40 protein-coding genes and 4 tRNA genes (1 of these 44 only partly in view) are annotated in these 50,565 nt (G+C 64.1%); 20 read left to right on the top strand and 24 right to left on the bottom strand.

Annotated elements, in window-relative coordinates:
• From AC1DVN_RS02945 to AC1DVN_RS02935, 3 genes are all read left to right on the top strand, one after another.
• Window positions 1–114, top strand: a 114-nt coding sequence (locus AC1DVN_RS02945; RefSeq protein ID WP_141695849.1) for a hypothetical protein, incomplete at its 5' end; no start/stop codon positions are given.
• A 100-nt stretch (window positions 115–214) separates the two neighbouring features.
• On the top strand, window positions 215–577 hold the full coding sequence (locus tag AC1DVN_RS02940; protein WP_020908283.1) for a DUF3817 domain-containing protein: 363 nt from the start codon (window positions 215–217) through the stop codon (window positions 575–577).
• A gap of 105 nt (window positions 578–682) precedes the next feature.
• The gene (locus AC1DVN_RS02935) at window positions 683–1,579 is read left to right on the top strand and encodes a co-chaperone YbbN (protein ID WP_060939690.1); all 897 of its coding nucleotides are present in this window, start codon (window positions 683–685) and stop codon (window positions 1,577–1,579) included.
• Between the two features lie 18 nt (window positions 1,580–1,597).
• Here the strand turns inward: AC1DVN_RS02935 and AC1DVN_RS02930 are convergent, their stop codons facing one another.
• From AC1DVN_RS02930 to AC1DVN_RS02920, 3 genes are read right to left on the bottom strand one after another with little or no spacing between them, the layout of a single operon-like run.
• Window positions 1,598–3,046: a neutral zinc metallopeptidase gene (locus tag AC1DVN_RS02930; protein ID WP_020908281.1), complete on the bottom strand. Its 1,449-nt coding sequence runs from the start codon at window positions 3,044–3,046 to the stop codon at window positions 1,598–1,600.
• A complete protein-coding gene (gene glgB, locus AC1DVN_RS02925; RefSeq protein ID WP_477993370.1) occupies window positions 3,046–5,247 on the bottom strand; it encodes a 1,4-alpha-glucan branching protein GlgB in 2,202 nt (733 codons plus the stop codon). The genes AC1DVN_RS02930 and glgB overlap by 1 nt, the downstream gene beginning before the upstream one ends.
• Window positions 5,247–7,271, bottom strand: coding sequence for an alpha-1,4-glucan--maltose-1-phosphate maltosyltransferase (locus AC1DVN_RS02920; protein ID WP_400823674.1), 2,025 nt, complete (start codon window positions 7,269–7,271; stop codon window positions 5,247–5,249). The genes glgB and AC1DVN_RS02920 overlap by 1 nt, the downstream gene beginning before the upstream one ends.
• 177 nt (window positions 7,272–7,448) lie before the next feature.
• Here AC1DVN_RS02920 and glgP point away from each other — a divergent pair, with 177 nt between their 5' ends.
• Window positions 7,449–10,049, top strand: coding sequence for an alpha-glucan family phosphorylase (glgP, locus tag AC1DVN_RS02915; protein WP_070797077.1), 2,601 nt, complete (start codon window positions 7,449–7,451; stop codon window positions 10,047–10,049).
• Between the two features lie 68 nt (window positions 10,050–10,117).
• Here the strand turns inward: glgP and AC1DVN_RS02910 are convergent, their stop codons facing one another.
• The 3 genes from AC1DVN_RS02910 to AC1DVN_RS02900 are packed head-to-tail and all read right to left on the bottom strand — an operon-like array spanning window position 10,118 to window position 14,160.
• Entirely contained in the window at window positions 10,118–12,166 is a 2,049-nt protein-coding gene (locus tag AC1DVN_RS02910) for an ATP-dependent DNA helicase (RefSeq protein ID WP_019749155.1), read from the bottom strand.
• A gap of 9 nt (window positions 12,167–12,175) precedes the next feature.
• Window positions 12,176–12,823: an isochorismatase family protein gene (locus AC1DVN_RS02905; protein ID WP_020970037.1), complete on the bottom strand. Its 648-nt coding sequence runs from the start codon at window positions 12,821–12,823 to the stop codon at window positions 12,176–12,178.
• Complete coding sequence (locus tag AC1DVN_RS02900; protein ID WP_477993367.1) at window positions 12,820–14,160, bottom strand: nicotinate phosphoribosyltransferase; 1,341 nt, start codon at window positions 14,158–14,160, stop codon at window positions 12,820–12,822. Before AC1DVN_RS02900 ends, AC1DVN_RS02905 begins: the two co-directional genes overlap by 4 nt.
• 121 nt (window positions 14,161–14,281) lie before the next feature.
• On the opposite strand from AC1DVN_RS02900, the gene clpS reads away from it, so the two are divergent.
• The 7 genes from clpS (at window position 14,282) to rdgB (ending at window position 19,362) form a co-directional block, all read left to right on the top strand.
• The gene (clpS, locus tag AC1DVN_RS02895) at window positions 14,282–14,593 is read left to right on the top strand and encodes an ATP-dependent Clp protease adapter ClpS (RefSeq protein WP_029255695.1); all 312 of its coding nucleotides are present in this window, start codon (window positions 14,282–14,284) and stop codon (window positions 14,591–14,593) included.
• A 56-nt stretch (window positions 14,594–14,649) separates the two neighbouring features.
• On the top strand, window positions 14,650–15,240 hold the full coding sequence (aosR, locus tag AC1DVN_RS02890; RefSeq protein ID WP_020908274.1) for an oxidative stress transcriptional regulator AosR: 591 nt from the start codon (window positions 14,650–14,652) through the stop codon (window positions 15,238–15,240).
• Complete coding sequence (locus AC1DVN_RS02885; RefSeq protein WP_477993365.1) at window positions 15,237–16,304, top strand: P1 family peptidase; 1,068 nt, start codon at window positions 15,237–15,239, stop codon at window positions 16,302–16,304. The genes aosR and AC1DVN_RS02885 overlap by 4 nt, the downstream gene beginning before the upstream one ends.
• 92 nt (window positions 16,305–16,396) lie before the next feature.
• Window positions 16,397–17,056 (top strand): rhomboid family intramembrane serine protease, encoded by a 660-nt coding sequence (locus tag AC1DVN_RS02880; protein WP_020970033.1) that lies wholly within the window; start codon window positions 16,397–16,399, stop codon window positions 17,054–17,056.
• 97 nt (window positions 17,057–17,153) lie between these two features.
• Window positions 17,154–17,912 carry a cyclic nucleotide-degrading phosphodiesterase gene (locus AC1DVN_RS02875; protein WP_007733274.1) on the top strand — a complete coding sequence of 253 codons (759 nt, stop codon included), beginning with the start codon at window positions 17,154–17,156 and terminating at the stop codon, window positions 17,910–17,912.
• Window positions 17,913–17,964: 52 nt separating this feature from the next.
• Window positions 17,965–18,750, top strand: coding sequence for a ribonuclease PH (rph, locus tag AC1DVN_RS02870; RefSeq protein ID WP_003945332.1), 786 nt, complete (start codon window positions 17,965–17,967; stop codon window positions 18,748–18,750).
• A 3-nt stretch (window positions 18,751–18,753) separates the two neighbouring features.
• On the top strand, window positions 18,754–19,362 hold the full coding sequence (gene rdgB, locus AC1DVN_RS02865) for an RdgB/HAM1 family non-canonical purine NTP pyrophosphatase (RefSeq protein ID WP_060939695.1): 609 nt from the start codon (window positions 18,754–18,756) through the stop codon (window positions 19,360–19,362).
• A 63-nt stretch (window positions 19,363–19,425) separates the two neighbouring features.
• Here rdgB and AC1DVN_RS02860 read toward each other — a convergent pair whose 3' ends face one another.
• Together AC1DVN_RS02860 and AC1DVN_RS02855 are read right to left on the bottom strand one after the other, a co-directional pair.
• Window positions 19,426–19,806: a DUF3817 domain-containing protein gene (locus AC1DVN_RS02860; RefSeq protein ID WP_003945334.1), complete on the bottom strand. Its 381-nt coding sequence runs from the start codon at window positions 19,804–19,806 to the stop codon at window positions 19,426–19,428.
• Window positions 19,803–20,210, bottom strand: coding sequence for a hypothetical protein (locus AC1DVN_RS02855; RefSeq protein ID WP_060939706.1), 408 nt, complete (start codon window positions 20,208–20,210; stop codon window positions 19,803–19,805). Before AC1DVN_RS02855 ends, AC1DVN_RS02860 begins: the two co-directional genes overlap by 4 nt.
• Window positions 20,211–20,419: 209 nt before the next feature.
• Between AC1DVN_RS02855 and AC1DVN_RS02850 the strand changes: the two genes are divergently transcribed.
• On the top strand, window positions 20,420–21,139 hold the full coding sequence (locus tag AC1DVN_RS02850) for an aspartate/glutamate racemase family protein (RefSeq protein WP_060939696.1): 720 nt from the start codon (window positions 20,420–20,422) through the stop codon (window positions 21,137–21,139).
• Window positions 21,140–21,196: 57 nt separating this feature from the next.
• Here the strand turns inward: AC1DVN_RS02850 and AC1DVN_RS02845 are convergent.
• Both AC1DVN_RS02845 and AC1DVN_RS02840 read right to left on the bottom strand, forming a co-directional pair.
• Window positions 21,197–21,278, bottom strand: a tRNA-Leu gene (locus AC1DVN_RS02845).
• A 73-nt stretch (window positions 21,279–21,351) separates the two neighbouring features.
• Window positions 21,352–22,068, bottom strand: coding sequence for a hypothetical protein (locus AC1DVN_RS02840; RefSeq protein WP_060939697.1), 717 nt, complete (start codon window positions 22,066–22,068; stop codon window positions 21,352–21,354).
• Between the two features lie 419 nt (window positions 22,069–22,487).
• On the opposite strand from AC1DVN_RS02840, the gene AC1DVN_RS02835 reads away from it, so the two are divergent.
• Together AC1DVN_RS02835 and acpS are read left to right on the top strand one after the other, a co-directional pair.
• Entirely contained in the window at window positions 22,488–31,799 is a 9,312-nt protein-coding gene (locus tag AC1DVN_RS02835) for a fatty acid synthase subunit beta domain-containing protein (RefSeq protein ID WP_477993361.1), read from the top strand.
• Between the two features lie 10 nt (window positions 31,800–31,809).
• Window positions 31,810–32,208: a holo-ACP synthase AcpS gene (gene acpS / locus AC1DVN_RS02830; protein WP_021333452.1), complete on the top strand. Its 399-nt coding sequence runs from the start codon at window positions 31,810–31,812 to the stop codon at window positions 32,206–32,208.
• Between the two features lie 58 nt (window positions 32,209–32,266).
• Here the strand turns inward: acpS and AC1DVN_RS02825 are convergent, their stop codons facing one another.
• Window positions 32,267–32,968 (bottom strand): TetR family transcriptional regulator, encoded by a 702-nt coding sequence (locus AC1DVN_RS02825; RefSeq protein ID WP_019749142.1) that lies wholly within the window; start codon window positions 32,966–32,968, stop codon window positions 32,267–32,269.
• Between the two features lie 290 nt (window positions 32,969–33,258).
• On the opposite strand from AC1DVN_RS02825, the gene AC1DVN_RS02820 reads away from it, so the two are divergent.
• Entirely contained in the window at window positions 33,259–34,608 is a 1,350-nt protein-coding gene (locus AC1DVN_RS02820; RefSeq protein ID WP_477993359.1) for a M20/M25/M40 family metallo-hydrolase, read from the top strand.
• Here AC1DVN_RS02820 and bcp read toward each other — a convergent pair.
• Entirely contained in the window at window positions 34,605–35,078 is a 474-nt protein-coding gene (gene bcp, locus AC1DVN_RS02815; protein ID WP_019749140.1) for a thioredoxin-dependent thiol peroxidase, read from the bottom strand. The two genes, AC1DVN_RS02820 and bcp, sit on opposite strands and share 4 nt — an antisense overlap.
• 145 nt (window positions 35,079–35,223) lie before the next feature.
• Here bcp and AC1DVN_RS02810 point away from each other — a divergent pair, with 145 nt between their 5' ends.
• Window positions 35,224–35,445: a DUF3618 domain-containing protein gene (locus AC1DVN_RS02810; protein WP_003945299.1), complete on the top strand. Its 222-nt coding sequence runs from the start codon at window positions 35,224–35,226 to the stop codon at window positions 35,443–35,445.
• A 66-nt stretch (window positions 35,446–35,511) separates the two neighbouring features.
• Here AC1DVN_RS02810 and AC1DVN_RS02805 read toward each other — a convergent pair.
• The 3 genes from AC1DVN_RS02805 to AC1DVN_RS02795 form a co-directional block, all read right to left on the bottom strand.
• Window positions 35,512–35,584, bottom strand: a tRNA-Lys gene (locus AC1DVN_RS02805).
• Window positions 35,585–35,677: 93 nt separating this feature from the next.
• Entirely contained in the window at window positions 35,678–37,108 is a 1,431-nt protein-coding gene (locus AC1DVN_RS02800) for an amidase (RefSeq protein WP_477993357.1), read from the bottom strand.
• Between the two features lie 111 nt (window positions 37,109–37,219).
• Window positions 37,220–37,292: transfer RNA gene (locus tag AC1DVN_RS02795), tRNA-Lys, on the bottom strand.
• Between the two features lie 329 nt (window positions 37,293–37,621).
• Here AC1DVN_RS02795 and AC1DVN_RS02790 point away from each other — a divergent pair.
• The gene (locus tag AC1DVN_RS02790) at window positions 37,622–38,830 is read left to right on the top strand and encodes a L,D-transpeptidase (protein ID WP_477993391.1); all 1,209 of its coding nucleotides are present in this window, start codon (window positions 37,622–37,624) and stop codon (window positions 38,828–38,830) included.
• 134 nt (window positions 38,831–38,964) lie between these two features.
• On the opposite strand, the gene AC1DVN_RS02785 is transcribed toward AC1DVN_RS02790, so the two are convergent.
• A complete protein-coding gene (locus AC1DVN_RS02785; RefSeq protein ID WP_477993355.1) occupies window positions 38,965–39,927 on the bottom strand; it encodes an oxidoreductase in 963 nt (320 codons plus the stop codon).
• Window positions 39,928–39,982: 55 nt separating this feature from the next.
• On the opposite strand from AC1DVN_RS02785, the gene AC1DVN_RS02780 reads away from it, so the two are divergent.
• Window positions 39,983–40,393, top strand: a complete 411-nt coding sequence (locus AC1DVN_RS02780; RefSeq protein ID WP_019749137.1) for a MerR family transcriptional regulator — start codon at window positions 39,983–39,985, stop codon at window positions 40,391–40,393.
• A 292-nt stretch (window positions 40,394–40,685) separates the two neighbouring features.
• Here the strand turns inward: AC1DVN_RS02780 and AC1DVN_RS02775 are convergent.
• Window positions 40,686–40,758 (bottom strand) — tRNA-His (locus AC1DVN_RS02775).
• Window positions 40,759–40,842: 84 nt separating this feature from the next.
• Entirely contained in the window at window positions 40,843–41,442 is a 600-nt protein-coding gene (orn, locus tag AC1DVN_RS02770; protein ID WP_024487359.1) for an oligoribonuclease, read from the bottom strand.
• 120 nt (window positions 41,443–41,562) lie between these two features.
• Between orn and AC1DVN_RS02765 the strand changes: the two genes are divergently transcribed.
• The gene (locus AC1DVN_RS02765; protein ID WP_020970020.1) at window positions 41,563–43,302 is read left to right on the top strand and encodes a helicase HerA-like domain-containing protein; all 1,740 of its coding nucleotides are present in this window, start codon (window positions 41,563–41,565) and stop codon (window positions 43,300–43,302) included.
• A gap of 19 nt (window positions 43,303–43,321) precedes the next feature.
• Here the strand turns inward: AC1DVN_RS02765 and lysA are convergent, their stop codons facing one another.
• The 5 genes from lysA to AC1DVN_RS02740 form a co-directional block, all read right to left on the bottom strand.
• Window positions 43,322–44,665, bottom strand: a complete 1,344-nt coding sequence (gene lysA, locus AC1DVN_RS02760) for a diaminopimelate decarboxylase (RefSeq protein WP_046378789.1) — start codon at window positions 44,663–44,665, stop codon at window positions 43,322–43,324.
• Between the two features lie 153 nt (window positions 44,666–44,818).
• Window positions 44,819–45,256 (bottom strand): hypothetical protein, encoded by a 438-nt coding sequence (locus tag AC1DVN_RS02755; RefSeq protein ID WP_046378788.1) that lies wholly within the window; start codon window positions 45,254–45,256, stop codon window positions 44,819–44,821.
• 172 nt (window positions 45,257–45,428) lie between these two features.
• Window positions 45,429–46,232: a mycolate reductase gene (cmrA, locus tag AC1DVN_RS02750; protein ID WP_019749133.1), complete on the bottom strand. Its 804-nt coding sequence runs from the start codon at window positions 46,230–46,232 to the stop codon at window positions 45,429–45,431.
• Window positions 46,233–46,251: 19 nt separating this feature from the next.
• Window positions 46,252–48,282, bottom strand: coding sequence for an FAD-dependent oxidoreductase (locus tag AC1DVN_RS02745; protein WP_477993352.1), 2,031 nt, complete (start codon window positions 48,280–48,282; stop codon window positions 46,252–46,254).
• Entirely contained in the window at window positions 48,279–48,893 is a 615-nt protein-coding gene (locus AC1DVN_RS02740) for a PadR family transcriptional regulator (protein ID WP_477993350.1), read from the bottom strand. The genes AC1DVN_RS02745 and AC1DVN_RS02740 overlap by 4 nt, the downstream gene beginning before the upstream one ends.
• A gap of 129 nt (window positions 48,894–49,022) precedes the next feature.
• On the opposite strand from AC1DVN_RS02740, the gene AC1DVN_RS02735 reads away from it, so the two are divergent.
• Window positions 49,023–50,384 carry an MFS transporter gene (locus tag AC1DVN_RS02735; RefSeq protein WP_046378786.1) on the top strand — a complete coding sequence of 454 codons (1,362 nt, stop codon included), beginning with the start codon at window positions 49,023–49,025 and terminating at the stop codon, window positions 50,382–50,384.
• On the opposite strand, the gene AC1DVN_RS02730 is transcribed toward AC1DVN_RS02735, so the two are convergent.
• Window positions 50,374–50,565, bottom strand: the end of a protein-coding gene (locus tag AC1DVN_RS02730; RefSeq protein WP_283384927.1) for an acyl-CoA thioesterase. The gene runs 630 nt beyond the window's last position; only the last 192 of its 822 coding nucleotides appear in the window; its start codon lies beyond the right edge, outside the window; the stop codon is at window positions 50,374–50,376. The two genes, AC1DVN_RS02735 and AC1DVN_RS02730, sit on opposite strands and share 11 nt — an antisense overlap.

The following is a 50,565-nucleotide window of genomic DNA, read 5'->3' as shown; positions in this document are numbered from 1 at the left end:
GCCCTGCACCTCGCCCTCGAACTGCAACGCCGCGGCGGCGGCATCGGCGCAGCCGCACTCTGCGGCGGCGGCGGACAAGGCGACGCACTCATCATCCGCGTCCCCAAGGCTTGAGTGTCTAAATACACCTGAACGAGCGCTCTCGCTCTGCGACGCCCCGTGGTTTTGCTCACACAACTACGGGGCGTCGTAGTTGTTCGGGCACAATGGCCTCATGGCGAACATCTTTGACGTATCCACTCCCGCGAAACGCTTCCGTCTGGTGGCGTGGTGGGAAGCTGTGACCTGGGCGGCCTTGCTGGTTGCCATGTTCTTCAAGTGGGTCCTCGGACACGAAGAAGCGATTCGCATCCCCGGAATGGTCCACGGCACCGCCGGCTTCCTGGTGTTCATCGTTGTTGCTCTGCTGACTGCGTGGTCGCTCAAGTGGGACATCAAGACCACGATCCTTGCGCTGATCTCGAGCGTTCCCCCGTTCGGCACCGTCATATTCGAACGCTGGGCAGTGCGAAACGGCAAGCTCGGTGAGCTGTCCACGGAGTTCGAGGCGTCCAAGGGCAACGCGGCGCTCGTCTGAGTGCTGCATCCCTCTACGTAGCTTCGCGCAACTCGTGACAAACTGGGAGTCGTGACTCGACCAGGTTCCAGGCCCCCCGCGCGTTCGTCCGCAGTTGCTGCCGCCATGAGCGGCGCAGTCGACTTGTCCGCCTTCAAAGAGCGGGCCACGGCCCCACCACCGCCGCGTAACACCAGCGGCGACGGGGCCGTTTCTGCTGTCTCCGGGGCAGTGATCGAGGTGACCGAGGAGAACTTCGAAAGCGAAGTCCTGCTGAAGTCGAGCCAGGTGCCGGTCATCGTCAACATCGGTGGCCGCGCATACGAGCCCTCGGTCGTGTTCACCGAAGTTCTCGAATCATTGGCGGCGCGCGCCGGCGGCAAGTGGATTCTTGCCAACGTCGACGTCGACGTGAGTCCTCGCATCGCGCAGGCATTCGGTGTCCAGTCGGTGCCGACGGTTGTTGCCGTCGCGGCTGGTCAGCCGTTGGCCGATTTTCAGGGCGCTCAGCCAGAGGCGCAGCTCAGCCAGTGGTTCGACGCAGTGCTCCAAGCTGTCGAGGGCAAGTTGAGTGGGCCGGTGTCCGACGGGGACGAACCGGTGGAGGAGGTCGAGGATCCACGCTTCGTGGCCGCTGAAACCGCGCTGGACGGGGGCGATCTCGACGCCGCCATCGCTGCGTACCAGATGATTCTCGACGCCGAACCCAACAATGCGGAGGCCAAGAGCGCTGTCCGCCAGGTGAAGTTCATGGCCCGGGTTCAGGGCGTCGATCCCGAGTCGATCGCGGCCGCGGATGCTGATCCGTCCAATCTCGAACTGCAGTTCGCTGCGGCCGACCTGGAAATGTTCGCCCAGCAACCCGAGGCGGCGTTCGCGCGCTTGATCTCGGTGGTTTCGCGAACTGCCGGCGACGACAAGGCCGCAGCGCGGACGCGCCTGCTCGAGCTGTTCGAACTGTTCGACCCGGCAGAACCGATCGTCATCGCGGCCCGACGTAAGTTGGCTTCCGCTCTCTACTGACGTGTGGACCGGCAGCCGCTACTCCGTGTAGCGGCTGTCGCACACTTCCCGGCCACCCAGTACGCCGGTCCGGAACGCGTCTACGCGTGCAAAACCGCTCGGCACCGTCTCACCGTTGACGTCACTGGCGGCGAGGCCGTCGGTCAGCAGCCCCGATACGGCTTCGTCGAGGTCGCCGGGGGAGAGTGTGACTTGAGCTCCGGACGCCGCAGCGTTGGTGGGACTGAGCGCTGCGGTGATGACGCCGGACAGGCAGGCGGCGCGCAAGGCAGTCTGCGGAGTGTCGAGCGATTGGCCGTTCTCCTTCTGCATCGCGAGGGTGTACCGCGACGCGAGCAGGACGTAGGCGTTGTAGTCACCGGTGATGTTGGTCTGGATCAACTCACGTCGTCCGACGCGACCCGGCGTACCGCGCTCGGCCAGGTCGTCGACGCTGATTCCGATTGTGTTCGTCGACGGGCAGTACGAGACGGGCTCTGTCGCAACGGCGTCGCTGCACCCGGTGTCTGCGCCGGTGAACACGACCTTCGGCGGCTCGGGTAGATCGAAGATTGCTTGGAATGTCTTCACGAACTCGTCGAGCGTTGCCTCGGTGACAGGCAGTTCTCCGGAGTCGTTGCCTTCGGCGAACTGCTGCGGGAGGTCTGCGCGTCGTGACTCGATTTCGTCGGCGTCCATCTTCGCGCAGGCGCCGGCGCCGTCGGTGAAGCCGATCTGAGTGGCGGTGACGCGCTCGAACGCCGAACCATGGTGGCTCTCAGGATCATTAGGGTCTTCGTCGCGGATGGCGACCGCCGAGGCCAACACCTTGTTGAGGCCGTCGGAGGTGTTCATCGTGAAGTGTGCGGCCTTGTCCTCGGCGACGTGCCGCAAGAAGGCACCGCCGAAACAGTCGGCTTGCTGTTCTCGCACCAGGGCCGCATCCCGTTTACCGCCGACGATCCCGGCTTTGCGTTGAACGGCGTGGCCGTACTCGTGCGCGAAGATGAAGGCGACGGCCACTTCACCGAACTTCTCTCGTACCTCGGGCAGTAGCAGTTCGCGATCCCAACCGATGGTGTGATCGATGCTGCAGTACCCGGCGTTGATGAGTTCTTCGGTGGTCTCTTCGCAGAAGTCCGGGCCGTTCGATTCGGTGGGGTCCCACGAGATCAGCTCGTCGACCGGTTCGAAGGGCTTGTCGAACAGAGCCGGGTACTCGGTGGCCCAGTAGGTTTCGATGTCGGTGATGGCATTGGCCGCCAGGGCGTCGATGTCCCCGCCGTCGGTACCGGTGATTGCTCGGTCGGCATTGGGGGCTCCCGGGCGCAATCCGCTGGGGCCTGCTGTTGCGTCGAGTCCGGCGACGCGGAACGGATCGTGATAGATCGAGACGGCGTGCCCGTTCGTTCCGCTGGCACAACCGGCGAGCAGTGCGGCCACTGCGAACAGTGACGACGTGACAATGACTACTCGCCGGCCGACCATCAACGCTCCAGACTTATCCAAATCGCTCCAGCAGCTGGCAGCGCCACCTGTGCGGAGGCTGGCCGACCGTGCCACGAACGCGACGTTGCCGTGACCGCTCCGAGGTTCCCGACTCCGGAGCCGCCATACACCTCGGCATCGGTGTTGAGAATTTCCACCCATCGGCCGGGCTCTGGTAGCCCGACGCGGTAGCTCGAGTGCTCACTGCCCGAAAAGTTGAACAGGCAGGCGACAATCGAACCGTCAGTACCGTAACGCAGAAAACTGAGGACGTTGTTCTCGGTGTCGTTGGCGTCGATCCAGGAGTATCCGCCGGGGGAGGTGTCGAGGGTCCACATCGCCGGATGGCGTCGGTACGCGGAGTTGAGATCTCCGACCAGTCGCTGGACGCCGCGGTGGAGAGTGCCGGTGTACTGATCGTCGAGTTGCCACCAGTCGAGGCCGCGTTCTTCGGACCATTCCGCGCTCTGACCGAACTCCTGTCCCATGAACAGCAGTTGCTTGCCCGGATGCGCCCACATGTACGCAAGCAGTGAGCGCAGGCCGGAAGCCTTGGCGAAGTCGTTGCCGGGCATCCGGGTCCACAGAGTTCCCTTGCCGTGCACCACTTCGTCATGGCTGATCGGTAGCAGGTAGTTCTCACTCCACGCGTACATCAGCGAGAAAGTGATCTCGTGATGGTGGTAAGTCCGGTGCACCGGGTCGTGACCGAGGAACCCGAGGGTGTCGTGCATCCACCCCATGTTCCACTTCATGTTGAACCCGAGGCCACCGACATTGGTCGCCCGCGTGACTCCGGGCCACGCCGTCGACTCCTCGGCGACGGTGACGACTCCTCGGTGGTTCTTGTGGACGGTGGCGTTCATCTCCTGCAGGAACGCAACAGCTTCGAGATTCTCGCGGCCACCGTGAATGTTGGGAGTCCATCCACCTTCCGGACGTGAGTAGTCCAGGTACAGCATCGATGCGACGGCGTCGACGCGCAGTCCGTCGATGTGGAACTCCTCGAGCCAGAAGAGCGCGTTGGCGACGAGGAAGTTCCGGACCTCGCGGCGACCGAAGTCGAATACGTATGTGCCCCAGTCCAACTGCTCGCCGCGACGCGGATCGGCGTGCTCGTACAACGGCGTTCCGTCGAAACGGGCAAGCGCCCATTCGTCTTTGGGGAAGTGTGCAGGAACCCAGTCGACGATGACGCCTATCCCTGCGGCGTGCAGGTGGTCGACGAACCAGCGGAAGTCATCCGGGGTGCCGAAGCGGGAGGTCGGTGCGTAGTACGAGGTGACCTGGTACCCCCACGATCCACCGAACGGATGCTCGGAGACGGGCAGCAGTTCGACGTGGGTGAATCCGGTTTCGGTGACGTAGACGGCGAGTTGCTCGGCCATCTGCCGGTAGTCGAGTCCCGGACGCCACGATCCGAGGTGCACCTCGTACACGCTCATCGGGGACTGCGAAGGGTCGACACCAGCGCGGGTTTCCAGCCAGGCCGCGTCGTTCCATTCGTGCGAACTGGTGGTCACTCGCGACGCCGTCGCCGGCGGTACCTCGGTACCGAATGCCATGGGATCGGCCTTGTCGCGAACCGAGCCGTCGTGGCCGTGGACCCGGAACTTGTACAGCGAACCGACTGCGATGTCGGGCAGGAAGAGTTCCCAGACCCCGGTGGAGCCGAGGACTCGCATGGGGGCGAATTGCCCACTCCACCCGTCGAAGTCGCCGACGACGGTCACGCCGCGGGCTGCCGGAGCCCAGACGGCGAACGAGGTGCCGTCGACGGGTCCGTCCGGTGTCTCGTACGAACGCGGATGTGCGCCGAGGATGTCCCACAGTCGTTCGTGCCGACCTTCGCCGAACAGGTGAAGGTCGAGTTCACCGAGAGTCGGCAGGAATCGGTAAGGGTCGGCTGCGAGAACCGTGTGGCCACCCGGGTACGTCACGGAATAGCGATAGTCGATCAGGTCGGGGTAGGGGACCAGGGCCGCGAATATTCCGTTCGAAACATGTTCGAGAGGAAAGGTTTTGCCGCCGATGACGGCACTGACGGACTCGGCGTTGGGACGCAACGCTCGAAGAACGGTGCCGTCGGCGTGGGGATGGGCGCCGAGGACACTGTGCGGATCGTGATGTTCACCGCTCGCCAACAACTCCAGATCGTGATTGTCCGGCGCGATACCCGAAGGGGACTTTTCGGTTGGCATCACTTGCCTCCACCTGCGCGGTGCGCATTGCGTGCTTGGTAGGCCAGAGAGATCCGGGCCGGATACGGAACGGGTGGGAGCGCGAGGATGTGCGCCACCGAACGCCAGGGCTCGAGGCGGACGAAATTGGCCTGGCCCCAATTGAACTGCTCACCGGTAACCTCGTCGAGCACGGTCATGTGGTCGTGCCATTCGCGTCCGAGCGCCGGCATGTCCAACCAGACGGTGCCCTCTTCTGCCGCGAACGGGTTGAGGTTGATCACCGTCAGGACGGCGTCGCCGGTCGAGGCGTCGAACTTCGAGTAGGCGATCAACGCGTCGTTGTCGATGTGGTGAAAGTGCAGGTTCCGCAACTGCTGCAGGGCCGGGTGTGCACGCCGGATGCGGTTGAGAGCGGTGATCCACGGCTCGAGAGATTCGCCTCGCGCGGCTGCTTCGGCGAAACGGCGCGGCCGAAGTTCGTACTTCTCGGAGTCGAGGTATTCCTCGCTGCCGGGGCGAACGGCTTGGTGTTCGTAGAGTTCGTAACCGGAGTAGACGCCCCACGTCGGCGCCAGGGTGGCGGCGAGAGCTGCTCGCAGTGCAAACATTCCGGGCCCACCGTGCTGGAGGGACTCGTGCAGGATGTCCGGTGTGTTCACGAAAAGGTTCGGTCGGGCTTCGTCGGCCTTTGCCGCCAGCTCGTTACCGAATTCGGTGAGCTCCCACTTCGCAACTCGCCAGGTGAAGTACGTGTACGACTGCGTGAACCCGCGCCGGGCAAGGCCGTACATGCGGGCCGGACGAGTGAAAGCCTCGGCGAGGAACAAGACGTCGGGGTCGGTTTTCTTGACTTCCGAGATGAGTGTTTCCCAGAAGTTGGGCGGCTTGGTGTGCGGGTTGTCGACACGAAAGATCTTGACTCCGGCGTTGATCCAGTGGCGGACCACGCGCAGGATTTCCTTGTCCAGACCGCGAGGATCGGTGTCGAAGTTGATCGGGTAGATGTCCTGATACTTCTTGGGCGGGTTCTCGGCGTAGGCGATGGTGCCGTCGGGAAGGACGTTGAACCACTCCGGATGCTTCTGAGCCCATGGATGATCCGGGGCGCACTGCAGCGCGAGATCCAGTGCCACTTCGAGATCCAGCTTGCGGGCCGCAGCGACGAAGGCCTTGAAGTCCTTGAGCGTGCCGAGTTGGGGGTGAACAGCGTCGTGCCCGCCGTCGGCAGAGCCGATCGCCCACGGCGAACCAACGTCGCCGGGTTCGGGGGTGAGGGTGTTGTTGCGACCCTTGCGGTTGATCTCGCCGATGGGATGGATCGGCGGAAGGTAGACGACGTCGAAACCCATTGCGGCGATGCGGGGCAGGTCTTCGGCAGAGGTACGGAACGTGCCGTGCTGCGGTACTCCGTTCTCGTCCCATCCACCGGTCGAACGGGGGAAGAACTCGTACCAGGAGCCGAACAGCGCACGGCTGCGATCGACGACGACAGGGTGGGACTCGCCCTTGGTGACCAGTTCGCGAAGCGGAGTAGCGCGGAGCAGTTCGGCGACGTCGGAGGCGAAGGCCGGAGCGACGCGAGCAGTCAGCGCCTGATCGCTGCGCAGCGACGCCGTGACGGCCTCGAGCCTGGACCTGTTGCCCCGCGGCACTTCGTGCGCGGCCAGTTCGAACAGGCGCGCACCGATTTCCAGGTCGTTGGCCAACTCGGCCGCCCCTTGCCCGACGGCGAGCTTTGCTTCCACGGCGTGCTTCCAGGTGGCGATGGGATCGCTCCACGCCTCGATCCGGAACGACCACATACCTTCGGCGGACGGCGTGAACACCGCGTCGACGGTGTCCGGTTCGGTCCCGGGATCCATCGGAATGCGCAGCGGCTTGGTACCGCGCGGACCACGCACGACAAGAGTGGCGGAAATGGCGTCGTGGCCTTCTCGCCACACCGTGGCGTGCACCGGGAAGACTTCACCGACCACGGCCTTTGCCGGATAGTTACCCGAGATCTCGGGTACCACGTCGTCGATACCGAGGCGTCCTGACACGGGAAGCTCCATTTCTGATGATGGATCGCGGTAAAACTTTCTTTCGCCGGGTTCAACCGTAGTGGGTGCGACGCTGGAGTGCTGATAACGACGAATTCGGGTCTGTCGGTGGTCAGGTCGGCTCGGGCGTTCGGTTCCACCGGACAGAGTGCAAGGAACTCGACTAGGGTTCGCGGGGTGAAAGCCTTGCGTCGGTTCACTGTCCGAGCCCACATTCCGGAGCGCCTCGCCGCGCTCGGCCCCCTGTCCACCAACCTTCGGTGGTCGTGGCATCCCGAGACACAGGATCTGTTCTCGCGACTCGACCCCGAACTCTGGCAAGCAGTCCAGTTTGATCCAGTCCGCATGCTCGGGGAAGTCAACCCCACCCGTCTCGACGAACTCAGCAGTGACGAGGCATTTCTCGGTGACCTCGACACTGCAGCAGCCGATCTCGACGCCTATCTGAGCACGCCGCGCTGGTATCAGTCCCAGCAGGCCAAGGGCACATCGTTGGCCGGCGGAATTGCGTACTTCTCCATGGAGTTCGGAGTCAGCGAAGTTCTGCCCAACTACTCCGGCGGATTGGGCATCCTCGCGGGCGATCACCTCAAGGCCGCGTCCGACCTCGGGCTGCCGCTCATCGGAGTCGGACTGCTCTACCGATCCGGCTACTTCCGCCAGTCACTGACTGCCGACGGTTGGCAGGCCGAGCACTACCCGCCGCACGACCCTCAAGGGTTGCCTCTTCGTTTGCTGACGGACGCAGGTCCGGCGTCCGACGACGGATCGCCGGTCGTCATTCACGTCGCCATGCCCGGTGGCCGAGTGCTGCGTGCGCGAGTGTGGATCGCTCAGGTCGGACGAGTGCCGTTGCTGCTGCTCGATTCCGACATCGCCGAGAACGACGCGGATCTGCGCGGCGTCACTGACCGTCTCTACGGTGGGGACCAGGATCACCGCATCAAGCAGGAGATCCTCGCAGGTATCGGCGGCGTCCGTGCGGTGCGTGCCTACACCGCGGCGTACGGATTGCCCGATCCCGAGGTTTTCCACATGAACGAGGGGCATGCCGGATTCCTCGGCATCGAACGGATTCGGGAACTTGTGACCACCAGCGGTCTGGACTTCGATTCGGCTCTGGCCGCGGTCCGCGCCGGAACGGTCTTCACGACGCATACTCCGGTTCCCGCCGGAATCGACCGGTTCCCGGCGGATCTGGTCCGTCACTACTTCGGCGGAGCGAACGGCGAGAACGAATCGAGTTTGCTTCCCGGACTGACCGTCGACCGCATCGTCGGGATGGGGCGCGAATCCGATCCGTCGATCTTCAACATGGCGCACATGGGTCTTCGCCTGGGCCAGCGAGCCAATGGCGTCTCGAAGTTGCACGGCATCGTCAGTCGCGACATGTTCAACGGTCTCTGGCCGGGATTCGACGCCGACGAGGTGCCGATCGGATCTGTCACCAACGGTGTCCACGCTCCGACGTGGGCTGCGCCGGAGTGGATGGACGTGGCCAGGCGGATCGTGGGGCAGGAGCAACTCGAAGAAGCGCGCGGTTGGGAGCGCCTGCACGAGTTGTCGGCCACCGAACTGTGGGAAACACGTAATGCGTTGCGCGGCAAGTTGGTCGACGAAGTACGTCGTCGCGTCCGAGCGTCGTGGCTCGAACGCGGCGCAACCGAAGCTGAACTCGGCTGGACCACTGGAGTTTTCGATCCCAACGTCTTGACAGTCGGATTCGCCAGGCGCGTTCCTACGTACAAGCGGTTGACGCTGATGCTCCGTGATCCCGAGCGTCTGCGTGCGATGTTGCTCGACGAGAAGCGTCCGGTGCAGTTGGTGGTGGCCGGTAAGTCGCACCCCGCCGACGACGGCGGTAAGGCACTCATCCAGCAGGTCGTACGGTTCGCCGACGAAGCGGATGTGCGTCACCGCATCGTCTTCCTGCCCGACTACGACATGTCGATGGCCCGGTACCTCTACTGGGGCTGCGACGTGTGGCTCAACAACCCACTTCGCCCACTCGAGGCGTGCGGCACTTCCGGCATGAAGTCCGCGCTCAACGGTGGACTCAACCTCTCCATTCGCGACGGATGGTGGGACGAGATGTACGACGGCGAGAACGGGTGGGCCATTCCGACGGCCGACGGTGTTCTCGACGACGTGCGGCGTGACGATCTGGAAGCCAGCGCCCTCTACGAACTTCTCGAGCACGCGGTACTGCCGACGTTCTACGACCGTGATGCAGCCGATCTGCCGACGCGCTGGGTCGAGAGGGTTCGCCACACTCTCGAGAATCTGGGCCCGAAGGTGTTGGCATCACGCATGGTTCGTGACTACGCCGTCGACTACTACGCCCCTTCGGCGGAATCAGCTCGAGCGGTAGTGGCGGACGATTTTGCCGGCGCGCGTGAGGTGGCCGAGTTCCGTCGTCGCATCGAATCACAGTGGCCGTCGGTCGCCGTCGAGCAGGTGGACGGTTCCGGCTTGCCGGACACTCCGGAGATCGGTGCGACCATCTCGTTGAAGGCCAAGGTCCGCCTCGGCGGCTTGTCGGTCTCGGATGTCCAGGTCCAGGCAGTCCTGGGACGCGTCAGCCCGGGCGAGGAGCTCACCGACGTGGTGACGTTCCCGATGACACACTTCGGCGCCGAGGACGGAACCGAGATTTTCGAAGCCGAGGTTGCGCTTCCGGTCTCCGGTTCCGTGGGATACACCGTGCGGGTGCTGCCGCATCACCGGTTGTTGGTCGATGCGTCCGAACTCGGGTTGGTGACCACTCCGAGCGTCTGACGTATTGCATTCTGCCCCGGTCCGTTCGGTCGGTACCGGGGCAGAATTGTGTCCGCGTGAGAACTGGCTCAGGGACGTGAGTCGCGGATGCGGGTGAGCGCCTTGCGGACGACTTCGGGGTTGGTCGTCTCCCAGAAGGGCGGCAGCGATGCGCGAAGGTAACCCGCGTATCTCGCCGTGGCCAGACGCGGATCGAGCACGGCCACCACGCCCTTGTCGTCGGTGCTGCGAAGCAGGCGACCCACACCCTGTGCCAGGAGCAGCGCCGCGTGATTGGCCGAGACGCTGAGAAAGCCGTTACCGCCATGGGATTCGATGGCTTGCTGACGAGCCATCAACAGTGGATCGTCCGGGCGCGGGAACGGAATCCGGTCCAAGATGACGAGGCTCAGCGATGGGCCAGGGACATCGACGCCCTGCCACAGGGACAACGTGCCGAACAGTGACGTGGGTTCGTCCTTGGCGAAGGCCTTGACGAGGGTGCCGGTGGCGTCGTCGCCCTGGCACAGGATCGGGGTGTCGAGGCGTTCGCGCATCGCCTCCGACGCGGCTTTGGCGGCGCGCATCGAGGAGAACAAGCCGAGGGTGCGTCCGCCGGCGGCCTCGACGAGTTCGGCGATCTCGTCGAGATAGACCGGGGAGAGGCCGTCGCGGCCGGGCGTGGGCAGGTGGCGGGCAATGTAGATGATGCCGGCCTTGGCATGGTCGAAGGGCGACCCGACGTCGAGTGAGTTCCAGCGGAAAGCAGAAGCGTCAGAAGGTGCTTCAGTGCCGATGGCGGTACCCGAGTCGGGTCGCACCGACGATTCCGCAGGAAGGCCCCAGTTGACGGCGAGACCGTCGAACGATCCGCCGACGGTCAGCGTCGCGGAGGTGAGAACGACGGTGGATTCGGCGAACAGTCGCGAGCGCAGCAATCCACCGACGGAGAGCGGAGCCATCCGGACGGAGCGCCGAACCGATCCGCGGAACTCGTCCGAGGACAGCCAGACGACGTCCTTGCGCTTGGCCGGGTCTGGTTCGTCGAAGGCGGTGAGAATACGCACGGCACTGTCGTGGACGTCGTCGACGGACGAGAGCGCAGCGTTGCGGGCTGCAGCGGCTTCGGGGTCTGCGGCTGCCATGCCCGGTTTGGCCGGACCGATCGCGGTGCGCAGCGACCAGGCCGCGTCGCGTATCGCCGCCAGTGCGGGCGCCGCACCGTCCGGGAGGCCTTCCCATCGACCTGGACGCAATTCCTCGAGGAGTCCCGCCCAACCCTCGCCGGCAGCTTCGAGTCGGTCGGCGTCCTGCTCTTCGGCGATCTTGCCGCAACGCCTGGCCGCGGCACTGATCGACGAAGCTGTGAGATCGGCCGTGGCAACACCGGTGACGCGGTCGACCAATTCGTGGGCTTCGTCGATCACCACGACGTCGTGGTCAGGGAGAATCTGGATGCCGGTGATGGCGTCGATAGCGAGCAGCGCGTGGTTGGTGACGACGACGTCGGCCTTCGACGCCTCGACACGGGCGCGCTCGGCGAAGCAGTCCTCACCGACCGGGCATTGGTTCTTTCCGATGCACTCGCGGGAGGTGACGCTGACCTGCCTCCACGCCTGATCGGATACGCCCGGTACCAATTCGTCACGATCACCGGTTTCGGTGTCGGACGACCATTCGGTGAGGCGGACGACCTCCCGGCCCAGACGCGAGACCGTGAACGGATCGAACAACTCGTCCTCGGGCGGCTGTTCGGACGCGCCGGTGTGGATCTTGTTCATGCACAGGTAGTTGTTGCGGCCCTTGAGGATTGCGAACTCGGCGCGCCGGCCGAGTGGCTTCTTCAGTGCATCGGCGAGCCGTGGCAGATCTCGATCGACGAGCTGGCGCTGAAGCGCGATGGTGGCAGTGGACACGACCACAGTGCGCCCAGACTCGACCGCATGGCGCAGGCTCGGAACGAGGTAGGCGAGTGACTTACCGGTACCGGTGCCGGCCTGGACGGCCAGATGCTCGCCCGTGTCGATCGAGTGCGCCACGGCCGACGCCATCGTCAGCTGACTGGTTCGTTCGGCACCGCCGAGCGACCGCACCGCTGTCTGGAGCAGTTCGGGAACGTTCGGGAGTTGATCGGCCACCCACGAAGGTTAATGGATCCCTACGTCAGAAACGTCCACGGATGATTCCCGGGGTAGTTCCCCGGCATTCGAGTCTTCTTCCGACGACGCCTCGTCTCGCCCGATCAGCTGCACTCCCGCCTCCTGCATCTGTACCAATGCCGACTCGATCGTGGCAGTCGACACACCTGCGGTGAAGGGGAGAAGGACCGTCGTGGCGAATCCGGCGCGCGCCGCGTCGATGGCCGTGGCCTTGACACAGTGATCTGTGGCAATGCCGATCACGTCGACGTCGGTGATCTGGTGGGCGCGGAGCCAGTCCTCGAGCGTCGTGCCGTCCTCGGCTGCTCCTTCGAAACCGGAATAGGCCGCGCTGTAGGCGCCCTTGGAGAAGATCGCCGAACCGGCGACGGAAGCGTCGAACGCCGGGTGGAACTCGGCGCCGGCCGTCCCGACGACGCAGTGAATCGGCCAACTGTCGACGAAGTCTGGGGTCTCGGAGAAATGCGCCCCAGGATCGATGTGGAAATCGCGAGTCGCGACTACGGCGTCGTACTCGTGGGAGTTGACGAAATCGTTGACGGCCGCCGCAACCGCAGCACCGCCGTCGACCGCGAGAGCGCCACCTTCACAGAAATCGTTCTGAACGTCGACGACGATCAGTGCTTTAGCACTCACTGGTGCTCACCTCCGGAGAATCGAACGGGTACAGCCGAGTCTCCGCGCGAGAGCTTGAGTCCTTCCCACGGCAGGCTCACGAGCCCGGCCTTCAGAACTGCGCGGCTCTCTTCGAGCGTCGGTGCGCTCTCGACGACCTTGCCTTCGCGAACCAACGGGATCAGCAGTTCGGTCGCGCCGTCCGCCTCGAAAACCGGAGCGGGCGAGCCGGCAGGGTAGATGACTTCTTCGACGATCGTTCCGGTCGGGCGAACCACGCGCAGTGCCTTCTTGGCGCCGCCGCGAGATGCCTTGTTGGTGCTTCTCTTCTCGACCGCGATTCCGTCGACCTCGACCAGCTTGTAAACCATGCCTGCGGTGGGCGCGCCCGATCCGGTGACCAGTGAAGTACCGACACCGTACGAGTCGACGGGTTCGGCGCGCAGAGCTGCGATCGCGTACTCGTCCAGGTCGCCTGAGACGACGATGCGTGTCTTGGTAGCACCGAGATCGTCGAGTTGTTGGCGTACCTGACGAGCAAGAACGCCGAGATCGCCGGAGTCGATGCGAACCCCACCCAGCTCGGGACCGGCAACGGCGACAGCCGTTTTCACACCCTCGGTGATGTCGTAGGTATCGACGAGCAACGTGGTGGATACGCCGAGTGCCGCGACCTGACCGCGGAATGCCGCTGCCTCGTCCGGACCGTCTTCGGTGGTGTGCAGGAGAGTGAAGGCGTGCGCACTGGTACCTGCGCTGGGTACGTCGTGACGCCGCGCGGCTTCGAGGTTGGAGGTGGCGTCGAAGCCGGCGAGATACGCGGCACGTGAAGCGGCGACGGCGGCCTGTTCGTGTGTACGACGCGAGCCCATCTCGATCATCCGTCGACCGCCCGCTGCGCTCACCATGCGGGCTGCGGCCGAAGCGATCGCGCTGTCGTGGTTGAGGATCGAGAGAATCAAGGTTTCGAGGATGACGCACTCGGCGAACGTTCCGCGGACCGAGAGGATCGGTGAGCCGGGGAAGTAGAAATCGCCCTCGCGGTAGCCGTCGATGTCACCGGAGAATCGATAGTTGCGCAGCCACTCGACGGTCGTGTCGTCGAGAAACTTCGCAACGATCGCCAGTTCCGGTTCACCGAACCGGAACTGCTCGAGTGCGTCGAGAAGGCGTTCGGTACCGGCGACGACGCCGTAGCGACGACCGTCTGGCAGCCGCCGTGCGAATACCTCGAAACTGCAGTTGCGGAAGGCAGATCCGTCGGCGAGAGCCGCCGAGAGCATGGTCAGTTCGTACTGATCGGTGAGCAGTGCGGTGCTGGCACCGGCGTCGCGGATGTCGGAAATTTGCGTAGGCACGCACACAACTCTATGCGCGAGACGACGTGGGTGGGTGTTGTCGCCTCTCGTCGCGCCGTACCCTGGATACATGGTTTTCGGCGGCGCGACCGTGTCCGGCACTTACTCGGCGAACGTAACGATGAGAGGCGCTACGGCTTCTTCTCCTCAAGCCACGCCCGAGCAGTCGGAGGCTGTTGCGACCATCGAAGCCGCAGATCGGCCCTGGGTGACCATCGTCTGGGACGACCCGGTCAATCTCATGCATTACGTGACTTACGTGTTCCAGAAGTTGTTCGGTTACAGCAAAGCCAAGGCCACCGACCTGATGATGCAGGTCCATTCGGAGGGCAAGGCCGTGGTCTCGAGCGGTTCGCGCGACAAGATGGAGGCCGATGTTCGTCGCCTCCACGCTGCCGGTCTCTGGGCCACGATGCAACGCGACGACACCTGAGAAAAGTACTTTTTCGACCGATTTGTTCGCCTAACTCGTAGACGGGAGTCCGACGCGTGCGGACGTGGAGTAGGAAGAGTTCACTCGGCGGAGTGAAGTTCAAGTCCGAGATGGACGGCCACGAGGCGGCGGTTCTGCGCTCGCTCGTGGAGTCGGTGGCCGGGCTTCTCGACGAGCGCGCGTCTTCGGCGCCGCAAGACGAGCTCGCCGCGCTGACGGGCCTTCGTACCGGAAATTCGGAGACACCCGACAATCCGGTGTTGGCGCGTTTGCTTCCCGACTTCCAGCGCACCGATCCGGACAAGGTCGCTCCGGACAGTGACGATCTCGACGACGCCGGCGCCAATGTCAACGGCGCGCTGCGCAGTTTGCACGAGCCCGAGATCATCGATGCCAAGCGTGAGTCCGCTCGCATGTTGTTGGCTTCGCTTCCGGAGGCCGGCGGCAAGGTCGTTCTCACGCAGGAACAGGCCGATGCGTGGCTGTCCTCGCTCAACGACGTCCGTCTCGCGCTCGGAACCAATCTCGGCATCGACGCCGACACCCCGGAGAGCCTCGAACCCGACGACCCGCGCGCCCCGCATCTCGACGTCTATCACTGGTTGACGTGGATGCAGGACTCCCTCGTCCAGGCGCTCATGCCATGACCACGACGCGGACCGGGCCCACTGATTCACTGACAGATGTCGCCGGCCTCGCTGTCGGCCATCACCACAAGGTCGACGAGGGAGCCACTCTCGGAAGCGGCGCGGCCACCGGCTGCACGGTCGTGCTCGCGTCGGCCGGTGTGGTTGCCGGAGTCGACGTCCGCGGCGGCGGTCCGGGTACCCGCGAGACCGACCTACTCGACCCGAGCCATTCGGTCCAGCAGGTCAATGCCGTGCTGTTGACCGGCGGTAGTGCCTACGGACTTGCCGCGGCCGATGGAGTGATGCGCTGGCTCGAGGAACACGATCGCGGGATCGCGATGGGTGCTCCTGGTCAGGTGGTACCGATCGTGCCCGGCGCCGTGATCTTCGATCTGCCGGTGGGGGACTGGACCGTTCGTCCGACCGGAGACTTCGGATTCCTCGCTGCCGACACCGCTTCGCGCGAATTCGCCACGGGCACGGTCGGCGCCGGCGTAGGTGCCAGAGCCGGAGCGCTCAAGGGTGGGGTGGGAACGGCCAGCGTCGTGATCGCCGACGGCCCGGCCGAGGGTACGACGGTCTCCGCGTTGATCGTGGCGAACCCGGTGGGTTCGGTCTTCGATCCGAGAACAGGCTTGCCGTGGGGCGTCGGCTCGGACGGGGCGGAGTCGTTCGGGCTCAGGCTTCCCGACGCGTCCGAACTCGCGGCGGCCAACGCCGTTGCAGCCAAGGGAACAGTCCTCAACACCACGATCGGTGTGGTCGCCACTGACGCCGCCTTGACAAAAGCCGGGTGCCGACGCGTCGCCGTCGCAGGGCATGACGGTCTGGCTCGTGCGATTCGGCCCGCGCATTCGCCGCTCGACGGCGACACGATCTTTGCGCTCGCCACCGGCGATCACACTCCGAATTCGGAGATCGCGGTTCCGGCCGCTTTCCCGAACGATCTGCCGATACTCGACGCGGTGTGTGCCGCCTCGGCGCAGGTCGTCGAACGTGCGATCGTCACAGCGATTCTCGACGCCACGTCGGTAGCCGGAATCCCGAGCTACCGCGAACTCCTTCCGTCGGCATTTCTCTAGGCAGCACTCCTGGAATCGGCGGTAATCTCGAATTGAGCCTGGTCGCGAGTGACCGAATCAGAAAACCGGATCGACGGCGGAGGACGCACACGATGACGATGGATTTCAACAATCCGGACTTCGGCACCCGGACGCCGGCACCGAAATCCGGTCCGCCCTCGGTGTGGAAGCAGTCGGCCGTGTTGGTGGGCGGCTTCGCGATCCTGCTCTACGTGATCGAGATCGTGGATGTCATCTCCGGTCAGAACGTCCAGAACGCCGGCGTCACCCCGCGCACGCTCGACGGCCTGTGGGGAATCCTGTTCGCCCCGGTCCTGCACGACGACTGGGCTCACCTGATTGCCAACACCATTCCGGTCCTGATCCTCGGGTTCCTCGTGCTGGTGTCGGGCATTGCGCGCGGACTCGCGGCGACCGGCATCATCTGGGTGATCGGCGGTGTCGGGACCTGGTTGTTCGCCGGCTCGAACTCGAATCACGTCGGTGCGTCCGTGCTGATCTTCGGCTGGGTCACCTACCTGCTGGTGCGCGGGTTCTTCACGCGGAGCTTCACACAGATCCTGATCGGCGTTGCCGTCTTCGTCGTGTACGGCGGAGTGCTGTGGGGCGTTCTCCCGAGCGATCCACGGGTTTCCTGGCAAGGACATCTGTTCGGAGCGATCGGCGGCGTGGTGGCAGCCTGGGCGCTGACGTCGGGGGAGAGGGCCAAGCGCGCAGGGTCGGCGCCGGCCGTCCGACCACCGAGTTTCTGAACGGACGTGGGTCACACCCTCGCTGCGGTGTGACTTCGACGCGCCAAAACCACCAAGAGCTTTTTTCCAGACGGGTAGACGTGGCAGCATGACCGGTATGCGCATGACCGTCCTGGGGTGTTCCGGCAGCGTCACGGGTCCGGATTCACCGGCTTCGGGATACCTGCTCACGGCACCGGGAACTCCGCCGCTCGTGATCGACTTCGGCCCGGGAGTTCTTGGGGCGTTGCAGCGATACGCCGATCCGGGCGAGGTGACGATCCTGCTTTCGCACCTTCATGCGGACCACTGTCTCGACATGCCCGGCCTGCTCGTCTGGCGTCGCTATCACCCCAACCCACCGGTCGGGCGGGCTCTGGTTTACGGCCCCACCGACACGGCCTGCCGCATCGGAGTGTCCTCCGCCGAGTGTGCCGGCGAGATGGATGACATCTCCGACACCATCGACGTCCGGCTCTGGGCCGAGAACGAGCCGGTGACGTTCGGAGAACTGAGCGTCGTCGCCCGTCGGATGAATCATCCTCCCGAGGCTTACGGTTTCCGGATCACCGGCGCCGACGGCCGCGTGCTCGTCTACACCGGTGACACGGGTATGTGTGACAACGTCGTCGAACTCGCCCGTGGAGCGGACGTGTTGCTCTCCGAAGCTTCGTGGACCGACAGTCCGGATCGCCCCGAGGGAGTTCACCTCTCCGGTAAGGAAGCCGGCCGTGTGGCTGCCCTCGCCGGCGTCAAGGAACTTCTCCTCACGCACATCCCGCCGTGGACCTCCCGCGAAGACGTGATCGCCGAAGCGAAATCCGAATTCTCCGGACCAGTCCATGCCGTCTCCGCCGGAAGCGTCTACGACATCTGATTCCCCTCACATTCGATGCAGTGCCGACCGGGCGACCGCTAGGCTCACGAAGGTGACTACACGAGAAGACGGTAGGGCGGACGACGAGCTCCGCACGGTCAAGATCACCCGCGGGTTCACCAGTCATCCGGCCGGATCCGTTCTGGTCGAGTTCGGGAACACTCGCGTCATGTGCACGGCCAGCGTCGAAGAGGGTGTACCCCGCTGGCGCAAGGGCTCCGGCTTGGGTTGGCTGACAGCCGAATACGCGATGCTTCCCGCCGCCACGCACACACGCAGCGGCCGCGAATCGGTCAAGGGCAAGGTCGGCGGCCGTACGCAGGAGATCAGTCGACTCATCGGCCGATCACTTCGGGCCTGCATCGATCTCGCCGCGATCGGCGAGAACACCATCGCCCTGGACTGTGATGTTCTCCAGGCCGACGGCGGTACCCGCACCGCGGCAGTGACGGGGGCGTACGTGGCCCTGGTCGACGCCGTGACGTACCTGCGCGCAGCCGACCTGCTCTCCGACCCTCAGCCCATCTCGTGTGGCATAGCGGCAGTCAGCGTCGGCGTCGTGGACGGACGAGTGCGCCTCGATCTTCCGTACGAAGAGGATTCGCGCGCCGAGGTCGACATGAATGTCGTGGCCACCGATACCGGCACGCTGGTGGAAATCCAGGGAACCGGTGAGGGCGCCACGTTCCCACGCTCGACGCTGGACAAGCTGCTCGACTCCGCTCTGGCTGGTTGTGAGCAACTTTTCGAGATCCAGCGTCAAGCGTTGGCCGAGCCGTATCCCGGGGTGCTACCCGAACCGAAGAATCCGGAACCCAAAAAGAAGTTCGGTGCCTGAGCTGTGAGCGTACGAGTACTGGTTGCCAGCCGAAATGCCAAGAAACTGAAGGAACTTCACCGGGTGCTCGACGCCGCTGGAGTGAACGGAATCGAACTGGTCGGGCTCGACGAGGTGCCGCCGTTCCCCGAAGCCCCCGAGACCGGGGCGACGTTCGAGGAGAATGCACTCGCCAAGGCACGTGACGGCGCGGTGGCAACCGGAATGCCTTGCATCGCAGATGATTCCGGTGTCGAGATCGATGCACTCAACGGTATGCCCGGCGTGTTGTCCGCGCGATGGTCGGGCACTCACGGAAACGACGGCGCCAACACGGCGCTTGTCCTGGCTCAGCTGGGAGACGTGCCAGACGAGCGGCGCGGCGCGGCATTCGTCTCCGCTTGTGCACTGGTGATCCCCGGCGGCGACGAGACTGTCGTGCGCGGCGAATGGCGCGGGGTGATCGGCCGAGAACCAGCCGGCGACGGGGGCTTCGGATACGACCCCATCTTCCGTCCGGACGGCGACACCCGCTCTGCCGCAGAACTCACCCCGGCCGAGAAGGATGCGGCGTCACATCGAGGGCGCGCGCTCGTGCAGCTCGTTCCCGCGCTGGCGGCACTGGCCGGCTGAACCGAATTTCGAAAAGTAGAGCCCTGAACGCGTCTGCGTTCAGGGCTCTACTTTTCGAAACTCTCAGAGCTGATAAGCCTGCTTCACCTGGGCAGTCCGCTTGTGCTCGAACACGAACGACAGGAACGGGATCGTGCCGGCGAGCGCGGTGGCAACCGTCGTACCGGGCTTCCACCGGGCCTTGATCGCCAAGTCGATCGTGAACACGAGATAGAGCATGTAGAACAGGCCGTGGATCTGGCCGATGTAGAACAACCACGACGGTGCATCCGCCGAATTGTCGAGAATCAGGTACTTGTAGACCATCTCACCGGTCAGGAACAGCAGCCAGAGGCCGGTGATCCAGGCGAGAACGCGGTATCGGACGAGCGCCGACGCAACCTTCTTCTGCTTTTCTGCGTTGACTGCGGGGGTAGCGATGCTCGCTTCCGAACCGGTACTCACGTCGTGCTCCTATCGGACTCGCGAGCGGCGAGCTGCGCAAGGTAGTCGTTGTATTCCAGCATTTGGCGGGCTTCAGGGTCGTCGACGTCGAGGTTCACATCGTCGAACTCGGCCTGCGGGCGTTGCGGCAAGAGGTCGGCGGGAATCTCACGCGGCTCCGCGGCGGCTTCCTCGGCTTCGGCCTCTTCGGGGTCCACGTCTTCGAGCTGAACGAACTTGCGATACGCGTACACTACAAACGCCGCGAACAGCGGCCACTGGAACGCGTACCCGAGATTCTGTCCGGAGCCTCCGACGGCTTCGAAGCGCTCCCACTGCCACCAGCCGAGCGAGAGGCAGCCGGCAGCTGACACGATGACCAGCAGAATCAGCGCAGGTCGGCGTTTAGTAGCGTTCTTGGACACACTAAGACGGTACCTGAGAGCTATAGTGCCTCGCCCTGCGATCTCCGACACGGTGTCGTAGAAGCCGTGCCACGGCGTGTCGTAGAAGCCGTGCCACAGCGCCTGTGCGCTATGCCCATCCTCACCCGCAACGCCAGGCACTGAACACATTCTCCAGGCTGTGCTGCATCGATAACCTCGGGGCGTATCCGAAAGCAGGGGAGTGTTTCATGCACATCAGAGTGATTCGCCCGGTCATCGACACCACACTGACTCCGGCGGTGACAGCCGAGGTGGAGCACTGGGCGGCGCCCGGCACGACGGTCGATGTCGTGTCACTGCTCTCTGGCACGGCGAGCATCGAGTCCGAGTACGACGAGGCACTGGCCGGCCCCGGGATCGTGCAGCGGGTCGAAGAGGCGGCAGTCGACGGCGTCGACGGTGTATTCATCACGTGTTTCGCCGATCCCGGAGTGCATGCCGCCCGAGAGATCATCGACGCACCGGTGGTCGGCGGCTTCGAGCCGTCATTTCTGACAGCGATGAGTCTGGGCGATCGCGTCGGTGTCGTGACCATCCTGCCGAACGTCGTGCCGATGCTCCGATCGCTCACTCGGCGGTATGGGCTCGATAGTCGGCTGGGCAGTATTCGAGTCGTGGACATGCCGGTGCTGGGCCTCACCGATCGGGAGGAACTGATCGATCGACTGGCCGCTCAGGCGTCTGCGGCAGTGGAGAACGGCGAGGCCGATTCCGTCGTTCTCGGTTGCACCGGGATGCTCGGTGTGACCAGTGCGGTCCGAGACAGGCTGCATGGCAAAGGGATTCACGTTCCGGTTGTGGATCCGACGGCGTCGGCGATCACGTGGTTGGAGAGCTCGGTCCGTCTGGGGCTGACGCCGAGCCGGACGACGTACATGACCCCGCCGGTCAAGGCTCGAAAGCGCTGAGCCTGATCAAGAACTGAAAAAGCCCCGCCGGATCTGATCCGGCGGGGCTTTTCGTTGTGCGCGAGGGGGGACTTGAACCCCCACGTCCTGAGACACTGGAACCTAAATCCAGCGCGTCTGCCAATTCCGCCACTCGCGCGCGGAATTCAAACGATACGCGAGTGGAATCGCTCGTGGGCACACCACCCTGGTCGGGATGCGCCCGCCGGCTCTCAGGCCGTTTCGGCGAGTGGATCCGCTGCGGACGGCATGGTGGATTTCTTCGATCTGCGAGGTTGCTCGGCCGTGCGTTGATACCGCCACGCAGCGTGGGTGAGTGTCCGAACATCGACGTCGAGATGTTCGGAGACCGCAACTAGCAACTCGGCTGCGTCGGTGCTCGACAACAATTCCTCGCTACTGCTTGCTTCGGTGGCGAACCGTGCAAGTAGATCTATCGAAGTTGCCGTCAACTTCCCGGACAGGAACACCAGCGTCTCGAAGGTCCTGGGGCCCAGGCCTGGAACGGAGACGACTGCCGAACGGAGGCCTTCGGTGTCCTCGACGTCGGCACCGCACCGGCAACCGGCGTCGGCGAGCGCTTTGGCCGCACGAGCCGCACCCTCGGCTTTGGTGAAGTAGTTGCCCGGCACGCGCTGGCGATTGCCGAGAATCGTTGCGAGCTCGTCGCCACGGTCGGTGAAGGCGGCGAGAGCGGACAAGCTGTCGAGGTGTTCGCCTGCGGCTACCGAGCGGTGTGTGCGCCAACGGTCGAGGACGGCGCGGACTCCGGTCTTCGGTGTTCCGTAGGCGGCGCGCGACGAGAAGATCGCATCGAGAAGGGCGGCTTCGGACTCGCGCGGCCATCCCTGATTCCAATGCGGCCACGCCTCGCGCGGAAGCTCGGCGCCGATGAATTCGGCCGCTCTGACTACGTCTGTGTCTTTCATGATTTCTCCCCCCGAGAAGTCGTCCGGTGTGGACGCGCTGAACGTAGCGAGGGGGTCCGACAGATGGTGGCCCGGAACGCACGGGATCGACCGTCCGTCAAGGAGGTCACGAATTGGTAACAATAAATATGAGGGGTTCCTCAGGTTTCTGAAAATCCCGGTAACAGTCCCAGGCAGGGCGTTCGCGACCTACTCGCGAGTCACTTTCTCGAAGTCTCGTGAGGAAGATCACGGCCTCGAAAGTCCAGATTTCCAGGGTGCCGACAAACGTGAGGAAATCCTCATGATTCTGTGTAAACCTTGTCTTGCACGAACGCCCTGACTCCGTCGATTCTCTCGACGAATTCGCGAGCACTTCAGCCGGGCAGCACACCGCAAATCCCACCTCGCCGCAGAGGTGACCAGGAGAGGACGTACGCGTGACGATCGATGACACGACACCTACAGGAAACGGACGCGACTCGAAGGGTGGACGCCGTTTCGGCGTCGATGGGGGACAGTCCCGCACGACCAGCAAAGGTGCCCTCGTCGATTCGCTGAACAACGGCGTTTCCTACGCAATCGCTTTCGGTGGACAGGGCGCTCCCTGGCTCACCTCGCTCGAGGAGCTCAGCCGTGACAACGGCCTGGAGCCCGTTCTGACCGATCTGGTCAATGACGCAGCCGCACGCCTCGCGCCCGTCGCACAGGATCTCCTCGTGGTTCGCCCGGTCGGATTCGATCCGATCGCGTGGATGCTCGAAGCCGAGATCGTCGACGAAGAAGAAGGTGAGAAGTCGGCCGGGCCTTCCGCTGCCGCGCTCACCGCAGCTCCGGTGTCACTCCCCGGCGTCTTCCTCACGCAGCTTGCGGCGTTGCGTGCACTCTCCGCTCAGGGTCTGGATGTAGCCGGTAACCCGCCTGCTGCCGTCATCGGCCACTCGCAGGGCCTGCTGGCCACCGCTGCCGTAGCCGCGCAGGGCAACGACGACGGTGAACTCCTCGCCGTCGCACAGCTCGTCGGTGCTGCTGCCAGCCTGGTCGGCCGTCGCCGCGGCGTCATCGCCGGCGCCTCCGCGAAGCCGATGGTTGCGGTCTCGGGCGTCGATCCCGAGCGTCTCGCCGCCATCGTCGCCGAGCTTGCCGAGGGTGTTGCCCCCGAACGCGCGGCTGTCCTCGCCATTCGCAACGGCCGTCGCCGCGTCGTTCTCGCCGGACCGCCCGCTCAGCTGGCACGCGTGCAAGAGCGTTGCGAGCAGATCGAAGCCGAAGAAGCTCGCGAGCGAGAGGGCAAGAAGCGTGGCGGTTCCGTCTTCGCTCCGTCCTTCGATCCGCTCGACACCGAAATCGGCTTCCATCACCCAGCATTGGCCGAGGCCGTCGAACTTGTCGGCAGCTGGGCAACCCGTTGCGGTCTCGATGCCGACCGTGCGCGTGAACTTGCACAGGGTGTCCTCGTCGATCCGGTCGACTGGGTCGAGGCTGTCGACGGCGCAATCTCCGCCGGCGCCAAGTGGATTCTCGATCTCGGGCCCAGCGATCAGCTGACCCGTATGACGTCCTCTTCGCTGCGTGGGCAGGGCATCGGCATCATCGCCGCCGCCACCCGCGGCGGACACCGCAATCTGCTCACCCCCGGTGCTGCGCCTGAGGTCTCACGTTCGTGGAGCGAATTCGCGCCGAAGCCTGTTTCGCTTCCTGGTGGCCGCATCGGCGTCGAGACCGCGTTCACGAAGCTGACCGGTCGTTCACCCATCCTGCTCGCAGGCATGACGCCGACGACGGTCGACGCCAAGATCGTTGCCGCGGCAGCCAATGCCGGTCACTGGGCTGAGCTCGCCGGTGGCGGACAGGTCACCGAGGAAATCTTCGAAGACCGTGTCGCAGAGCTGAAGATGCTGCTCGAGCCGGGCCGCGCGGTCCAGTTCAACTCCCTGTTCCTCGACCCGTACCTGTGGAAGCTGCAGCTCGGTGGCAAGCGCCTGGTGCAGCGTGCCCGTACTGCCGGCGCTCCCATCGACGGCGTCATCGTCACCGCCGGTATCCCGGAACTCGAAGAGGCCGTTGCCCTCATCGACGAGCTGTCCGAGATCGGCATCACCAACATCGCGTTCAAGCCCGGCACCGTGGCGCAGATCCGCTCCGTGATCCGCATCGCCAACGAGGTTCCGAACTTCCCGGTCATCGTCCACATCGAAGGCGGCCGCGCCGGCGGACACCACTCGTGGGAAGACCTCGACGACCTGCTCCTCGACACGTACGCCGAGCTGCGTACACGTCCGAACCTGGTCATCTGCGTCGGCGGCGGCATCGGAACACCCGAGCGAGCAGCCGATTACCTCACCGGTCGCTGGTCTGCCGCAGCCGGTTTCCCGGCCATGCCCGTCGACGGCATCCTGGTCGGCACGGCAGCCATGGCGACTCTAGAGGCCACCACCTCTCCTGAGGTCAAGCAGCTCCTCGTCGACACGCCCGGTACACCGGATTGGGTCGGTGCCGGTACCGCCGAAGGCGGAATGGCCTCTGGCCGTAGCCAGCTCGGTGCCGACATTCACGAGATCGACAACGCGGCTTCGCGCACCGGACGCCTCCTCGACGAGGTTGCCGGCGATTCCGAGGCAGTGGCAGAGCGCCGCGACGAGATCATCGCCGCCCTCGACGTCACCGCCAAGCCGTACTTCGGCGACGTCGAGACCATGACGTACGCACAGTGGCTGCGCCGCTACCTCGAGCTGACCGTCGGTATCGACGCGGCGAAGGAATTCGATTGCGGCGCAGATCTTCAGGACGCCATCGTCGAGGCGACCTCGAGCCCGTGGCTCGACATCACCTGGCGTGCTCGCTTCGGCGAGATGCTCCAGCGCACCGAGGCGCGTCTGCACCCGGTCGACCGTGGCCCGATCCCCACACTGTTCGGCGACGCCGAGACTCTCGAGCGCCCCGAGGCTGCGATCTGCGCACTGCAGGCGTCGTACCCGGACTACTCGACGACGGTTCTGCATCCCGCAGACGTCTCGTTCTTCACCTCGTTGTGCAAGACGCCGGGCAAGCCGGTCAACTTCGTTCCCGTCGTCGACGGTGACGTTCGCCGTTGGTGGCGCAGCGACTCCCTGTGGCAGGCACACGATCCCCGCTACACCGCCGATCAGGTTTGTGTCATCCCCGGCACCGTTGCCGTCGCGGGCATCACCCGTGTCGACGAGCCGGTCGGTGACCTGCTCGATCGCTTCGAGAAGGCGACCTACGACGAATTGGTTGCTGCCGGAGCCGCTCCGGTTGCACTCGCGAGCCGTCGCCACCAGGATTCCGCACCCGGACTTCTCGACGCCGTCCTCTCCGCTCCCGACCTCCAGTGGGCAGGCCGCCTGACCCAGAACCCCGTCCGTCGCCTCGGCGACCTCGACGAGTGGAACGCAGAGTCTGCCGACAAGGCAGTTCACGGCACCACGGGGTCCAGCTTGACCGTCGTCGATTCCTCGCACGTGCTGCTCTCGGTTCCGTTGGTGGCAGACAAGTCGGTCGACATCACGATCACCATCCCCGAGTCCGTCGTGGACGGCGGCGCTCCGGTTGTCACCGAGGCAGACGCCGAGGGTGCGATGTCCGCGCTGCTGGCAGTTGCTGCCGGACAGGAACTTCCGACAGTCAAGAACGGAAAGGCCCGCCTCAACGTCGCGTGGGTTCCCGATCGCATCGCCGATCACGCCGGTGTCACCGGTTCCGGCCTGCCCACCACGCTCAGTGTCAGCGGCAAGGCTGTTCCGGACGTCGTCGTCGGAGCATGCTGGCCTGCAGTGTTCGCAGTCCTCGGCGCAGCCAAGCTCGACAGTCTTTCCGTTATCGAAGGCATGCTCGACCTGGTCCACCTCGACCACACCGTCGACTTCGTCGGTGAACTTCCCTCCGAAACAAGCATTCTCGTGGTCAATGCCGAGGTCGCCTCGGTTCTCGACACCGACCTCGGTCGCGTCGTCGAGGTCAAGGTCGAGGTCGGTGCCATGCTCGGCGAGGGCCTCGACGCCCCCGCAGTCGTCACCATGACCGAGCGTTTCGCGATCCGCGGACGCACCGGCGCTGGCGAACTCGCCGACCCGGCTCGCGCCGGTGGATCGATCAGCGATGCGGCTGTCGACACCTCGCGTCGTCGTCGCCGTGACGCGAAGATCCTCGCGCCGGTCAGCATGGGTGCGTTCGCTCAGGTTTCCGGTGACCACAACCCGATTCACACCTCCGACAACGCCGCTCTGCTGGCCGGCCTCGGAACCCCGATCGTGCACGGCATGTGGCTCTCCGCCGCAGCGCAACAGGTAGTCACCGCAGTCGACCCGGCCGAGACCCGCGTCCCGCCGCGCCGCCTGACCGCCTGGACCGCCCGCTTCCTCGGGATGGTTCGCCCCGGCGCCGAGATCGACGTCCGCGTCGACCGTGTCGGCATCGACCAGGGCGCAGAAATCGTCGAGGTCGGCTGCCGCATCGACGGCGAACTGGTGATGGTCGCCACCGGCCGCACTGCCGCACCGAAGACCGTCTACGCCTTCCCCGGCCAGGGCATCCAGCGCCCGGGCATGGGCCTCGACGCTCGTGCACGCTCCAAGGCCGCCCGCGACGTCTGGGAGCGTGCGGACAAGCACACCCGCAAGGCGCTCGGATTCTCGATTCTCGCTGTCGTGCGCGACAACCCGGTGACCGTCAAGGCGCGCGGTGTCGAGCACAAGCATCCTGACGGTGTCCTGCACCTGACTCAGTTCACCCAGGTGGCCATGGCCGTTCTCGGTGTTGCCCAGGTTGCCGAGCTGCGCGAATCCGGAACCTTCATCGAGGATTCCCTTCTGGCCGGTCACTCGGTTGGTGAGTACAACGCACTCGCTGCTGTCGCCGAGGTTTTCCCGCTCGAAGCACTTCTCGAGGTCGTCTTCCAGCGTGGCTCCGCCATGCACCAGCTCGTTCCCCGTGACGAAGCCGGTCGCTCCGACTACCGCATGGCTGCTATTCGCCCGTCGCAGATCGGTGTTTCCGACGACGACGTGCAGGGCTTCGTCGCCGGTGTCGCCGAGACCTCCGGTGAGTTCCTCGAAATCGTCAACCTGAACCTGCGCGGCAGCCAGTACGCCATCGCCGGTTCGGTAGCCGGTCTCGACGCACTCGAGGTCGAAATCGATCGTCGCCGAGCAGAATTCGGTGGCAAGCGGGCATACATCCAGGTTCCCGGCATCGACGTGCCGTTCCACTCCACCGTCCTTCGTGGCGGCGTGGCGGACTTCCGCGTGTGCCTGCAGGACTTGCTCCCGCACGACATCGATCCGGACATCCTGATCGGCCGCTACATCCCGAACCTGGTTCCGAAGCCGTTCTCGCTGCGTCGTGACTTCGTTCAGGAAATCGCCGACCTGGTGCCGTCCGAGCCGCTGCAGGAAGTCCTTGCAGATTTCGACAGCTACGCAACGCGCACTCACGAGTTGTCCCGCATCATCCTGATCGAGCTGCTGGCTTGGCAGTTCGCCAGCCCGGTCCGCTGGATCGAGACGCAGGACCTGCTCTTCGGTGACGAGTCCGAAGGTGGACTCGGGGTCGAACGCTTCGTCGAGATCGGTCTCGGCGCTGCCCCGACCGTTGCGAACCTCGCGTCGCAGACCCTCAAGCTGCCGGGCCGCTTCGGCTACCCGGTCGAGGTTCTCAACGTCGAGCGCGAAGCTGCGATCGTCTACGGCACCGACGTCGACCCCGCCGTCGATGACGACGACGAGATCGAAGCGCCTGCCGCGCAGGCTGCACCGGTTGCCGCGGCCGCTGCTCCGGTTGCAGCTGCTGCGCCGGCTGCACCCTCGGGTGGACCGCGTCCGGACGACCTCACCTTCAAGGCGCCCGACGCCACGAAGGTCCTGATCAGCCTGTGGACCAAGCTCCGTCCCGATCAGGTCGGCCCCGCCGACACGATCGAGGCACTGTGCGACGGCGTCTCCTCGCGTCGTAACCAGCTTCTGGTCGACCTCGGCTCCGAGCTGTCCCTCGGCGCCATCGACGGTGCCGCGGATGCCGACATGGGCTCCTTGGGAGCAACCGTCGACAAGCTCGCCCGTACGTACAAGCCGTTCGGACCGGTGCTCTCCGATTCGATCAACGATCACCTGCGCAAGGTCTTCGGCCCCTCGGGCAAGCGTCCCGGCTACATCGCCGACCGCGTCAAGAAGGTCTGGGAACTGGGCGACGGCTGGGCGCACCACGTCACCGCAGCAGTGGCTCTCGGTACCCGTGACGGCGCCAGCATCCGCGGCGGCGACCTCGGTGGCCTGAGCTCCGGCGCACTGGCCGACGCCGCAGCGGTCGACGCAGTCATCGACAGCGCAGTTGCCTCGGTCGGCTCTGCACGCGGAGTCAGTGTCTCGTTGCCGGCTACCGGCGGCGGAAGCGGCGGAACCGTCGACGCAGCCGCCCTGGGTGAGTTCACCGAGAACATCACCGGGCGCAACGGCGTTCTGGCCTCGGCTGCACGCCTGGTGCTCGAGCAGCTCGGACTGAACGAAGAAGCGGCAGTCGCGACGGTCGAGGACACCGAACTGGTCGACCTGGTCTCGGCTGAACTCGGCTCCGACTGGCCGCGTCTGGTTGCTCCGGCATTCGACGCACAGAAGGCCGTGCTGCTCGACGACCGTTGGGCAAGTGCGCGTGAGGATCTCGCTCGTATTTGGCTCGGTGACACCGCGTTGTCGGTCGAGAACTTCATCGGTGCCGGTTCCACCGTCGCCGCACAGGCCAAGTGGTGGGCCACCCGTGCAACCGACGAGGGCCGCACGGCGCTCGCCGAGGTCTACACCCGCATCGTTGATGCAGCCGTGACGACAGAATCCGACGCACCCGAGTGGGCAGGCGAGGTCGCAGTAGTGACCGGCGCCAGCAAGGGTTCCATCGCGGCAGCCGTCACGGGCAAGCTCCTTGCCGGTGGCGCAACGGTATTCGTGACCACCTCACGACTCGACGGTCAGCGTCTGGGCTTCTACCGCGACCTGTACCGCGAGAACGCTCGCGCCGGTGCCGCCCTCTGGGTGGTTCCCGCGAACATGGCGTCGTACACCGACGTCGACGCACTGATCGACTGGATCGGCAACGAGGCCACCGAGAACGCAGGCGGCGCAAAGAAGCTCATCAAGCCGGCCATGACGCCGACGATGCTCTTCCCGTTCGCAGCTCCGCGTGTCGGCGGCGAACTCTCCGACGCCGGCGCTCGCGCCGAAATGGAAATGCGCGTGCTGCTCTGGTCGGTGGAGCGCCTCATCGGCGGTCTGTCGAAGATCGGTTACGACAGCGATGTCGACACGCACCTGCACGTAGTGCTGCCCGGTTCGCCGAACCGCGGAACGTTCGGCGGCGACGGTGCTTACGGTGAGGCCAAGGCTTCGCTGATCGCCGTGGTCAACCGCTGGAAGGCCGAGCGGAACTGGGCCGAGCGGGTCACGTTGGCACACGCGGTCATCGGTTGGGTTCGCGGAACCGGACTCATGGGTCACAACGATCCGATCGTCGACGCGGTCGAAGCTGCGGGCGTCCGCACCTGGTCCACCCAGGAGATGGCGACCCAACTGCTGAAGACGGCAACCCGCGAGTCGCGGCGCGCTGCAGCAGAGGCTCCGCTCGAGGTCGACTTGACCGGCGGACTGTCCGAGGCCAACCTGGATCTGGGTGCATTGGCCAAGGAAGCTGCCGAGGTTGCCGAGATCGCCGAGGCTGTCGACGAAGCAGTGGACGAGTCCAGCATCCTGGCGCTGCCCACGCCGGCTCGCATCGACGACTCGGTCAAGGCTCCGAGCTGGCCCGAACTGGACGTCACCCCCGCGGACCTCGTGGTCATCGTGGGTGCCGGAGAGCTCGGACCCTACGGTTCCTCGCGTACCCGCTTCGAGATGGAGGTCGACGAGCAGCTCTCTGCCGCAGGCGTTCTCGAATTGGCGTGGAACACCGGACTCATCGTCTGGGAGAACGACCCCAAGCCGGGCTGGTACGACGTCGAATCCGGTGACCTGGTACCCGAGGCGGAAATCGCCGACAAGTACCACGACGCAGTCGTCGAGCGTTGCGGCATCCGTCGCTACGTCGACGAGGGCGCGATGATCGACAACACCGCTCCGCTGCTCACCTCCGTGTTCCTGGACAAGGATCTGAGCTTCGTGGTCGGCAGTGAGGCAGAGGCTCAGGCCTTCGTCGAATCCGATCCGGAGAACACGACGGCGACGGTTTCCGCCGAGTCCGGAGACTGGACAGTCACTCGCCGCGCAGGCACCGAGATCCGCGTCCCGCGCAAGATGAAGCTGACCCGTAGTGTCGGCGGCCAGATCCCGACCAACTTCGACGTCACCAAGTGGGGCATCCCCGCCGACATGGCAGATTCGGTCGACCGCGTCGGACTCTGGAACATCGTCGCAACGGTGGACGCCTTCCTCACCGGCGGCTTCACTCCGAGCGAACTGCTCCGCTGGGTACACCCGAGCCTGGTCGCCAACACGCAGGGCACCGGCATGGGCGGCATGACCTCCATGAGGAGCCTGTACATCGACACGCTGCTCGGCGAGAACCGTCCGAACGACATCCTGCAGGAAGCGCTGCCGAACGTCATTGCAGCGCACGTCGTTCAGTCGTACGTCGGCGGTTACGGCGCGATGGTTCACCCCGTCGCTGCCTGCGCCACGGCAGCGGTATCCGTCGAAGAAGGTGTCGACAAGATCCGACTCGGCAAGGCGCAGTTGGTTGTTGCCGGCGGGTTCGACGATCTGAGCACGGAAGGCATCATCGGCTTCGGTGACATGTCGGCAACTGCCAAGACCGAGGACATGCACGCCAAGGGCATCGAGGATCGCCGCTTCTCGCGGGCCAACGATCGTCGCCGCGGCGGATTCGTCGAGTCGGCCGGTGGCGGAACGATTCTCCTCGCTCGCGGTGACCTGGCACTCGAGATGGGCTTGCCCGTCCTCGGTGTGGTCGCCTGGGCCGGATCGTTCGCCGACGGTGTTCACACTTCGATCCCGGCACCGGGACTCGGAGCACTGGGCGCCGGACGTGGGGGAGCGGATTCACAGCTCGCACTCTCGCTCAACGCTCTCGGCGTGAGCGCCGACGACATCGCCGTGATCTCCAAGCACGACACCTCCACTGCCGCCAACGATCCCAACGAGGCAGAGCTGCACGAGCGCCTCGCCGGGGCATTGGGACGCAGTGAAGGTGCGCCGATGTTCGTGGTCTCGCAGAAGAGCCTGACCGGTCACGCCAAGGGTGGTGCCGCAGCCTTCCAGCTGATCGGGCTCTGCCAGGTACTGAGCCAGGGCATCGTCCCGCCGAACCGCAGCCTCGACTGCGTCGACGACAAGATGGCCGAGTTCGAGCACCTCGTGTGGGCACGTCAGCCGCTCAAGTTCGGTGATCAGCTTCCGCTGCGTGCCGGCCTGCTGACCAGCCTCGGCTTCGGTCACGTCTCCGGCCTGATCGCAGTCGTGCACCCGCAGGCATTCGTCGAGTCGGTTCCGGCCGACAAGCGCGCCGACTATGTTGCTGCGGCGCAGCAGCGGGCGATCGACGGTCAGCGCCGCCTCGCCAAGGCGATGTGCGGTGGCGACAGCCTTTACGAGCGCCCGGCGGATCGTCGCCTCGGTGCCGACGGAACGCCGGCCAAGGCGTCGCGTCAGCTCGAAGCGGACATGCTGCTGAGCGAGGACGCACGACTCGGCGCAGATCTGGTGTACCGCTCGAATCTGCCCGGCTGCAAGTAATAATCACGGTATGGGAGTTCTGGGTATCGGCTTCGACCTCGTGACGGTGTCGGAGTTCGCCGAGCAATTGAACAGGCCGGGAACGGCAATGCTCGACAACTTCACACCGGGCGAGCGTCGAGACGCCGCTACCCGGAGCTCCGAACCGGCACGACATTTCGCCGCCCGGTGGGCAGCGAAGGAAGCAGTGATCAAGGCATGGTCAACTGCTCTCTTCGCCAGCCCACCGGTGCTGGGGGAGATGATCCACAATCAGATCGAAGTCGTCTCGGACGCCTGGGGTCGCCCGGGCATACGGCTTCGCGGTGACGTGGCCAAACACCTCACCGGAGTGAAGATTCATATCTCGCTCACCCACGACGGGGACATGGCGGGCGCTTTCGCGGTCATCGAATCCGACCCGGAGTAGCACTGCCGGACACGAAAGAGCCGGTCTCCCAAGGGGAGACCGGCTCTTTGTCGTTCGACTAGTCCTTCGTGCGGGATTCCTTCTCGGCGACGAGGAGATATGCGATCATCAATCTTTTCAGTTCGGCGACGGCGTCGGCATGCGACTGACCGTCCTGAACCGAGAAATTGAGCATCGAATACACCACGTGGACAAGAACTTCCGCCATCATCAGGCGACGATCTCGCCGCGTACGAGGCGTCAACGGACCGAGCATTTTCGCTACGGTCTCGGCGAATTGCTTTTCGTGAATGACTCCGGTGGCCCGCGTGGACGGCGTCGACTGCATCGCCAGCCAGACCTCGCGGCGCGACGGATCGGACGTCCACAGCCCGGCCATGTGATCGACGAAACTGTTCAGGAACCGCAACCAGTCGAGCGAGGGTACTTCGCCGCCGAACTGCGCAAGCTCGTGCTGGACCCCGACGAGGTCCTGGCGGTTCAATTCGCACACGATGACGTACTTGTTCGCAAAGAATTGGTAGAGCGTCCCGATCGGGACGTCGGCACGTGCCGCGACCTCTTCGCAGGTGAACGATTCGAAACCGACATCGGTGAGGAGTTCCCGTGACGCTGCCAGGAGTGCGTCGAATTTACGCTGGCTGCGCTCTTGCGTCGGACGCTTGCGCGGCAGCAGTTCCTGCGGTTCTTCGAGGCTCTGAGGATTCTCCAGTGCTGGGTCGACTCGTCGCCGCGCGCGGTTACGAGTCGTGGGCTGCACGTCTTCCAGGCTATCGGTGTTTTCTGTCGAATTTGGGACTTGTGCATTATCCGGTGTCATCGGCCACCTACTTCGGCGGTCGTGATCGGTCGAAACGCACCGCGCAGGTGCGCGCACACGAGTCCCGATGCTGTTGCCACACCTCGATACTAGGTGACCACCTGTCCAGTAGCTGAAGAGGTTGCTGCGCGGTGTGGCGCAACGGCGATCCTGCCGACTCCCTACGCCCGATTCGGGCACACTGAGATTCTTCGGGCACACCGAGGTTCGATGCCGAGGAGAGGGAGACGATGACGGAAGAACTGCGAACCGCGGTACGTGAACTCATGCCGCGTGCCCATGAGGATCTGAGTGCACTTGTGGCGATGAAGTCCGTCGCAGATGCACGGCAGTACCCGCCGGAAGAGTGCGCGGCCGCGGCACATTGGGTCCTGGAGGCATTCCGCGATCAGGGTTTCGCCGATATCGAGGCGATCGAGACCCCCGACGGCTCGGCCGCCGTCGTCGGTCGTCGACCAGGTCCGGTCGGTGCTCCGACCGTTCTGCTGTACTGCCACTACGACGTTCAGCCGCCGGGAAACGAAGAGCTCTGGGGCTCGCCGCCTTTCACACTCACCGAGCGGGGTGGACGGTGGTACGGACGCGGCGCTTCGGACTGCAAGGGCAACGTCGTCATGCATCTGACAGCTCTGCGAGCGCTCGCCGCAGCAGGTGTGGATCCGAGCGCACATCTGACGATCGTCGCCGAAGGATCAGAGGAGATGGGCACTGGCGGTCTCGAGGATCTGGTGCGAGAGCGGCCCGAACTTTTTGCGGCCGACATGATCCTGATCGCCGATACCGGCAACACCGAGGTCGGGGAGCCGACGATCACGACATCACTACGCGGGATCGCCAACGTGGTGGTCCACGTGTCGACGCTCGAGGGTGAGATTCACTCCGGTGTCTTCGGTGGACCGGCACCCGATGCGATCACCGCGCTGGTGCACATTCTCTCGACGCTGCACGACGGCGCCGGAAACACCACTGTCGAAGGCTTGACCAACGACCAGGAGTGGGAGGGAATCAGTTACGACGGCGATCAGTTCCGCTCCGACGCCGGGGTACTCGAAGGGGTACAACTGACTGGTTCCGGTTCGGTCGCCGAGCAGGTGTGGGCTCGTCCGGCGCTGACCATCCTGGGTATCGACTGCCCGCCGGTCGTGGGTTCTGCGGCGGCAATCACGCCCCGTGCATCCGCACGCCTGAATCTTCGTGTCCCGCCTGGCACGGATCCGGCGCGGGCACAGAAGTTGTTGACGGACCACCTCCGTGCAGCGGCGCCGTGGGGCGTCCACATCGAGGTCGTACCGGAATCGACGGGATCACCGTTCTCGTCGTCGACCGAAGGAGCGGGTTTCGCGCAGCTGAAGTCTGCGCTGACCGATGCCTACGGCCGCGAAGTGGGGTTTGCCGGCCAAGGGGGATCGATTCCGCTGTGCAGTGCGTTGGCCGAGCAGTTCCCCGACGCGGAGATCGCGTTGATCGGCGTCGAGGAACCGCAGTGCCGCATTCATGCACCTGACGAAAGCGTCGACCCGTCGGAGATCGAGAATCTCGCTTTCGCGGAGGCGCTGTTCTTGAGCAGGTACGGGAGTTAGACGGATAGATCGCGTCGTAGCTTGGCGACGTGGCCGGTGGCCCGGACGTTGTACTGCGCCACCTCGATCTTGCCTTCCTCGTCAACGAGGAACGTCGAGCGGATGACGCCCTGGACCGTCTTGCCGTACATCTTCTTCTCTCCGAATGCACCCCAGGCTTCGAGCGTCGCCTTCTCGGGGTCGGAGAGCAGCGGGAAGGTCAGCTCTTCGGTATCGCGGAACTTCGCGAGTTTTGCTGGCTTGTCCGGCGAGATTCCGACGACCTCCAGCCCGGCACCGTTCAATTCGGCGAGGCTGTCGCGGAAGTCGCAGGCCTGCTTGGTGCACCCCGGGGTGCTGGCCGCGGGGTAGAAGTACACGATGACCTTGCGGCCGCGGTAATCGTGAAGCGAAACCTCGTTGCCGTCGGCGTCTGGGAGCGTGAAATCCGGCGCTACGTCGCCGGCGGACAATCTACTGTTCTCGGTCACGGGAATCGAGGTTAGTCGAGAAATTGCGCGGCAGGTGGGCGCGAGGGCATTCTGCTCCTCTACGGTAGAGCGAAGTGTCGGCGCGCTGCGTCCGCACAGCAGACCCGCACACAGAGCAGCAGAACACAGACAAGTTGGAGGACACGTGCCCAGGGACACCGAGAGCATCGAACGCGAGATCGAGAAGGCGCGTAACCAGCTCGCGAGCACACTCGACGAACTGACGGTCCGCACCAACCCGAAGCGGCTGGTCGAGAACACCAAGAAGACGGTGCTCGCCAAGCTCAACGAGCCGGCAGTGAAGTACGCGCTTATCGCAGTTGGTTCAGTGGTGGGACTACTCGTGGTCCGGAAGATCATTCGCTGACCCGAGTTTTCGAAGGCAGAACATGAAGAAGGCCCCCACCTGGTGAGGTGGGGGCCTTCTTGCAAGTGCGCCCACAGGGACTCGAACCCCGGACCCAGTGATTAAGAGTCACTTGCTCTACCAACTGAGCTATAGGCGCTCGCTCTTGCGAGACAGAACATTAGCCGACAGGCTCAGGAGTTTGCAAAACGCGTGTTCATCGTGGTGACGATGGTTACATCGCTTCCGGAATTCACGAGTGTGACGGGCGTGAATCCGGCCAGCGGACGGTGCTTTCCAACTGCTGTGCGACGGCGAGAATCGCCGATTCGCCACCGCTGCGCGCAACCAGTTGGACGCTCAGGGGGAGTCCATGTTCGGAGAAGCCGGCGGGTACCGCGGCCGCCGGGTTGCCGCAGACATTCCAGATAGAACAGTAGGCGGCGATCGGCAACGCCTTGCGGACTGCGGACAGAAGGCCGGTTCCTTCGAGTTGTCCGATCGGGCGTGGCAGCGCGGGCGTCGTCGGCATCAGGACCAGGTCGAAGGTGTCGAAGACCTGGTTGACCGTCGCTGCAATTCGCTCACCTTTGCGGTAGGCGAATTTACCGACGCGCGCGGGTGCAGCTATCCGGCCGATCGAGGCGAGCGCTCGCGTGCGCTTCTCGAGAAGCGCTGGATGATCGACACGAAGCGCTTCGTCGCGGACACCGCCGAGCACCTGCGGGAGAAAAGCGGCAGTGGCATCCGGGTACTCGGGATCGTGTTCTTCGACGTGATGCCCCAACGCGCTCAACATCTCTGCGATCGAGAGCACCCCGGCAACGATCTCCGCTGACGGACGGACGCCCCGGACCGGACTCCGGGTGGACACCGCGATTCGAAGCGGCCCGGGTGCCGACACGGCCGCGTCGGCAAAGCTGGTTCGGAGCGTTTCGGCTGTGTAGTCGTCGATCTCGGTGGTACCGGTGATTGCGTCGTATACGAGCGCGCTGTCCTCGACCGAACGAGTGAGAGGCCCGAGTGTGCCGAGTCCGCGCCAGAGGTTTCGGTTCGGCGCGGTGCTCACCCGACCGCGTTGCGGCTTGAGTCCGAACAACCCGCAGAACGCCGAAGGCAATCGTATGGAACCGCCGCCGTCGCCGCCTATTGCCGCCGCGACCATTCCCGACGCGACGGCCGACGCAGATCCTCCGCTCGATCCGCCGGTGGATATGCCGGTGTCCCAAGGGTTTCTCGTGTATCCGTTTGCGGCAGTCTCGGTGAAGGGCCAGATGCCGAACTCGGGCATCGTCGTCTTGCCGACGATCACCGCACCCGCTTCGCGCAACCTGCGGACAACCTCTGAATCGGCCGATGCGATGCGCGTGGCTGCCGCACCGCCGTACGTCGTCGGCGTTCCGGCGACGTCGTTCTCGTCCTTGATTGCAATCGGGACTCCGTGCAGTGGGCCCAGGGTTTTGCCGTCGGCCTGACGTTGATCGAGCCGTGTCGCCTCGTCGAGTGCTTCGTCCGCGAGAACTCGTACAAATGCGTTGAGCGTCGAATCGAGGCGCTCGATACGGCGAAGTGTGGTCTCGGTGAGTTCGCGGGCGGACAAAGCTCCGGACCGGATCAGAGCTGCCTGACCTGCCACCCCGGCAAATGCTAGTTCGCCGCCGGGCGTGAATCCGCGCTCAGTCATCAGACCTCCAGGCCGTGGTTCCGGTAACTGTGAAGTCTATTCACCACGACCTGTCCACCAAGCCACAAAGAAAAATCCCCACCTTCCGAAGAAGGTGGGGACCTTTGCAAGTGCGCCCACAGGGACTCGAACCCCGGACCCAGTGATTAAGAGTCACTTGCTCTACCAACTGAGCTATAGGCGCTCGCTCTTGCGAGACAGAACATTAGCCGAATCGCCGGTTCGGGAGCAAATCGCCAGGTGGCGGCCTCGCTGCCGTAGTCCAATCGGAGGAAATCCGCTGAAAGCGGTAACAAAACGGACGGTTCGGAGCGATTGATACTTGAACGTTACTGACGGCGTGGCCCTTCATGACCGTTGGTAACGAGCGCGCCTGGCATCATTGGTGCAGCGCAGTCATACCGCAAGTCCCACTTGCCTTCCGGTAAGTGGGATTCGCATGTGATGCGGAAGTTAGTCGGAGAAATTGTGAAGCGGAGTCGAACGATGAGTCGTCAAAGGTGGGGTCTGTCCGTGCGCGGGGGGAACGGTCGAGTGTCGAAGAGTGCGGCGATGATCGCGGTGTCTCTCGGTGCGCTCGTTCTGGTCACCGCGTGCACGTCGGGTGGCAAGGACGTCAGCACCGAGGGATCGGCGCCGATCGATTCCAATCCGCTCACCGAACTCATCAAGCCGAAGCTCACCTCGACCGCCGCCGACGGCGCTGTCGGCTTCTCGCCGGGCGACCAGGTCAAGATCAACGTCGCTGACGGCGCCCTGTCCGACGTGACGATGGTCAATCAGGACGGCAAGGCAGTTGCCGGCGCGATTGCTGCCGACGGTGCGTCGTGGACGACCACCGAACCGCTCGGCTACAACCGCAAGTACAAAATCGAGGCCCGCGCATTCGGATTGGGCGGCGCCAGTACGACGGTCACGTCCTTCACCACCAGCGCACCCGGCAACGTCACCAAGCCGTATGTCTTGCCGAACGAGGGCGACGTGGTCGGCATCGGTCAGCCCATCGCGGTGCAGTTCGACGAGAACATCCCCGATCGCAAGGCTGCCGAAGCTGCGATCACCGTCACCACGACTCCGACCGTCGAAGGTGCGTTCTACTGGGTCAACAATCGTGAGGTCCGTTGGCGTCCGGAGAACTACTGGGCACCGGGCACCAAGGTCGACGTGAGCGTCAACGTGTACGGGCGCAATCTCGGCAAGGGAGTCTTCGGGCAGGAAGACGCGAAGAGTTCCTTCACCATCGGTGATGCCGTCATCGCCACGGCCGACGACAACACCAAGCAGGTCACTTTCCAGGTCAACGGTGAGACCGTCATGACCATGCCCACCTCCATGGGCAAGGACAGCACTCCCACCGACAACGGCGTCTACATCATCGGCGACCGCTTCGCGAACATGATCATGGACTCGTCCACGTACGGCGTCCCGGTCACCTCGGCGCAGGGTTACAAGACCCCCGTCGACTGGGCGACCCGAATGTCCTACAGCGGCATCTTCTTCCACTCGGCGCCGTGGTCGGTCGGGCAGCAGGGGTACTCCAACACCAGTCACGGCTGCCTCAACCTGAGCCCGTCCAACGCCAAGTGGGTCTACGACAACACCAAGCGTGGGGACATCGTCGTCGTCAAGAACACCGTCGGCGGAACGCTCTCCGGCACCGACGGCCTCGGTGACTGGAACATTCCCTGGAGCGTCTGGAAGACCGGCAACGCGGACGTCTGAGTGCGTCCCTGACGCACTGAACGTCAGAATGCCCCCGACCGTCCGGTTGGGGGCATTTCTGCATCTGTATTCCTTTTGTGAGCGAAAGTGCCTCTCGGTCTACCTGAGGCGACGGGAGGTACGTTCGCTCGGCGTCAGCGTCGACCGAAGGCGTCCACTCCGGTCATTTCAGCGGACAGCGCCCACAATCTGCGTGCGTCGTCGCGATCGGTAGCCCAAGGCTTCACGCCGCCGACGCTCATGTCATCAGTCTGCGCGACGTCCGCGATGTTGCAGTCCTGGAGGTACGCGCCGGAGTGATCGGCGAGTATCGGTGCCGTCGCTGCCCACACCGTTGTAGCGGCGCCCTGGGAGGGAGTCTTGAATCCCGGCACGGCGTCGCCATTCGACGTCGTCCATCCGAGATCGTGTTTCTCCGATGCAGAAAAGTGACGTTGAAGGGGAGTGAGGATGCTCCCGGGATGGACGGAGAACGCAGTGATGCCGCGTGAAGCACCGGAGCTCGCCAACTGGACAGCGAATAGAGCAATTGCAGTCTTGGCTTGACCGTACGCAAGCCAGCGGTCGTAACCGTTGCGGAAATGTATGTCATCCCAACGCACTCCCGACAGAAAATGCCCCGCCGACGAGACAGCGACTACGCGAGAACCGTTTGCGGGCATTGCTGGCACCAGCAGGTTCACCAGTACAAAGTGCCCGAGGTGATTGATCGCGAATTGTGATTCCCAGCCGGAGCCGACACGGAGTTCCGGGCAGGCCATGACCCCCGCATTGCAGATGATGATGTCCGGAGTGATCCGGGATTCGAGAATTTCTCGCGCACACGATCTGACACTGCTCGGGTCCGACAGGTCGCACGCTCGCACTTCGATACCCGGAAGGTCGGCCACCTCGCTCCGTGCCTGTTCTGGTCGGCGGGCAAGAACTACAACTCGCGCGCCGACCGAAGAAAGTGACCGCGAAATTTCGTATCCGAGTCCGGAGTACCCACCAGTGACCAAAGCAGTTGTGTCGGTTAAATCTTGTCCGGCAAGTACGTCGTCGGCAGTGGAGATTCGGGAGAATTCGGTGTTGATTTTGCGCTGAATGGAATTCATGGCCGCGACCGTAAAATCTGGAGTGCACTCCAGGTCAAGGAAAGGTAGACGGGCAATGCGTGAACTATCAATCGGTGACGTAGCTGTCGAGACCGGAATCAGCATCGATTCCCTTCGATACTTCGAACGTGAGGAATTGCTCGTTCACGAGGTTGCGCGCTCGGCAGGTGGGCGTCGGGTCTACGCCGAAAACGATGTCGCTTGGTTGAAGCTGTGCAATCGATTCCGAGACTCGGGTATGCCGATCGCAACGATCCGCGAATTCGCCGCACTCGTCAGGTCAGGGCCGGGAAACGAGAAGGAACGGCTTTCACTTCTACAAAAGCATGAGGTGTTGATTCGATCCAGGATCTCTGCGCTGCAGGACAACCTGACCGTCATCCACGACAAGGTTTCGGCATACGAGCGACACGTTCGCGAGGGGACCGTCGCAGGTGTCTGGGAGCCGCAACCGTCGCCCGAGTGATCGACGGCTGGGCCATTTGCGGCGATTTTCAGCTACCCCCATGTGAGCGAAAGTGGCTTTCGGTCTATCTGAGGCGACGAGAGGTACGTTCGCTCGGCCCGGGCACGGGTTACTCGGGAGCGGGCGATTTGTCGCGGTCGCCACCCCACCCACTTCGGGTGAACGTATCGCTGCCCCTGTCAGAGAAGGGGAACGATACGTTCACCCGGCTGTGGAAGGGGGGATTGGGGCCGGCGCACAAACCAAAAGAACCCCCGAAAATGTCTTTCGACATCTTCGGGGGTTCCGCTTGGGTGAGCGACGGGACTCGAACCCGCGACAGCCAGGATCACAACCTGGTGCTCTACCAACTGAACTACGCCCACCATTGCCTCGGCCACCGGTTTGACCCGGCTGCTTTGACGAAAGAGATACTAGCGCGAAAGTCGGTCAGGAAGCCAATCGGCAGGTCAGGCGGGACCCAAGCCCTCTACGACGGCTGCGATCTCCGCGCTCGACGGTCCGGGCGCCGCGACGAATGCAGTGCCGCGGTAGTACTTGAGTTCGCGGATGGATTCCTTGATGTCGGCGAGTGCCCGGTGGGCGAGACCTTTTTCGGGCTGGCCGAAGTAGATTCGCGGGTACCAGCGGCGGGAGAGTTCCTTGATGGAGCTGACATCGATCATCCGGTAGTGCAGGTATGTGTCCAGCGCCGTCATGTCACGCGAGATGAATCCGCGGTCGGTGGCGATGGAATTACCTGCCAGGGGAGCCGTACCGGCGACGGGAACGTGCTTGCGGATGTACGCGAGCACCTCTTTCTCCGCCTCGGCGAGGGTGACCGTCGACTTACGAACCTCTTCGGTCAGTCCCGACTTCGCATGCATCTTCTTCACGACGTCGGGCATTGCAGCCAACGCGTCGTCGTCGGCGTGGATGACGATGTCCACACCTTCGCCCAAGATGTTCAAGTCGCTGTCGGTCACCAGAGCCGCAATCTCGATGAGTTTGTCCGACTCGAGTCGCAGCCCGGTCATTTCACAATCGATCCATACCAATTTGTCCTGCACCAGGAACACAGTAGTGCGCGCGGGCGCGGGATAAGGTCTGCGGTGGAAACTCGACGTGTGTAAGACGGCGTTCGGGTGATGACAAGAACTTCGCCGCATTGCAACGAGGAGGGCTTTTCGATGACCGTGGATCCGAAGGACGGAGCCGCGCCGCTGACGCCGGCGGAGAAGGCGAAAGCTGCCAAGGCTGCCGCTGCCGAAGCCGCTCGGATTGCAGCTGAAGCCGCGGCAGCAGCTGAGGAAGCCGAGAAGGAAGCGGCTGCCGCTGAAGCCGAAGCATCGGCCGGAGCCACCCCCGCTGCTCAGGCGCCGTCGGGTGCTGCAGCTGAAATCGCGGCGGGCTATTCATCCGAGGGGCGGGCACTCGAGCTCGGCTCGGTGGTGATCGACGGAGTGGCAGATCCCACCGCGCGGGTGCGGATTCCATTGGCGACGATCAACCGTCACGGTCTGATTGCCGGTGCGACGGGTACCGGCAAGACCAAGACGTTGCAGGGCATCGCCGAGCAGCTGTCCGCCGCGGGTGTGCCGGTAGTGATGGCCGACGTCAAGGGCGATCTCTCGGGTCTGTCGAAGGCGGGGGATCCGAGCGAGAAGATGAAGGCTCGCGCAGTCGAGACGGGCGACGATTCGTGGACTCCCGCTGGGATGCCAGTCGAGTTCTTGTCGTTGGGAACGGACGGAATCGGTATCCCGGTGCGCGCGACCATCACCAGTTTCGGGCCGATCCTGCTCAGCAAAGTGTTGGGCCTCAACGAGACCCAGGAATCGACTCTCGGACTGATCTTCCACTGGGCCGACACTCAGGGCCTGGCCCTGCTGGACCTCAAGGATCTGCGTTCGGTCATCGCCCACCTGACGAGCGCTGAGGGCAAAGCGGATCTGAAGGGTATCGGCGGAGTTTCCTCCGCGACGGCGGGGGTGATTCTGCGCGCGTTGGTCAACCTCGAAGCCGACGGCGGTGACACCTTCTTCGGCGAACCGGAACTCGAAACCGAGGACCTGCTGCGTGTCGTCGGCGGTGCCGGTGTGATCACGTTGTTCGAACTCGGTGCCCAGGCCGCGCGTCCGGCAATGTTCTCCACCTTCCTGATGTGGGTGCTCGCGGACCTGTTCCAGACGCTGCCCGAAGAGGGAGATCTGGACAAGCCGAAGCTGGTGTTCATCTTCGACGAGGCGCACCTTCTGTTCGCGGACGCGTCGAAGGCTTTCCTGCAGCAGGTCGAACAGACGGTCAAGCTGATTCGCTCCAAAGGTGTCGGCGTGTTCTTCTGCACGCAGCTTCCGACCGACATTCCCAATTCGGTGCTGTCACAGTTGGGCGCGCGCGTCCAGCACGCCCTACGCGCATTCACGCCCGACGATCAGAAGGCGCTCAACAAGACCGTCCGCACGTACCCGAAGACCGAGCACTACGACCTGGAAAAGGCACTGACTTCACTCGGCATCGGTGAAGCCATCGTGACCGTGCTTTCGGAAAAGGGTGCGCCGACGCCGGTGGCCTGGACCAAGATTCGTCCTCCGAGGTCGCTGATGGACACCATCGGCAACGACGCGATCAAGGCGGCAGCGTCGTCGAGTCCGCTGAATCAGAAGTACGGCCAGACCATCGACCGCGAGTCGGCGTACGAAAAGTTGACGGCCAAGGTGGCCGGTGCTCCGACGGCGGATCAGTCCTTGGATCTTCCGTCGCTGCCCGATCTGCCGCCACCGCCGCCGGCCGAACCTGAGGGCCCCAACATCGCCGAGCAGATCTTGGGTAACTCGGCCGTGAAGAGCTTCCTGCGTTCGGCGGCTTCGGCTGCAGGGCGGGAGATTTCGCGAAACATCTTCGGTACCGGTAGCCGTCGCAAGCGCTGAGGCTTAGGCGCCCGCGAGGTCAGATGCCGACCTCGCGGGCTAATAGGTCGTTGATCGATTCACGCCTGATCAATGGCCGCGCAATCCCGCCCAGCACAGCGACGACCGGTGGCCGGCCGACGCTGTTGTAAGTGGAGGCCATGCTGTGGTGGTATGCGCCCGTACACGGCACTGCCAACAGGTCACCTTCATGTAGGTCGGCGGGAAGCCTTGCTCCGACGGCGATTTCGTCGCCCGATTCGCAGTGCCGCCCGGCGACGGTGACTTCCTGGAGCGGTGCGCTCGAATGCCGGTTCACCAATTCGACGTCGTAGTGGCTGTCGTACAACGACACCCGAGGGTTGTCGCTCATCCCACCGTCGACGGAAACGAAGGTTCGACCGCCGCTGATCGACTTGATGTTCTGTACGCGATAGAGCGTGACTCCGGCGCGCGCGGCGATCGCTCGGCCAGGCTCGAGCACGATTTCGGGGCGAGGGAAGCGGTTTCGGGTGCACGCGTCGTCGAGAGTTTCGTCGATGACGTGAGCGAGGCGGGTCAGATCCAGTTGGGCGTCTCCCGGCATGTATGCGATCCCATGGCCACCGCCGAGATCGAGTTCGGTGAGGATGATTCGATGCGTGCGTCGTATGTCGTCCATCTGTGCGATCATCGTCTCGATCGCGGGGCGGAAGAGTTCGGGATCGGTGATCTGGGAGCCGAGATGGCAATGCAGGCCGATGAGTTGCAGGTGCGTCGCGTTGGCGACGACGGATACCGTACGTTCCAGTTCTTCGGAAAACGCTGGTAGGCCGAACTTTTGGTCCAAGATGCCTGTGGACACTGCCTTGTGTCCGTGTATGTCGATGCCGGGTGTGACTCTGATCAACACCTTCTGTCGGTGGGTACACACCGACGCGAGCCGTACCGCTTCGCTGGGGGAGTCGAGGACGATCCGGCCGACACCCGCGTTGACCGCCGCCCTCAGTTCGGAAACCGATTTGGCATTGCCGTGCAGGATGATTCGGTGGGGGTCCACGCCCGCGGCAAGCGCGACGGCGAGTTCACCGGCGGAACAGACATCCACCCCGAGTCCCTCGTCGGAGACCCAGGTAGCCATCGCTCGAATCATCAGTGCCTTGCCGGCGTACACGATCTCCGAGTCGGGGAAGATCTCTCGATACGTGCGGCAGCGGTGCCGCACGTCCGCCTCGTCGACGACGTACGTCGGTGTGCCGTACTGGTCCGCGATCTCTTCGAGGGAGACGTCGCCGATGCAGACACGCCCGCTGTGGTCGTGGCGAGTGCTGATGGGCCACAACGCAGGATCCATACGTGGTGTCATTGCGCCGCGTAGGGAGGGGAAGATTTCGAGTAGCGTCACGTCGATCTCCTGAAGGTGACCCGCCGTGTTGCGGGCTACCTTCAGATCTACTCCCGAAGATCAGCGGTGGGGCGGTTCTTGACGCTTACTTGACGCGCCGCCGAACGAGGTTGACGCGGCCCTGACGGGGCTCGAATCACTGTGCCTGTCGAATCACTGTGCTCGCCGGCGCTTCCATCCGAACCAACCGAGCACCGCGAGCAATGCCACCGCGGCGCCTCCGCCGATGACCGCCGATCTGTCGGCGGACACACCAACGGACGGAGTTCCGCCGGCACTCGGGGCGTAACCGGCGCCGTACACGGACTCGACCGCCGCTTGGATGTCGAACCCGGTTTCGGTAGCCGGCCCGCAGCTGTGCCCCTCGTGCTCGGCGTCGACGTCGTACGGCGCAGAAACGAACATCAGCTGCTCGGTGCCGAGCACGTATCTTGTGCCACAACCGTTCCCGTTCGCGAGTGTCCCCACCGACGTCACCGATGCCAGATCGCCTTTGTAGACCCGGCTGACGTCGAACAGGTAGGTGTCCTCGAACCCGTCCGAAGTTTTCTCCGTCGGAGTCCCGAGGAAAACGGTGCTGGAGACGCTCACGGCTTCTTCCGGGGTAGCCGATGATGCGCACGAACATGCATTCGCTGCCGTGGGCAGCAGTAAGGGCAACCCTCCGGTCAAAAGAAGGATTGCCCCGACTGCCAGTGTTCTTCGCATCGCCATTAACCGACTATATGGTCTGCTATGGCCTGCTCTGAGAAGTTTGCGTGAATCAGCCGCCGAGCTTCTTGTAGAACGTGCCCACGATGGGCGCAACGACGGCACGCGGGCTGTAGCCGCCCGCGACGGACATCGCCTTGCTCAAGATGCCCGGTACGACGCGCATCTTGTTCTCGGCCAGGCCGTCGAGCGAGACCTTGGCGGTGTACTCGCTCGAGATCCAGAAGAAGTCCGGGACGAGCTTGTCGACGATCGACGCTTCGGCCGGGTCCGGGGTTTCGGTGCGTACTGGGCCTGGGGCGAGCAGGGTGACGTTCACTCCGGTGCCCTTGAGTTCACCTCGCAACGATTCCGCGAAGGTGTTCACGAACGCCTTCGTGGCGGCGTACGTCGCGTTGTTGGGGATCGGCATGTTTCCGGCCGCGGACCCGACCATCAGGATGGCTCCGGACTTGCGTGCGAGCATGCCGGGCAGCACGGCCAGCGTGAGATCGTGCACTGCAACGGCGTTGAGCTCGACCTGGTCGCGCTCGTATGCCGGGTCCAGCTCGGCGATCGGCCCGAAGGTGGCGATACCGGCGTTGTTGCACAGGATGCTGATGTCGCGGCCACCGAGTTCCTCGACCAGAACGGCACGCGCCGCGCTGTCGGAGAGGTCCGATGCACGGACCTCCACCTCGACGCCGTGCGCGGCGCGAAGCTTCTCGGCGAGGACCTCCATGACCTCGCCACGACGGGCAACGAGGATCAGGGAATGTCCGCGTGATGCCAGATCAGCGGCCAGTGCCTCTCCGATGCCGGAGGAGGCGCCGGTCACTACGGCGCGGGCTGTGGTTGTGGGTGTCGGCAGGCTCACGATCAGTCAGCGTAGCCGGTCAGATCTTCGCGGCCAGTCGTGTGCCCTGTTCGATGGCACGCTTGGCGTCGAGTTCTCCTGCCACGTCGGCGCCGCCGATGATGTGGGTCACCACGCCCGCGACGGTCAGTTCGTCCACGAGATCGCGAACCGACTCCTGCCCGGCGCAGATGACGATGGTGTCGACCTCGAGAAGTCGGGGCTTCTCGTGCTTCTCACCGAAGGTGATGTGCAGGCCGGCGTCGTCGATGCGCTCGTAGTTGACGCCCGAGAGCTCGTGGACGCCCTTGTTCTTGAGGGCCGCCCGATGGACCCAGCCGGTGGTCTTCGCGAGGCCGGCGCCGATGCGTCCTGGCTTGCGTTGGAGGAGGTAGACCTCCCGCTCGGAGAGCTCCGGTACCGGAGTGGTGAGAGCGCCCGGGGCCATTTCGGGTTCGGTGACGCCCCATTCCTGCTTCCACTCCTTGAGATGAAGAGTGGGGGAAGTGGGGTGCGTGAGGAATTCGCTCACGTCGACGCCGATGCCGCCGGCGCCGATGACGGCGACGGACTTGCCGACGGGCTTGCCCTCTCGGACGACCTCGGCGTAGGTCAGCACCTTCGAGTTCTCGATGCCGGGGATCTTGGGAACGCGCGGCGTCACGCCGGTGGCAACCACCACTTCGTCGAAGGATCCGATGAGATCTGCCGGTGTGACGCGGGTTTCGAGCTTGACCGTCACTCCGGCCACGTCCAGCATGCGGGTGTAGTAGCGAATGGTTTCGGCGAACTCTTCCTTACCCGGAATGAGCTGTGCGATCCCGAACTGTCCGCCGATCTTGTCCGAAGCCTCGAACAACGTGACCGAATGACCACGCTGAGCAAGATTGAGTGCTGCGGAAAGTCCGGCAGGACCGGCACCGACGACGGCGAGGTTCTTGGTCCGCCGAGTGGGGGAGAGGATCAGTGTGGTTTCGCGGCCCGCGCGCGGGTTGAGCAGGCAGGAGACCTGCTTGTGAACGAAGGCGTGGTCGAGGCAGGCCTGGTTGCAGGCAATGCACGTGTTGATCTCGTCGGACGCTCCTCTCTCGGCCTTGTTTACCCAGTCGGGATCGGCGAGCATCGGCCTGGCCATCGAAATCAATTGTGCGTCACCGCGGTTGAGGATCTCTTCGGCAGTCTCGGGCATGTTGATCCGATTCGAGGCGGCTACCGGAATGTCGACGTGCTTCTCGAGTTTGCCGGTGATGTCGACAAAGGCTGCTCGGGGAACCGAGGTGACGATGGTGGGCACCCGTGACTCGTGCCACCCGATGTCGGTGTTGATGATCGTGGCGCCGGCGGCTTCGACTTCCTTTGCCAGTGAGACGATTTCATCCCAGGTCTGACCGCCCTCGACCAGATCTGCCATCGACAGCCGGAACACGATGATGAAGTTCGGGCCGACAGCCTTGCGTGTGCGTCGCACAATTTCGACTGCCATGCGTCGACGGTTCTCGGAACTGCCGCCCCACTGGTCGGTGCGCTTGTTCGTGCGCTCGCAGAGGAACTGGTTGATGAAGTAGCCCTCACCGCCCATGATTTCGACGCCGTCGTAACCCGCGGACTTGGCCAGGCGCGCGCAGCGAACGTAGTTGCGGATCTGCCAACCCACCCCACGGCCGGTCAGCTTGCGCGGACGGAACGGGTTGATGGGCGCCTTGATCGACGACGCGGAGACACTGAAAGGCTGGTAGCTGTAGCGGCCGGCGTGCAGGATCTGCATGGCGATCTTTCCGCCCGCGTCGTGAACCGCCTTGGTGATCCGGCGGTGACGGCGCGCTTCGATGCGGTTGGTCAGCTTGGCACCGAAGGGCAAGAGCCAACCGGTGCGGTTGGGCGCGTAGCCGCCGGTGATGATCAAGCCGACACCGCCACGAGCACGTTCGGCGAAGTACTCGGCCAAGCGGTCGGTGTCCTTCGCGCGATCTTCGAGGCCGGTGTGGATCGATCCCATGACGACGCGGTTCTTCAGCGTCGTGAATCCGAGGTCGAGCGGTTCGAGCAGGCGGGGGAACTGTGTATCCGTCATGACTGAAGATGTCCTTCCGTGGCGTACTCGCCAGTGTCTTCGATGGCGTACTCGCCAGTGTCTTCGGTGGCGTACTCGCCAGTGGGCAATGCGTCCAGAACTTCCTGGCACCAGTCGGTGAATCCTTCTTCGACGCGGATACCGCCGCGAAGTACCAGGTACTGGTGCAGTGAAGAGCCGGAAAGTGCTGCTGGATTGGGGAAGTCACGCTTTTCGATGAGTCGGTAGACGTCGAGGCGGGCGGCGTGGCCGTCGCGGTGGCGAGCGACTTCGCGTCGTAGAGCGGGGAGATCGGCGTGCGCTGCTGCCCTGATCTTGATGGCCAACTCGTTGCGCAGGTGGTTCGGTTCGGACGGCTCGGCGATCCATCGGGTCAGTTCGGCGCGGCCGGCATCGCTGACGCGGTACATCTTCTTGTCCGGGCGGCCGTCCTGCGCGATGGCCTCCACCTCCACCCAGCCTGCCTCGTCCATTCGCTTGAGGACTCGGTAGATCTGCTGGTGCGTCGCGCTGTGGAAGAAGCCGATCGACTTGTCGAACCGGCGTGTGAGGTCGTATCCCGACGCATCCTGTTCGGACAGGGAGACGAGCAACGCATGTTCGAGTGCCATGGAAAAAGTATCTATGCACTCAGGTGCGTATGCAACTAAGTGCGTACTAACTTGGTTGCATAGAACGTCTTGTATGTCGACTCTCGGAGAGAGGAGCCGAGTCGCCCGCGCGCAGTTAGGCTTCGCCGTATGAGCGCCGAGTCCACGAGCATGCAGGCCGAGCCACCCGCAGGCATCGGTGGTGCGGCCACGAAGAGTCAAGTGTTCGCGTGGGGGCTGTGGGATTGGGGATCGGCAGCATTCAACGCCGTGATCCTCACGTTCGTCTTCTCGGTCTATCTCACCGACGCGGTCGGCGACGACCTGCCCGGCACGATTTCGGCAACTACGTGGCTCAGTTGGGCTCTCGGGATCGCCGGCTTCTTCATCGCGATACTCGCCCCGATCACCGGACAGCGTTTCGATGCGTCGGGTAAACGCAAACTCTCACTCGCGATACTCACCGGCATCACCGTGCTCTCGATGGCGGGTCTCTATTTCGTCGAGGACAACTACCGCTACCTGTGGCTCGGATTGGTTCTGCTCGCAATCGGTTCGGTGATTTTCGAACTGGCCGGCGTGCCGTACAACGCCATGATGCGGCAGGTGTCGACACCGGAGAATCTGGGACGAGTCTCCGGCTTCGGCTGGGCCATGGGATATTTCGGCGGAATCGTGCTGCTGTTGCTGTGTTACTTCGGGTTCATCGTCGGCGACGGCGACACTCGGGGATTCCTGGGATTGACCACCGACGGCGGCATGAACATCCGGATGGTGGCACTGCTGGCTGCAGTGTGGTTCGCGGTCTTCGCGATTCCGGTGTTCTTCAAGGTTCCCGAGTTGCCCAGCCCCGCGGTCGATCCGGGAGCGTCCAAGGCCGGGTTCCTCGACTCCTATCGGGTGTTGTGGCGCGATCTGCGCGAACTCTGGAACGTCGACAGGCGCACGATCTGGTACCTGATCGCGAGCGCACTCTTTCGTGACGGTCTGGCGGGTGTGTTCACCTTCGGAGCCGTGTTGGCTGTCAACGTCTACGGAATCAGCGCGGCCGACGTCCTGCTGTTCGGTGTTGCCGCCAACGTGATTTCCGCAATCGGTGCATTGGTGGCCGGACGCTTCGACGATCGGATCGGACCCAAACAGGTCATCACCGTCTCGCTGGCGTCGATGATCGTGGTCGGCGCGATATTGATCGCGGTGTCCGGGCCGGTGATGTTCTGGATCTTCGGTCTCGCGCTCTGCCTGTTCGTCGGGCCCGCTCAGTCTTCGGCACGAACCTTCTTGGCACGCATCACCCCGCCTGGGCGTGAAGGTCAGATGTTCGGCCTGTATGCGACCACAGGCCGAGCAGTGTCGTTCTTGGCGCCGACACTGTTCGGCCTGTTCGCTTGGCTCTTCGGTGCAGACCGTGCCGGCATCATCGGACTGCTGGTGGTTCTCGGCGTCGGCCTTGCCGCATTGTCGATGGTGAAGGCGCCGGAAGGGGACAGTGCGATCCCCGTCAATCCTTGAAGTAGACCAACTGGTGTGTCGTAGCGAGCAATGCGCCGTCACTGCCCCAAATTTCGGCCGACTGATCGAAGTATCCGTTGCCGAACCGTTGGGTCCGCGCCGTTCCCAGCACGGAATTGTCTGCCTGTTCGGTCAGCGTCTGAGCGTCGGCGTGGAAGTAGATGGTCATCGAGACCGTTCC

Source organism: Rhodococcus sp. P4_E4 (assembly GCF_056401575.1).
Note: the sequence above shows the minus strand (reverse complement) of the source record. Positions and strands in the feature narration are given on the sequence as shown.

Bases quoted from the DNA above. Each gene is read 5' to 3' on its own strand.
- glgB (WP_477993370.1), bottom strand. From the start codon at position 5,247: ATGCCAACCGAAAAGTCCCCTTCGGGTATCGCGCCGGACAATCACGAT.
- AC1DVN_RS02875 (WP_007733274.1), top strand. From the start codon at position 17,154: ATGCGCATGACCGTCCTGGGGTGTTCCGGCAGCGTCACGGGTCCGGAT.
- AC1DVN_RS02745 (WP_477993352.1), bottom strand. From the start codon at position 48,282: ATGACGGATACACAGTTCCCCCGCCTGCTCGAACCGCTCGACCTCGGA.
- AC1DVN_RS02800 (WP_477993357.1), bottom strand. From the start codon at position 37,108: ATGACTGAGCGCGGATTCACGCCCGGCGGCGAACTAGCATTTGCCGGG.
- AC1DVN_RS02940 (WP_020908283.1), top strand. From the start codon at position 215: ATGGCGAACATCTTTGACGTATCCACTCCCGCGAAACGCTTCCGTCTG.
- clpS (WP_029255695.1), top strand. From the start codon at position 14,282: ATGAGAGGCGCTACGGCTTCTTCTCCTCAAGCCACGCCCGAGCAGTCG.
- AC1DVN_RS02935 (WP_060939690.1), top strand. From the start codon at position 683: ATGAGCGGCGCAGTCGACTTGTCCGCCTTCAAAGAGCGGGCCACGGCC.
- AC1DVN_RS02850 (WP_060939696.1), top strand. From the start codon at position 20,420: ATGCACATCAGAGTGATTCGCCCGGTCATCGACACCACACTGACTCCG.
- AC1DVN_RS02930 (WP_020908281.1), bottom strand. From the start codon at position 3,046: ATGGTCGGCCGGCGAGTAGTCATTGTCACGTCGTCACTGTTCGCAGTG.
- AC1DVN_RS02880 (WP_020970033.1), top strand. From the start codon at position 16,397: ATGACGATGGATTTCAACAATCCGGACTTCGGCACCCGGACGCCGGCA.
- acpS (WP_021333452.1), top strand. From the start codon at position 31,810: ATGGGAGTTCTGGGTATCGGCTTCGACCTCGTGACGGTGTCGGAGTTC.
- AC1DVN_RS02820 (WP_477993359.1), top strand. From the start codon at position 33,259: ATGACGGAAGAACTGCGAACCGCGGTACGTGAACTCATGCCGCGTGCC.
- AC1DVN_RS02765 (WP_020970020.1), top strand. From the start codon at position 41,563: ATGACCGTGGATCCGAAGGACGGAGCCGCGCCGCTGACGCCGGCGGAG.
- AC1DVN_RS02885 (WP_477993365.1), top strand. From the start codon at position 15,237: ATGACCACGACGCGGACCGGGCCCACTGATTCACTGACAGATGTCGCC.
- AC1DVN_RS02785 (WP_477993355.1), bottom strand. From the start codon at position 39,927: ATGAATTCCATTCAGCGCAAAATCAACACCGAATTCTCCCGAATCTCC.
- AC1DVN_RS02740 (WP_477993350.1), bottom strand. From the start codon at position 48,893: ATGGCACTCGAACATGCGTTGCTCGTCTCCCTGTCCGAACAGGATGCG.
- AC1DVN_RS02780 (WP_019749137.1), top strand. From the start codon at position 39,983: ATGCGTGAACTATCAATCGGTGACGTAGCTGTCGAGACCGGAATCAGC.
- AC1DVN_RS02840 (WP_060939697.1), bottom strand. From the start codon at position 22,068: ATGAAAGACACAGACGTAGTCAGAGCGGCCGAATTCATCGGCGCCGAG.
- AC1DVN_RS02735 (WP_046378786.1), top strand. From the start codon at position 49,023: ATGAGCGCCGAGTCCACGAGCATGCAGGCCGAGCCACCCGCAGGCATC.